Source organism: Rodentibacter sp. Ppn85, assembly GCF_001999335.1.
In the GTDB taxonomy this organism is placed as follows: Bacteria; Pseudomonadota; Gammaproteobacteria; order Enterobacterales; family Pasteurellaceae; genus Rodentibacter.
Window position 1 is genome coordinate 1 of sequence record NZ_MLHS01000057.1, and the last position, 40,871, is coordinate 40,871.

General features: G+C 40.1%; 45 protein-coding genes, 3 tRNA genes, 1 pseudogene and 1 riboswitch. Of the genes and pseudogenes, 32 read left to right on the forward strand and 17 right to left on the reverse strand.

From position 1 onward, the window contains the following. Positions 1–93: 93 nt before the first annotated feature. Entirely contained in the window at positions 94–981 is an 888-nt protein-coding gene (xerC, locus tag BKL51_RS09615; RefSeq protein WP_077466471.1) for a tyrosine recombinase XerC, read from the reverse strand. Next, positions 981–1,415: a GNAT family N-acetyltransferase gene (locus BKL51_RS09620; RefSeq protein WP_077466472.1), complete on the reverse strand. Its 435-nt coding sequence runs from the start codon at positions 1,413–1,415 to the stop codon at positions 981–983. The genes xerC and BKL51_RS09620 overlap by 1 nt, the downstream gene beginning before the upstream one ends. A gap of 172 nt (positions 1,416–1,587) precedes the next feature. Between BKL51_RS09620 and tpiA the strand changes: the two genes are divergently transcribed. After that, positions 1,588–2,355 carry a triose-phosphate isomerase gene (tpiA, locus tag BKL51_RS09625; RefSeq protein ID WP_077466473.1) on the forward strand — a complete coding sequence of 256 codons (768 nt, stop codon included), beginning with the start codon at positions 1,588–1,590 and terminating at the stop codon, positions 2,353–2,355. Between the two features lie 49 nt (positions 2,356–2,404). Here tpiA and BKL51_RS09630 read toward each other — a convergent pair whose 3' ends face one another. Beyond that, positions 2,405–3,163: a glycosyltransferase family 2 protein gene (locus BKL51_RS09630; RefSeq protein ID WP_077466474.1), complete on the reverse strand. Its 759-nt coding sequence runs from the start codon at positions 3,161–3,163 to the stop codon at positions 2,405–2,407. Positions 3,164–3,224: 61 nt separating this feature from the next. Here BKL51_RS09630 and waaA point away from each other — a divergent pair, with 61 nt between their 5' ends. From waaA to BKL51_RS09665, 7 genes are all read left to right on the forward strand, one after another. Beyond that, the gene (gene waaA, locus BKL51_RS09635) at positions 3,225–4,508 is read left to right on the forward strand and encodes a lipid IV(A) 3-deoxy-D-manno-octulosonic acid transferase (RefSeq protein ID WP_077466475.1); all 1,284 of its coding nucleotides are present in this window, start codon (positions 3,225–3,227) and stop codon (positions 4,506–4,508) included. After that, the gene (gene coaD / locus BKL51_RS09640) at positions 4,505–4,984 is read left to right on the forward strand and encodes a pantetheine-phosphate adenylyltransferase (protein ID WP_077466476.1); all 480 of its coding nucleotides are present in this window, start codon (positions 4,505–4,507) and stop codon (positions 4,982–4,984) included. The genes waaA and coaD overlap by 4 nt, the downstream gene beginning before the upstream one ends. After that, positions 4,972–5,184, forward strand: coding sequence for a YceK/YidQ family lipoprotein (locus BKL51_RS09645; protein WP_077466477.1), 213 nt, complete (start codon positions 4,972–4,974; stop codon positions 5,182–5,184). Before coaD ends, BKL51_RS09645 begins: the two co-directional genes overlap by 13 nt. Before the next feature lie 5 nt (positions 5,185–5,189). Further along, positions 5,190–7,202 carry a DNA helicase Rep gene (gene rep / locus BKL51_RS09650; protein WP_077466506.1) on the forward strand — a complete coding sequence of 671 codons (2,013 nt, stop codon included), beginning with the start codon at positions 5,190–5,192 and terminating at the stop codon, positions 7,200–7,202. 146 nt (positions 7,203–7,348) lie between these two features. Continuing rightward, positions 7,349–7,441: transfer RNA gene (locus BKL51_RS09655), tRNA-Ser, on the forward strand. A 20-nt stretch (positions 7,442–7,461) separates the two neighbouring features. After that, positions 7,462–7,538, forward strand: a tRNA-Arg gene (locus BKL51_RS09660). Positions 7,539–7,592: 54 nt separating this feature from the next. Next, positions 7,593–7,669: transfer RNA gene (locus BKL51_RS09665), tRNA-Arg, on the forward strand. Positions 7,670–7,718: 49 nt separating this feature from the next. Here the strand turns inward: BKL51_RS09665 and BKL51_RS09670 are convergent. Together BKL51_RS09670 and nadR are read right to left on the reverse strand one after the other, a co-directional pair. Continuing rightward, positions 7,719–8,402: a metallophosphoesterase gene (locus BKL51_RS09670; protein ID WP_077466478.1), complete on the reverse strand. Its 684-nt coding sequence runs from the start codon at positions 8,400–8,402 to the stop codon at positions 7,719–7,721. A 1-nt stretch (position 8,403) separates the two neighbouring features. Then, positions 8,404–9,622 (reverse strand): annotated as a pseudogene (gene nadR, locus BKL51_RS09675) (multifunctional transcriptional regulator/nicotinamide-nucleotide adenylyltransferase/ribosylnicotinamide kinase NadR). Next, positions 9,617–9,792: riboswitch (FMN riboswitch) on the forward strand. It overlaps the preceding pseudogene by 6 nt. Positions 9,793–9,880: 88 nt before the next feature. On the opposite strand from nadR, the gene ribB reads away from it, so the two are divergent. After that, positions 9,881–10,528: a 3,4-dihydroxy-2-butanone-4-phosphate synthase gene (gene ribB, locus BKL51_RS09680; RefSeq protein WP_077466480.1), complete on the forward strand. Its 648-nt coding sequence runs from the start codon at positions 9,881–9,883 to the stop codon at positions 10,526–10,528. A gap of 46 nt (positions 10,529–10,574) precedes the next feature. On the opposite strand, the gene BKL51_RS09685 is transcribed toward ribB, so the two are convergent. The 3 genes from BKL51_RS09685 to rbsK are packed head-to-tail and all read right to left on the reverse strand — an operon-like array spanning position 10,575 to position 13,823. After that, positions 10,575–11,591, reverse strand: coding sequence for an aldose 1-epimerase family protein (locus BKL51_RS09685; protein WP_077466481.1), 1,017 nt, complete (start codon positions 11,589–11,591; stop codon positions 10,575–10,577). A 10-nt stretch (positions 11,592–11,601) separates the two neighbouring features. After that, positions 11,602–12,891, reverse strand: a complete 1,290-nt coding sequence (gene fucP, locus BKL51_RS09690; RefSeq protein WP_077466482.1) for an L-fucose:H+ symporter permease — start codon at positions 12,889–12,891, stop codon at positions 11,602–11,604. Further along, entirely contained in the window at positions 12,888–13,823 is a 936-nt protein-coding gene (gene rbsK, locus BKL51_RS09695) for a ribokinase (RefSeq protein ID WP_077466483.1), read from the reverse strand. Before rbsK ends, fucP begins: the two co-directional genes overlap by 4 nt. A 156-nt stretch (positions 13,824–13,979) precedes the next feature. On the opposite strand from rbsK, the gene deoC reads away from it, so the two are divergent. Further along, positions 13,980–14,654 (forward strand): deoxyribose-phosphate aldolase, encoded by a 675-nt coding sequence (deoC, locus tag BKL51_RS09700; protein ID WP_077466484.1) that lies wholly within the window; start codon positions 13,980–13,982, stop codon positions 14,652–14,654. Between the two features lie 16 nt (positions 14,655–14,670). Beyond that, complete coding sequence (gene deoR, locus BKL51_RS09705) at positions 14,671–15,408, forward strand: DNA-binding transcriptional repressor DeoR (RefSeq protein WP_077466485.1); 738 nt, start codon at positions 14,671–14,673, stop codon at positions 15,406–15,408. A 224-nt stretch (positions 15,409–15,632) separates the two neighbouring features. Here the strand turns inward: deoR and BKL51_RS09710 are convergent, their stop codons facing one another. After that, the gene (locus BKL51_RS09710) at positions 15,633–16,541 is read right to left on the reverse strand and encodes an AraC family transcriptional regulator (RefSeq protein WP_077466486.1); all 909 of its coding nucleotides are present in this window, start codon (positions 16,539–16,541) and stop codon (positions 15,633–15,635) included. 107 nt (positions 16,542–16,648) lie between these two features. On the opposite strand from BKL51_RS09710, the gene BKL51_RS09715 reads away from it, so the two are divergent. Next, positions 16,649–17,770: a prolyl oligopeptidase family serine peptidase gene (locus BKL51_RS09715; protein ID WP_077466487.1), complete on the forward strand. Its 1,122-nt coding sequence runs from the start codon at positions 16,649–16,651 to the stop codon at positions 17,768–17,770. Next, positions 17,760–19,169 (forward strand): sugar porter family MFS transporter, encoded by a 1,410-nt coding sequence (locus BKL51_RS09720; RefSeq protein WP_233127119.1) that lies wholly within the window; start codon positions 17,760–17,762, stop codon positions 19,167–19,169. Before BKL51_RS09715 ends, BKL51_RS09720 begins: the two co-directional genes overlap by 11 nt. A 61-nt stretch (positions 19,170–19,230) precedes the next feature. Here the strand turns inward: BKL51_RS09720 and uhpC are convergent, their stop codons facing one another. From uhpC to xylF, 5 genes are all read right to left on the reverse strand, one after another. Next, positions 19,231–20,556, reverse strand: coding sequence for an MFS transporter family glucose-6-phosphate receptor UhpC (gene uhpC / locus BKL51_RS09725; protein ID WP_077466488.1), 1,326 nt, complete (start codon positions 20,554–20,556; stop codon positions 19,231–19,233). A gap of 140 nt (positions 20,557–20,696) precedes the next feature. Beyond that, complete coding sequence (locus BKL51_RS09730; RefSeq protein WP_077466489.1) at positions 20,697–21,860, reverse strand: XylR family transcriptional regulator; 1,164 nt, start codon at positions 21,858–21,860, stop codon at positions 20,697–20,699. Positions 21,861–21,933: 73 nt separating this feature from the next. After that, a complete protein-coding gene (locus BKL51_RS09735) occupies positions 21,934–23,061 on the reverse strand; it encodes a sugar ABC transporter permease (RefSeq protein WP_077466490.1) in 1,128 nt (375 codons plus the stop codon). Between the two features lie 3 nt (positions 23,062–23,064). Further along, entirely contained in the window at positions 23,065–24,576 is a 1,512-nt protein-coding gene (xylG, locus tag BKL51_RS09740) for a D-xylose ABC transporter ATP-binding protein (RefSeq protein ID WP_077466491.1), read from the reverse strand. A gap of 45 nt (positions 24,577–24,621) precedes the next feature. Next, positions 24,622–25,620: a D-xylose ABC transporter substrate-binding protein gene (gene xylF, locus BKL51_RS09745; RefSeq protein ID WP_077466492.1), complete on the reverse strand. Its 999-nt coding sequence runs from the start codon at positions 25,618–25,620 to the stop codon at positions 24,622–24,624. A 237-nt stretch (positions 25,621–25,857) separates the two neighbouring features. Between xylF and xylA the strand changes: the two genes are divergently transcribed. After that, entirely contained in the window at positions 25,858–27,177 is a 1,320-nt protein-coding gene (xylA, locus tag BKL51_RS09750) for a xylose isomerase (protein WP_077466493.1), read from the forward strand. A gap of 56 nt (positions 27,178–27,233) precedes the next feature. Then, positions 27,234–28,703, forward strand: a complete 1,470-nt coding sequence (gene xylB, locus BKL51_RS09755) for a xylulokinase (RefSeq protein WP_077466494.1) — start codon at positions 27,234–27,236, stop codon at positions 28,701–28,703. 27 nt (positions 28,704–28,730) lie between these two features. Here xylB and trmL read toward each other — a convergent pair whose 3' ends face one another. Together trmL and rsmD are read right to left on the reverse strand one after the other, a co-directional pair. Further along, positions 28,731–29,210 (reverse strand): tRNA (uridine(34)/cytosine(34)/5-carboxymethylaminomethyluridine(34)-2'-O)-methyltransferase TrmL, encoded by a 480-nt coding sequence (gene trmL / locus BKL51_RS09760; RefSeq protein ID WP_077466495.1) that lies wholly within the window; start codon positions 29,208–29,210, stop codon positions 28,731–28,733. A 7-nt stretch (positions 29,211–29,217) separates the two neighbouring features. Further along, the gene (rsmD, locus tag BKL51_RS09765; protein WP_077466496.1) at positions 29,218–29,799 is read right to left on the reverse strand and encodes a 16S rRNA (guanine(966)-N(2))-methyltransferase RsmD; all 582 of its coding nucleotides are present in this window, start codon (positions 29,797–29,799) and stop codon (positions 29,218–29,220) included. 97 nt (positions 29,800–29,896) lie between these two features. On the opposite strand from rsmD, the gene ftsY reads away from it, so the two are divergent. The 3 genes from ftsY to ftsX are packed head-to-tail and all read left to right on the forward strand — an operon-like array spanning position 29,897 to position 32,857. After that, positions 29,897–31,249 carry a signal recognition particle-docking protein FtsY gene (gene ftsY, locus BKL51_RS09770; RefSeq protein WP_077466497.1) on the forward strand — a complete coding sequence of 451 codons (1,353 nt, stop codon included), beginning with the start codon at positions 29,897–29,899 and terminating at the stop codon, positions 31,247–31,249. A gap of 9 nt (positions 31,250–31,258) precedes the next feature. After that, a complete protein-coding gene (gene ftsE, locus BKL51_RS09775) occupies positions 31,259–31,915 on the forward strand; it encodes a cell division ATP-binding protein FtsE (protein WP_077466498.1) in 657 nt (218 codons plus the stop codon). Between the two features lie 9 nt (positions 31,916–31,924). Beyond that, positions 31,925–32,857, forward strand: coding sequence for a permease-like cell division protein FtsX (gene ftsX, locus BKL51_RS09780; RefSeq protein WP_077466499.1), 933 nt, complete (start codon positions 31,925–31,927; stop codon positions 32,855–32,857). Between the two features lie 91 nt (positions 32,858–32,948). On the opposite strand, the gene BKL51_RS09785 is transcribed toward ftsX, so the two are convergent. Then, on the reverse strand, positions 32,949–34,214 hold the full coding sequence (locus BKL51_RS09785) for a hypothetical protein (RefSeq protein ID WP_077466500.1): 1,266 nt from the start codon (positions 34,212–34,214) through the stop codon (positions 32,949–32,951). Positions 34,215–34,782: 568 nt separating this feature from the next. On the opposite strand from BKL51_RS09785, the gene rpsJ reads away from it, so the two are divergent. The 14 genes from rpsJ to BKL51_RS09855 form a co-directional block, all read left to right on the forward strand. Then, positions 34,783–35,094 carry a 30S ribosomal protein S10 gene (gene rpsJ / locus BKL51_RS09790; protein ID WP_077466501.1) on the forward strand — a complete coding sequence of 104 codons (312 nt, stop codon included), beginning with the start codon at positions 34,783–34,785 and terminating at the stop codon, positions 35,092–35,094. A gap of 16 nt (positions 35,095–35,110) precedes the next feature. Continuing rightward, positions 35,111–35,737 (forward strand): 50S ribosomal protein L3, encoded by a 627-nt coding sequence (gene rplC / locus BKL51_RS09795; RefSeq protein ID WP_077466502.1) that lies wholly within the window; start codon positions 35,111–35,113, stop codon positions 35,735–35,737. Between the two features lie 15 nt (positions 35,738–35,752). Continuing rightward, positions 35,753–36,355: a 50S ribosomal protein L4 gene (gene rplD, locus BKL51_RS09800; protein WP_077466503.1), complete on the forward strand. Its 603-nt coding sequence runs from the start codon at positions 35,753–35,755 to the stop codon at positions 36,353–36,355. Next, on the forward strand, positions 36,352–36,651 hold the full coding sequence (gene rplW / locus BKL51_RS09805) for a 50S ribosomal protein L23 (protein ID WP_018356228.1): 300 nt from the start codon (positions 36,352–36,354) through the stop codon (positions 36,649–36,651). The genes rplD and rplW overlap by 4 nt, the downstream gene beginning before the upstream one ends. 17 nt (positions 36,652–36,668) lie before the next feature. Beyond that, positions 36,669–37,490 carry a 50S ribosomal protein L2 gene (rplB, locus tag BKL51_RS09810; RefSeq protein ID WP_077466504.1) on the forward strand — a complete coding sequence of 274 codons (822 nt, stop codon included), beginning with the start codon at positions 36,669–36,671 and terminating at the stop codon, positions 37,488–37,490. Positions 37,491–37,515: 25 nt separating this feature from the next. Next, positions 37,516–37,791: a 30S ribosomal protein S19 gene (gene rpsS / locus BKL51_RS09815; RefSeq protein ID WP_005539416.1), complete on the forward strand. Its 276-nt coding sequence runs from the start codon at positions 37,516–37,518 to the stop codon at positions 37,789–37,791. Between the two features lie 11 nt (positions 37,792–37,802). Next, positions 37,803–38,135, forward strand: coding sequence for a 50S ribosomal protein L22 (gene rplV / locus BKL51_RS09820; RefSeq protein WP_018356230.1), 333 nt, complete (start codon positions 37,803–37,805; stop codon positions 38,133–38,135). A 17-nt stretch (positions 38,136–38,152) separates the two neighbouring features. Further along, a complete protein-coding gene (rpsC, locus tag BKL51_RS09825; RefSeq protein ID WP_077436058.1) occupies positions 38,153–38,860 on the forward strand; it encodes a 30S ribosomal protein S3 in 708 nt (235 codons plus the stop codon). A gap of 13 nt (positions 38,861–38,873) precedes the next feature. Beyond that, a complete protein-coding gene (rplP, locus tag BKL51_RS09830; protein WP_018356232.1) occupies positions 38,874–39,284 on the forward strand; it encodes a 50S ribosomal protein L16 in 411 nt (136 codons plus the stop codon). Further along, positions 39,284–39,475 (forward strand): 50S ribosomal protein L29, encoded by a 192-nt coding sequence (rpmC, locus tag BKL51_RS09835; protein ID WP_018356233.1) that lies wholly within the window; start codon positions 39,284–39,286, stop codon positions 39,473–39,475. The genes rplP and rpmC overlap by 1 nt, the downstream gene beginning before the upstream one ends. Beyond that, positions 39,475–39,732 (forward strand): 30S ribosomal protein S17, encoded by a 258-nt coding sequence (rpsQ, locus tag BKL51_RS09840; RefSeq protein WP_005625886.1) that lies wholly within the window; start codon positions 39,475–39,477, stop codon positions 39,730–39,732. Before rpmC ends, rpsQ begins: the two co-directional genes overlap by 1 nt. A 351-nt stretch (positions 39,733–40,083) precedes the next feature. Further along, entirely contained in the window at positions 40,084–40,236 is a 153-nt protein-coding gene (locus BKL51_RS09845) for an ESPR domain-containing protein (RefSeq protein WP_077466505.1), read from the forward strand. Next, positions 40,229–40,714 carry a hypothetical protein gene (locus BKL51_RS09850; RefSeq protein WP_233127120.1) on the forward strand — a complete coding sequence of 162 codons (486 nt, stop codon included), beginning with the start codon at positions 40,229–40,231 and terminating at the stop codon, positions 40,712–40,714. Before BKL51_RS09845 ends, BKL51_RS09850 begins: the two co-directional genes overlap by 8 nt. A gap of 46 nt (positions 40,715–40,760) precedes the next feature. Next, on the forward strand, positions 40,761–40,871 hold a 111-nt coding region (locus tag BKL51_RS09855), incomplete at its 3' end, for a glycosyltransferase family 2 protein (RefSeq protein ID WP_233127121.1).

The following is a 40,871-nucleotide window of genomic DNA, read 5'->3' on the forward strand; positions in this document are numbered from 1 at the left end:
GAATCGAGAGGTTCAGGGGATTATCCTTTTGTAGCACTCAAAAGAAAGATATTAAATTTTCATTTTCATAATAACGTTAAAATTAACCGCACTTTACTTCTTACGTTTAGCACGAGGATGTGCTTGATCATAAACATCGGCAAGGTGTTTAAAATTAAGATGGGTGTAAATTTGAGTTGTTGCAAGGTTACTATGACCGAGCAACTCCTGTACTGCACGGAGATCGGAGCTGGCTTCCAACATATGGGTTGCAAAGGAATGGCGAAGTTTATGAGGGTTGAGATGGCTATTCAGCCCTTGACGAATCCCCCAAGTTTCCAAGCGTTTTTGAATAGAACGATGGGAAATACGGTTTCCTAACTGGCTTACAAATAGGGCCTCATCTTTGGGATTAAATAATAATCGTACTTTTAACCACTGCTGTAGAGCATGAGAGGCATAACGTCCAAAAGGCACAATACGTTCTTTGTTTCCTTTTCCCAAGACCCGTACTTCACGGGTGCGAGTATTAATGCTGTTTAAGTTTAGCCCTTGTAATTCCGATAAACGCAAGCCTGAACTATACATTAATTCCAAAATGGCACGATCACGAATATCAATGGGCTCTTTACTATCATTGGCAAGTAATTGTTGAACCTGATCGCCATCGATATTTTTGGGTAAATGTTTACTTTGTTTTGGCGCTGAAATTCCGATAGCAGGATTTACCTTTAATTTTCCCTGTTGAATTAAATAGTTAAAAAATTGGCGGATGGAGGATAAACGCAGAGCCAGACTTTTCTCTTTAAGTCCCGCTTTTTTGCTTTGTGCCAAGATAAAACGTACTACGCTTGGTGTAATTTGTTGCCAATCTCGGATACCTTGCTCTACAAGCAGTGTTAACACTGCCTCAAGCTGACGTTGATAATTGCTGAGAGTGTGAGGACTAACTTGGCGTTCAATACGCAAATAATCCCAGTAAGATTGCAGATCCGTAAACATTACAAAGTTAATTCAAACAGGCTTTTTTTCGGATTTAATTTAAAACCTTCTTGTTCCAATAATTCATGTTGTGCTTGTCCCAATTCAGCCACTAAACGATTCGATTGGGTATAAAGCACAAAATCTTTTGCTTTGGAAATCAGAGCGGCATAAATATCGGTTTGTTGAGGGCAATGAATAGCGTAAATATCGGTTAGCTGCCAGTAACGTTGTAATTGGAGTGATGACAAGCGTGGATAAAGTTGGATAAATCCTATGGCTTCATCTTGTGCATTGACAGCAATAAAAAAGAGGCTCTCATTAAAGCGGATGCGATTGGTTAAGAACGTTAAAGTGCGGTCGGGATTTTCCGTCATTCCATTAGCTAGACGATAATGTTCAAAAAGGGGCAAAAGCACCTCAATATTCCATTGTTCTGCTTTAAAGATCTTCATTTTAATAAAATCGGTTACTCTTTATTGATTCTATGTAGTAGATTGTAGCTTTTTCACGGTGAAGAATCACGCGCTCAGCAAAAAAATTTTCAAATTTATGATTTTGAACAAAGAATCAAAGCGAAAATTTGATATAGTAACCGCATTTATTTAATTAATATGGAGAAATAAAATGGCACGTCGTCCTTTAGTAATGGGTAACTGGAAGTTAAATGGTAGCAAAGCCTTTACCAAAGAATTAATCGAAAATTTAAAAGTAGAACTCGCTGATGTGAACGGTTGTGATATCGCAATCGCACCTCCGGTGATGTATTTAGCGGAAGCGGAAGCAGCTCTAACCGGCAGTAAAATTGCGCTTGGCGCACAAAATGTTGATGTGAATGTGCAAGGCGCATTTACCGGGGATATTTCAACGGCAATGTTAAAAGAGTTTGGTGCGAAATATATTATCATCGGCCATTCGGAGCGTCGCACTTATCACAAAGAAAGCGATGAATTTATCGCAAAAAAATTCGAAGCATTAAAAGCGGCGGGTTTAGTTCCGGTATTATGTATCGGTGAATCTGAGGCGGAAAATGAAGCGGGCAAAACCGAAGAAGTGTGCGCACGTCAAATTGATGCGGTTATTAATGCGTTAGGCGTGGAAGCGTTTAATGGTGCGGTGATTGCCTATGAGCCAATTTGGGCAATCGGTACCGGCAAGTCTGCAACTCCGGCACAGGCACAAGCTGTTCATGCCTTTATTCGTGGTCATATTGCTGCCAAATCTCAAGCGGTGGCAGATCAAGTGATCATTCAATACGGCGGTTCTGTAAATGATGCGAATGCAGCGGAATTATTTACTCAACCGGATATTGACGGTGCATTAGTGGGCGGCGCATCACTTAAAGCGCCTGCATTTGCAGTGATCGTGAAAGCGGCAGAGGCGGCAAAAAATTAGTTTTTTATCACTAGAAATGAAAAGTGCGGTTAATTTTAACCGCACTTTTTTAATGTTGTTCTCTTTCCCACAAATCGGCATATTTTACGAAGGTAGAATGTGCAGAAAGTGCCGCAAGTAAAAAACCTTGTTTTCCGTCTAAAAAACCCGCTTTTAAAATATACATTTTCACAAAACAACCGATCCCATGGCTTACCCCTTGCCAAAGCGTCGCTTTTTTGCCCCTTGCTTGGCGTTGATCCGCCCAAGCCTTGGCGTAACCGGCAGATTTTACTAAGTAATGATGAAGATTTTTATAAGTGAAATGCTCTAAATTGCCTGTTAATCGCTCAACACGGGTATTATTCGGATAGCAAACTTTCTCATGTACTAAGGAATCATTGTAGCCGGCATAATTAGTGCGATATAGACGAACGACATAATCCGGATACCAACCGGAATGGCGAATTTTACGCCCGAATACTTCACTTATGCGTGGGATTTCAAACACGGTGTTTTCCGGATTTTGTTGCACGGCATGTTGGATCGACTGGCGCAATTCCGAGGTTACACGTTCATCGGCATCCAACCAAAGTACATAGTCGGAAGTGACATACTGTTGTGCAATTTGGCGTTGTTTGCCGAAACCGGGCCAGTTTGTATTTTCATAGAATTTTGCCTCATAGTTTAGCGCAATTTCTTTTGTATTATCGGTACTACCTGAATCTAAAATGACGATTTCATCTACCCAATCCTTCACTGTGTCTAAGCATAATGCAAGATCCTGTGCCTCGTTTTTTACAATCATTGCAACGCTAATTGTTGGCATATTTTGATTCCTTTTTTGCTATACTACTGAAAATTTTTTCAAGTATAACCGAATTTAGTTTATGTGGCGTTTTTTTTACACCTGTCTAATGTATTTGATTCAGCCGTTAGTTCTGCTTTTTATGTGGGGGCGCGGCTTTAAAGCGCCGAATTATCGGAAAAGATGGGGAGAGCGTTACGGTTTTTACCGTCATTTTGTCGCACCGGCACCTCACGGCATTGTGATCCATGCAGCCTCCGTTGGGGAAGTGATTGCGGCAACACCTTTAGTGCATCGAATTCAACAGGATTACCCCGATTTATCGATTACCTTTACCACTGTCACTCCAACAGGCTCCGAACGGGTTAAAGCGGCTTTCGGTGAGAGCGTAACACATTGTTATTTACCCTATGATTTGCCTGACTCGATTAATCGTTTCGTTGATTTTATTCAACCAAAACTTTGTATTGTTATCGAAACCGAGCTGTGGCCGAATTTAATCCGACAACTATACTGCCGTGATATTCCCCTTATTGTGGCAAATGCCCGTTTATCTTCCCGTTCTGCGGGACGCTATGGCAAAGTGAGATCCTGTTTACAAAGTATGTGGTCTCAAATTAGTTTGATTGCTCCGCAAGATCAAATTAGTGGGAAGCGTTTTCTTGAATTGGGCTATCCTCAAGATAAACTTAAACTGACGGGCAATATTAAATATGATTTAACAGTTAACCAAGCGCTACTTGAACAAATTCAAATATTGCGTGATCAATGGGCAAAAAAACGTCAAATTTGGATAGCGGCGAGTACGCATGAGGGAGAAGAAGAGATTATTTTGCAGGCCCATCGCCAGCTGCTTGACAAATATCCTGATTTACTTTTATTGCTCGTGCCGCGCCATCCCGAGCGATTTAACTCGGTAGCCGCATTGATCCAAAAAGAAAAATTTCAATTTATTCGTCGTTCGTCCGGGGAATTGCCGAATGTAGGCACGCAGGTTATTTTAGGCGATACGATGGGAGAGATGATGTTGATGTATGGTGTTTCTGACATCGCTTTTGTGGGAGGCAGTCTTGTCAAACACGGAGGACATAATCCGCTTGAACCGCTGGCATTTAAAATTCCTGTGATTAGTGGAAAACACACTTTTAATTTTCCCGAAGTGTTTAGAACACTTGTTGAGATGCAAGGAGTATTAGAGGTTAATTCCACTGTTAAGGCATTAGAGCGGGCGGTGGAAGCATTGCTTAGCTCAACAGAAGCCCGTTTGCGTTTAGGTCATGCAGGTTATGAAGTATTAATGGAAAATCGAGGCGCATTATCACGTTTATTTGATTTATTAAAGCCTTATTTGGAGCGTAAAGTATGACAACGGTGATTTATCCCGGCACTTTTGACCCCATCACAAACGGGCATTTGGATATTATTGAGCGAAGTGCGGTCATTTTTCCCAAAGTTTTGGTGGCAGTGGCGAATAGCCCGAGTAAAAAGCCGTTATTTTCTTTGGATGAACGAGTGAAACTTGCTCGACAATCCGTTGCATATTTAGCGAACGTCGAAGTGTTTGGTTTTTCCGATTTGTTGGCGAATGTCATTAAAGCCCGTAATGTGACTGCGATTATCCGTGGTGTGCGAACGACAACGGATTTTGAATACGAACTCCAACTCGCCTCCCTTAATCGACTTCTCACAAACGGCGTCGAAAGCCTTTTCCTTCCGCCAACTGAAAAATGGGCGTTTGTCTCATCCACTATCGTGCGTGAAATTTATTTACATGGCGGCGATGTGGCAGAGCTCGTACCAACGGCAGTATTAAATGCCTTGCAAGCGCGATGCGAAAAATAGCCTTCGTTTTAACCGCACTTTTTTCCTTATCAGGCTGCGGGACTGTGGTGAAATTGGTTGATCCTTCGAAAGACTATACTGCCTATGCCGGTGTCGCCTATGATTTGGAAATGGCGCAAAAATGGGGCTTACCGATTTTGGATTTGCCTCTGTCTTTTTTACTCGATACTGTTTTACTGCCCTACGCATGGGCGCAATGACAATGATGAAACTTAATCCCCAACAACAACAGGCGGTGGAATATGTTACCGGTCCTTGCTTAGTGCTTGCCGGTGCAGGTTCCGGCAAAACCCGTGTCATTATTAATAAAATTGCCTACTTAATTGAAAAGTGCGGTTATTCGCCGAAACACATTGCGGCGGTAACCTTCACCAATAAAGCCGCCCGAGAAATGAAAGAGCGGGTGGCGCATTCCATTGGAAAAGAGCGAGCCAAAGGTTTGACGGTTTCTACCTTTCATACGCTCGGTTTTGATATTATCAAACGGGAATACAAGGCGTTAGGTTTCAAGGCTAATATGACGTTGTTTGATGAATATGATCAATTAGCCTTATTGAAAGAACTCACGGCGGATTTGTTGAAAGAAGATAAAGATCTGTTACGTGAATTAACTTCCGTTATTTCCAACTGGAAAAACGATTTAGTTTCACCTCGGCAAGCTTTTTCCTTAGCTCGAGATGCTAAATATCAAACTTTTGCCAAATGTTATGAACGTTATACCGAGCAAATTCGTGCCTACAATGCGTTGGATTTTGACGATTTGATCATGCTTCCTACTTTGTTATTCAAACGGAATGAAGAAGTGCGGTCAAAATGGCAGGTAAAAATTCGCTATTTGTTGGTGGATGAATATCAAGACACCAACACCAGCCAATATGAATTAATCAAATTGTTGGTGGGGAAGAATGCTTGTTTTACCGTAGTGGGGGATGACGACCAATCTATTTATTCATGGCGTGGCGCGAGACCGGAGAATATGGTGCGTCTGCGTGATGATTTTCCGCATTTACAAGTGATTAAATTGGAACAAAACTACCGTTCCACCCAACGTATTTTGCATTGCGCCAATATTTTGATTGATAACAATCAACACGTATTCGACAAAAAATTGTTCTCGAATATCGGTGAAGGTGAAAAATTACTGGTGATTGAAGCAAAAAATGAAGAACACGAGGCAGAGCGTATTGTCGCCGAATTGATTGCCCATCGTTTTAGTTACAAGACAAAATATAAGGATTACGCTATTTTGTATCGTGGCAATCAGCAATCCCGTTTATTGGAAAAAGTGCTGATGCAAAATCGCATTCCTTACAGAATTTCCGGGGGGACTTCTTTTTTCTCTCGAGCGGAAATTAAGGATATGATGGCGTATTTGCGTTTAGTGGTGAATCAAGACGACGATGCGGCGTTTTTACGTATCGTGAATACGCCAAAACGTGAAATCGGTACGGTAACTTTGCAAAAACTGGGTGAGCTTGCACAGGAAAAACATATTAGCTTGTTTGATGCGATTTTTGAGTTTGAGCTCGTTCAACGTGTGACGCCGAAAGCCTATGACGCACTACAAAAATTCGGGCGTTGGGTGGTGGAGTTAAACGACGAAGTGCAACGTTCGGAACCGGAAAGAGCAGTGCGTGCAATGCTGTCTGCTATTCATTATGAAGAATATTTGTATGAATATGCCGCAAGCCCAAAAGCCGCAGAAATGCAAAGTAAAAATGTTGCCACATTGTTTGATTGGGTGGCGGATATGCTGAAAGGCGATGAAACAAACGAACCGATGAACCTCAATCAAGTTGTCACCCGTTTAATTTTAAGAGATATGTTAGAGCGAAGCGAAGACGACGAAGATAGTGACCAAGTCCAGTTGATGACGTTACATGCCTCAAAAGGACTAGAATTTCCCTACGTGTACTTGATCGGCATGGAGGAAGGCATTTTGCCACATCAAACCAGTATTGATGAAGATAATGTAGAAGAAGAACGCCGTTTGGCTTATGTGGGGATCACAAGAGCACAGAAAGCATTGACCTTTTCCTTATGCCGTGAACGCCGTCAATACGGTGAGCTTATTCGTCCGGAACCGAGCCGATTCTTAGCGGAGTTACCTAACGATGACGTGCTTTGGGAACGGGATAAACCTAAGCTGACGGCGGAACAAAAACAACAGCAGACACAAAGTCAGTTGGATCGTTTACGTTCCATTTTGAACGGTTAAAAGTGCGGTCGAAAAAACAAAAGTTTTACTAAGCGCACTTTATTTACACAATCTGAAGATAAAATATTCAAACGCATTACCTTTTTCAAAAAAGGGTTTGACATATTTTCAAAAAAACGTATCATACCGCCCACAACACTGGTTGTGGTGAGATGGCCGAGAGGCTGAAGGCGCTCCCCTGCTAAGGGAGTATGGGGTCAAAAACTCCATCGAGGGTTCGAATCCCTCTCTCACCGCCATTTGTAGTTTTATTTATTCTGCACCCGTAGCTCAGCTGGATAGAGTACTCGGCTACGAACCGAGCGGTCAGAGGTTCGAATCCTCTCGGGTGCGCCATTTTAAAACGACTCTATCTTCTAAAACGGTCAAGAATAACTAAAACGTCACTACGCACCCGTAGCTCAGCTGGATAGAGTACTCGGCTACGAACCGAGCGGTCAAAGGTTCGAATCCTTTCGGGTGCGCCATTTCCTTTTTCTCTTACTTTAGCTATTACCAATAACAGTTGAAATTACACTAACGCCCTTCGCGATCATCGATATTCTTTAACAGATAATTTCCGCTTGAATCGGCAAGGCTACGGAATCCGACATTCGTAATTTTGTAAGAATATTGTATGTTATAAATAAAATTATCATGATGATGGCCATGAAAGATATGTTTCACGCCCATTTTTTCGGCAAGTGCGTTAATCACTTGAAAGCCCATCGGATGCGGTTTAGGCGCTTCATGGCAGATCAAAATATCGGCTTGCTTATTTTCCAAAGCCTCTATATCGGAAGGAAAAATAGAAGTGCGATGATGCAACGGCAAACCGCCACGCCAGATGTTTTCTTGTGAACTGTATTGGCAATAATGAATGGGATCAAAATACATCGGGCGATTCGGCGGCATCCAAATTTGACCTCGGAATACCCCGCCTAATCCGGCAATACGGACTTTTTGAACTTCCTCTACACGCTTGTGTAAATTGCGATTTTTCCATTCCGATCCCCAGATGGCGTCGAATGCTGCGACGGTTTTACTATCGTGGTTACCGTGAATAAACCAAATATCACAGTACCGTGCCAATTTTTCTAATTCGGTAGGCGAAGAAAGTTGCAAGTCGCCCAAAATAATCAGTGCAACGTTGTCGTTTTCTTGTACGAAAGGATAGAGATGTTCATAACTTCCGTGCGGATCGCCTGCAAATAGAATCATTTTATTTACTCTTTACCGTTCTTGGACCGTTTTGTAAATCGTCCAGTTCTTCTTCGTTTAATATTTTTTCAATCACCGATTTAACTTGATTGTAACGTTCTAAATAGCTTGGCGATTCAATTTCAATGTAGGGAACTTTGTATTTATCTAATAATTTTTTTAAAAGTTGTTGGAATTGTTGGCGATGTCTTTGAGAACCTAAACTACGTAAGCCGTCATCCACCCATTTGGTATTATTTTTTAGCAAAATCGTGACATCAAAAGGGTATTCTTTGATCATTGAATCGAGGAACGGATGTGCTTTACCTTCATATTGGATACAAAATGCTTGTGTAGTAATAAAATCCGTATCAATAAAGGCTATTTTATGTGCGTGGCGAACGGCATAATCAATATAGCGTTGGTGTCCCAATGCCATTTGAGGATAGTCTGAATATTGCATGGCTTGCTCATCGCCACCGAGCTTTTCAAACACAAATTCACGCCCGTATTCCCATGCGGATGTGGTATTAAATACCGCAGCAAGTTTATTTACTAATACACTTTTACCGCTGCTTTCACCACCTAAAATGGCGACGGTTTTGGCAAAAAACGGACGGACTTCTTTCGGAATAAATTTCCAATATTGAAAAGGTGTCGTCCGAATTTTAGTTGCCGACACATTAAAGAAGGTGCGATCCGGATCCACTAAAGAGACCTCTAAACCCAAATATTTTTCGTAAGGCATTTTATCTTGCGGTTCACTACTGAAAACCACGGAAGGGGAAAATTCTTTTTCTTTAAATAGGTTTCTTACTGCATCACTCCAAGCCTGCCAACCGTTGGGATAAGTCGGAATACCATCTTCAATTAAATGATGGATAAAAATTTGGTTTTTTTGATATTTGAAGATTTGCTGCATCCAACGTAAGCGATCTTGTACGGTTGGCATACGTTTCATTTTACTATCATAAAATAGCTTCAGATCACGTTCGGTATCGCTACACACAATCACGTGCAATTCATCGACTTTACTAAACGCCTCATAAATCATATTAATATGACCGGTATGAACAGGATAAAACTTCCCAAAAATGACACCGACTTTTTTCTCTTGGGTTGCTGGCATGGTTTACTTTCTCATCATATAAGGATTAAGTAGGCGTATTGTAGGTTAAATGAAAATATTTTTCACGTTCTGATTTTGCACCCGCCGATTTTACGCTATACTTAGCGCGCATTCTCAGGGCAGGGTGAAATTCCCTACCGGCGGTAAAGCCCGCGAGCACTTAAAAAGTGCGGTCAATTTTTAGTGAGAATTTTTCTTCGACGACATTGAACGCTTTTTAAGGTTAGCAGATTTGGTGTAATTCCAAAGCCGACAGTAAAGTCTGGATGAAAGAGAATAAAGCGGATTGGGTTGCCAAGCCGTTCTTTTTATTTGCATTTCTCAGCCCTGATTCTGGTTAATTTTAATCTAAGAAATAAAGGAAATTACGATGAATCAGTCCATTTTATTCCCATTCGGTACAACCGCCGAAGAACGTGTACTCAACGCCGTCCAAGCATTTAAAAATGGAAACGGCGTATTAGTGTTAGATGATGAAAATCGCGAAAATGAAGGGGATTTAATCTTTCCGGCAGAAACTATCACTACCGGGCAAATGGCAAAATTAATCCGTTACGGCAGCGGTATCGTGTGTTTATGCTTGACGGAAGAACGTTGCCGACAACTTGATTTACCTCCAATGGTGGAAAATAATAATAGTGTGAACAAAACCGCTTTTACCGTGACCATTGAGGCCGCAAAAGGCGTATCCACAGGGGTATCCGCCGCTGACCGCGTTACGACTATCCAAGCGGCTATTGCGGATAACGCGGTGCCGACCGATTTACATCGCCCCGGTCATATTTTCCCGCTTCGCGCGGTAAACGGCGGCGTACTCGCCCGACGCGGCCATACGGAAGCCTCGGTGGATTTAGCTCGTCTTGCAGGGTTTAAGCCGGCAGGTGTGATTTGCGAAATTACCAATGATGACGGCACTATGGCGCGCGCACCGGAAGTTATTGAATTTGCACAAAAATTTGGTTACGTCGTATTGACGATAGAGGATTTGGTCGAATATCGTTCGGCGCATAATGTGTAATATAAGAAAAGTGCGGTTATTTTGACCGCACTTTTAGCCGTAGAAATTATGATTCAACGCCGGTAATCACTTTAAAGGTTCTAACCTCTTTCGGTTTCATCATGATTAAACTGCCCGTATTTTTCGCGGCAAGATAGCCTTCTGGTCGGCAAGTGGCAGGAAGCACGAAAGCACCGACTTGTTGGTCGTCATTGTATAAAATCCAGCGTATTGCATAATTAAAATCTTTTGATGAGAATTTTGTTAGATAAGTATGACCATTTGGTGAAGCCATTCTATATTCCAAATTTTCCTGATATTGCTGTAAATTATCCATAAAGAACACAATTTCAGGATTATACATTTGATCATTAGCCAATGAATTTAATCTATATTTTCCCAGTTTGATTTGCTCATTAAAAGCGAGCCATTCAGGAGTAGGTTTAACATGTGCCGGAATCGTTTCGCGTAAACGAATTGCTTCCGTCGGAATATTTTGAGTAAAACTTGCCCCGTGTTCATAGCAGTAGTTCATATGACACATATATTGTAATGGCATTTCTACATTGGCTAAATTGGTCACTTTCATTTGAATTTCAAATAATGAGCTTTGGGCATTCAAGGTTAATTTCGGTTCGGCAAGATAATGATCTCCAAATCCTTTGACATATTCAACCGATCCCCCTACCGCTAATGAGTTTTCACTTACGATTAACCAAGCTTTATCGATTAAAGCGCAAGGCATTTCGCCATGTAACGGATGAGCGTCTTGAGGACTTGGGCAGCCGTTACGGATTAATCCCGAATGGAACGCAAAGCAACCGTAGGTATCAATAATCGTTGTTCCCCATTTAGGTTCGTTAAACATATTTTTCATTTTTAGATTTTTACCGCAGAATTCGGCATCCCAAATAATTTGTCCGTAAAATGGCAGTATGGTGACAAAGCCTTTGCTGTTTTCTAATCGGATTGCTTCAATACCCGACGGGTACTTAAACGTTATTGCTTTGAACTCCGGATTTTCAAATAGAATATGTTCTTTTTCAGTGAATAATGCTTTTGTTAAATAAATGTAGCTTTTCATTTTTAGTTCCTTATTTATGTGCTTTGTATTTATCAAAGAAGTAATATCCAACATAGGCAAAGCAAAATAGCGGCACGATAAATGCAGTTTGTAATGAACCAATCGTATCTGATACATAGCCGTGAATTGCCGGTACAACGGCTGCACCGATAATTGACATCACTACAACCGCCCCTGCGACTTCGCGATGTTCTTGTTCAACGGTATCCAATACTGATGCATAGATTGTTGCCCAACAAGGTCCAAATAAAACACTGGCAAAAATGGCGGCATAAACAGCGGAAAAATCATGGACAAAGGCAGTATAAGCGAGAGTAAATACACCTAATATAGAGTAAACAAATAATACGAGATCAGATTTAAATTTTGTCATTAAGAAGTTCGCGACAAATTTCCCGACAAAGAAACCGATAAAGCTATACACCATAAAATTAGAGGCGTCGCGTTCATTCATTTCACTTAAATTTAATGCTAAACGGATAGTAAACGACCACACGGCAACCTGCATACCTACGTATAAGAATTGGGCCGCAATCCCTTTTTTGAATGCACTGTTTTTAGCAAGATATTTCAGCGTATCAATAAAATGCACATTGTTATGTTCGGCCGAATCGCTAACAGATTTACATTTTGGAAATGGGGTAATTAAGAACAAAATCGTGACGGCAATTAATACAAAGATAAGGTATTTATACGGTTGCAATGTATGTTCTAAGGTCGCTAATTTAAATGCGTGTAATTGATCCGGAGTCATTGTTGCAATCTGTTCATGTAAGCTGGCACCTTCTTGGAAAATTAAATATTTACCAAGTAAAATACCGGCAATCGCACCTACCGGATAGAATGTTTGGCTGATATTTAAACGTAATGTCGCATAATCTTTATGACCAATCATTGAACTGTAGGTATTCGCAGAGGTTTCAAGAAAACTTAGCCCGATTGCAATAGAGAAAATGGCAGCGAGAAACATGGTATAAGTTGCCATATGCGAAGCGGGATAAAACATTGAACAACCGACAATATATAAAGTTAAACCAATCAAAATTGCAATTTTATAACTGGTTTTTTTAATGACCAATGAGGCCGGAATGGCAATAAGGAAATACCCGCCGTAGAATGCGCTTTGCACTAATGCACTGGCAAAGTCGCTAAGTGTAAATACACTTTTGAATTGTGTAATCAAAATATCGTTTAAGCTTGCCGCCGCGCCCCATAAAGGGAATAGACAAGATAATAGAATAAATTGAAATAGCGGCGTTCTGTTTAAGTAGCCGTCCGGCATTTGTTGAATATTTTTCATACTATCTCTCCTTTAAATATCGTATTTTTGAAAGTGTCAAACTGTGCTTTGGTCGGGTAGGAAGATTGCGTGCCTTGACCTGTCACGCTATAAGCGGAAAACAGTGATGCCATTTTCAGGGATTCAACAATATCTTGCGACTTAACATAGTAATAAGCGAAACAACCAATAAAGGCATCGCCGGCTCCGCTGGTATCAACCGCATTGACTTTATAAGGCTCAATATAGGTTAGTTCCGAACCCTGTAGCCAAACAGAGCCTTTTTCACCTAAAGTGATAATAAGATTTTTTAGTCCTTTGGAAAGTAAAGAATTTGCGGCTGTGCGGATTTGCTCCATATTTTCAACTGGTAAACCGGTTAAAATTTCTAATTCGGTTTCGTTCGGCATAAAGAAATCGCATTTACATGCATAATTAATGTCTAGTTCTTTACTGGCGGGAGCCGGATTGAGAATGATAGGAATATTATTCTCATTGGCAAAATCAATTGCGTAATAGACGGTTTCTAACGGTATTTCTAATTGCAGAATAAATAACTTACAATTTTTTAACCGCTCTTTTGCTTTATCAATATCGCTTGGTTTCAGGTGGGCGTTTGCTCCCTTAATAATTAAGATGCGATTTTGCGATGATTTATCTACAAAAATGGGTGCGACACCGCTCGATACGCCCGGGACTTTTTCCACATAATCCGTATTAACACCATATTGTTGAAAATTACGGATGGTATTATCTGCAAAGGCATCATCGCCTACTTTGCTCATCATCATGACGTTAGCGCCTAATTTTGCCGCGGCAATGGCTTGATTCGCACCTTTACCGCCACATCCCATTTGGAAGTTCGGCGCTTCAAGCGTTTCTCCTACTTTAGGCATATCATCAATATAAGTGATTAAATCCACCATATTTGAGCCAATAACTGCAATTTCCATAATATCTCCTTAGTATGTGATGTTAATAAAGTAACAAATTTGACTTTTTTCATAATAATATAAATAAAATGTGAAAAAAGTGACTTGAATCACAAATTCCGATTTTTCTTTGTGTATAATACAAAAAGATAAAAAACCAAATAGGAGAAAATTTAAATGAAACCAAATGAAATCGCTCAATATATCGATCATACTGTGTTAACAGCGGAAAAAACTGAAAAGGATATTTTGATTCTATGTAATGAAGCCATAGAAAATCATTTTTGTTCAGTATGTATAAACCCATGTCATATACCCTTTGCTAAAACAGTATTACAAAACTCAAATGTTAATATTTGCACAGTGATAGGTTTCCCGCTGGGGGCTAATACTACGGCGGTTAAAGTGTTTGAAACGGAAGATGCCATTGCTAACGGTGCGACAGAAGTGGACATGGTGATTAATGTCGGGTGGATTAAGTCGGGAAAATGGCAAGCAGTACAGGATGAAATCAAACAAGTTCTTAATGCTTGTAACGGTACGGTATTGAAAGTGATTTTAGAGAATTGTCTTTTAACCAAAGAAGAAATAGTCAAAGCTTGTGAAATTTGCCGAGATTTAAATGTGGCATTTGTGAAAACCTCTACCGGCTTTAGTAAAGGTGGAGCAACGGTAGAAGACGTGAGATTGATGCGTCAAACATTGGGAGATAAGATCGGTGTTAAAGCTTCGGGTGGCGTACGAGATACACAAACCGCCGTTGCGATGATTGAAGCCGGTGCAACACGTATCGGTGCCAGTGCGGGAATTGCAATTATTAAAGGACTAACGGATAGTAATAGCCAATATTGAGTTTGGAGATAGTGTTGTGGATAGTAAAATTAATACTCGAATTCAAAAGTTAGAATTTTTACTGAAACAAATGGATAAGTTGCATCTGCGGGATGCTGCGGAAATTTTGAATGTTTCCGAAATGACGATTAGGAGAGATTTAAACGCCACGGCGTCTTCCATCGTTTTACTCGGGGGATACATTGTGCGGGATCCCCAGTTACAATCATCAAATCAATATTTGATTACAGAACACCAAAATAAGAATATTGCAGAAAAAATGCAGGTGGGAAAAATCGCTTCTGCACTGGTAGAAGATAATGATGTAATTTTCTTTGATTGTGGCTCAACTATTCCTTTTGTTGCTTCACAAATTCCAAATTCTATAAATTTCACCGCACTTTGTTGTTCGATTAACACTTTTATGGTTTTACAAGATAAACCGAATTGTCGCTTAATCTTGTGCGGCGGGGATTATTCAAGAGAAAATTCCTTTCTCACCCCCGTTCAAAATAACACTGAAATTGATAGAATTTGTACCACAAAAGCATTTATTTCTGCCGCCGGCGTTGATGTTAAGCAAGGTGTAACTTGTTTCAGATTAAATGAAACTCAAATCAAATTAAAAGCAATGGCGAAAACACAACGTAGCATTTTAGTTTTTGACGATAGCAAAATTGGAAAAGTACAACAGTCGTATGTCGCTGAGTTGAATCAGTTTGATCAAGTTATTTGTAATTTGCCTTTACCGGCGGAGTTTACTACGACAAGTTAGCGCTGTCCGAAATAGTCGTGACTAAAAAGAGCGGTTAAAATTCATAGAGATTTTTTGCATGATGTAGTTGTTGTACAAACTTAATTTTTGTTTATCCGGTAGGGGGATATTCGCTTCACTATAAGAACCAATGCGTTCGGGACGTTATAACATGGATGCTAATGTGATGTTCCGAATAACCGCCTTTGTGTATTTGCTGCGTAACATTGGAATCCGACAAGATTTTAACCGCACTTTTCTTGGCATTGTTGTTGATATTTTTTAGGCGTTGTTCCTACTATTTTTTCAAATTGTTTAGCAAAATAGCTGAGATTATTGAAACCGCACTGATAAGCGACGTTGGTAACATTTTTTGAAGTTGAACGTAATAATATTTTGGCTCTTTCAATTCGGTAGGCATTTAGGAATTGATTTGGTGTTTGGCGTACGTATTTTTTAAATAGGCGGCAGCATGAACTTCGACAAATATTGGCTGATTGTGCAATTTCATCAAGGGTAATAAACTGTGTGTAATGGTCATAAATAAAATTGACCATTTTCTTTTGTAGCGTAATTTCTTTTGATTCGGTTTGGGGGATAAGTGCGAGCTGTGTTTTGATTAATTCAAACCATTTATTCCATAGCGAGCAAACGGTTGATAAACAGGCCAAATCGATTTGTTTGTTTTCATTGGTCGATTGAATATAAAGTTTCCCTAATATATCAATATCATTGAGGATGGCTTGATGTTCATTATGATTTGCTAAAAGCGGATAGACATCCAAACAAACATTTTTTAATACTGGAGCGATAAATTTCCGATAGATTGGTGTCGTTGTACCAAAAATAGAAGGGTTAATCAGTACACAGATAAAATCACAGTCTTGACTATTTTTTGAATAGCCGTAGTGCATTGCTCGGCTATTGATGATAATGCCGTCACCTTCATTCAAGTGAATGATTTTTCCATTGACATAGTAATTCATTTTTCCACTGATGATTTTGACCAATTCAATGTCTTCATGCCAATGGCAAAGGGCTTTCATTTCATCAAAATAAGAAAGTTTGTTGCATTGAATACCAATTTTAATATCCGGTAGATAGGATTGTACAATTTCTGAATTATCGGATAGAAGTTTTAGTGTAATTTTCATTCCATTCCTTAAATACACGATAGTGTTAAAAAATATCCTATATTCTGTTAGAAATCGGTATTTATCGTTGATATTCTCATCATAAACTTTTTAAAAGAGAAAATGCAATGATTTCATCTCCTCGGTTCTTATGTCGATGTCAGCCGATTGCACGGGTCGAGATGCTGGGCGCGCAGATTATTCGGTTTGATTTCTCATTTGAGCAAAAAATTCCGGCGTTTGTTTTGTCAGATATTCAGATTTGGTTAAAAAGTAAAAATACGCAAGATAAATGGATTAAACTTGAACTTACGGAATATCAATATCTTGATTCGAGTCGTATTTCAGTGTGGATCAAGCCTGATATTCATTCTATAACAACCAAACTGTTATCTTTCGACCCCATAAGATTTACTCAAGAGCGGTTAAATTTAGAGATAAAAATCCAATTTTCCCAACAAATAAACCCTCGTACTTTACCCTGTCGAATCCTACCTGTTTATTGTTTGGGGGTGGAGGAATTCCGGCAGCATTCATTTTGTGATTTTTCTTATAGTGTTTATTTCCCTCATCAATCAAATAACAAACATCCTTTAATCGTTTGTTTACACGGTGCGGGAGAAGGAGGAAAGAATCAAAGCAATCTTTTGGCCGATAAAATGGCGATTACATTTTGGAATGAATCGACTCAAGAGTTATTTGATTATCCTTATATTCTTGCACCGCAATGCCCGAGTTTTTGGTTAAAAAACTTTGTATTAAATGACCGCACTTATTACGGAGAACGTGATTATACGGATGATTTATTAAAATTAGTCATTCAATTTATTGCACGACATCCTAACATTGATCGCCAACGGATTTATATCGTAGGCGGTTCAATGGGGGGATATCAGGGGTTACGGCTATTTTCGGCAAAACCTGATTTATTTGCGGCGGCATTAATTGCTTGTCCCGCACAAGTTCCCACTAAGATGCAATTGAACGCATTAATAAATAAGCCGATTTGGTTTTTACACTGTAATAGCGATCAAGTTGTACCCGTTGAAAATACACAAAAAATCATACGGTACTTAATTTCTCAAGGTGATTCACCTGTTCAGGTAACGTATTTTGATGAAATAGTGGTAGAGAATCGGTTTGTTAATCCGCATTGTGTTTTTCTCTATCTTTATGAAAATCAGGTAAAAATAGGCAAAACGTCTATTTTTGAATGGCTTACACAACAAAGGAGATGGGATGATGAATAAAAATGCAGTAATTTATATTTCGATGATTGCGGCATTGGGGGGATTCTTATTCGGTTTTGATACTGCGGTGATCAGCGGCACGGTTGAGTCTATCCGCAGTTTGGAATTCGGATTTGGGTTGACTTCCGGCGAGCTGGGGTTTGCTGTTGCATCGGTATTAATCGGTTCGGCAATCGGTGCTTGGTATGCCGGCGTTGCGGCGATGAAATTTGGTCGTGTAAAAGTCATGTTGATTGCATCAACGCTATTTTCTATTTCAGCAGTCGGATCCGCTCTTGCGGTAAACTTATGGGATTTTTCCTTTTGGCGATGGGTTGGAGGCTTAGGTGTCGGTATTGCTGCGGTCATTGCACCGGCATATATCGCCGAAGTTTCACCTGCTCATTTACGCGGACGTTTAGGGAGCTTACAGCAACTGGCCATTGCAATAGGTTTATTGGTTTCGTTTATTTCTAACTATTTCTTTGCCAATATTGAAAATTCGCCTAATGCCGATTTATGGGGCGGTTTATTGGCTTGGCGTTGGATGCTTTTAGTCGAAGTTTTTCCTGCCGTGCTTTATGGCGTAATGGCATTAAAATTACCGGAATCGCCACGCTATTTAGTGAGTAAAAATAAATTAGAGGAAGCCAAGAAAATATTAATTAAGTATGCAAATGAACCAGAGCCGGAACTTAAGATTAAGCAAATTCAAAACAGCCTTGGCAATTTAGAGGAGATCGTTTCGATAAAAAATGTGTTGGCGAAAAAAACACTGTTCGCACCGGTGGTATGGATGGGGATTAGTCTTGCTTTCGTTGCACAATTTACTGGCATTAATATCATTCTTTACTATGCCTCATCACTTTGGAGCGCAGTCGGATTTTCACAAGGTTTATCTTTTGCCGTACCGATTGGAACGACGACTATCGGCGTGTTAATGACGGTTGTCGGGATGCTTTATATCGATAAGATCGGCAGACGAAAACTTCTATTAATCGGTTCTATCGGTATGGGTATTTCTCTTTGGATTACCGGTTTTATCTTTATGAAGGCAAACCAAGTAGAGGGGAATCTTGTTTTATCTCCGGAACTTTCTTGGAGTGCATTGATTAGCGCTCATATTTTTTATATTTTCTTCTGTTGCACCTGGGGACCTGCGGTGTGGGTGGTGCTTGGTGAAATATTTCCAAATAAGATTCGTACAACCGGATTAGGGATCGCAACTTGCGCTAACTGGATTGGTAATGTTATTGTCACTTGGACGTTTCCGCCGATGCTCCAATTTTTAGGGCTTGCGCCTACCTATTTATTCTATGGCGTTTGCTGTATCGGTTCTTATTTTATGGTGAAACATTTTATTCCTGAAACGGGTAACAAAGCATTAGAAGAGATGTCATATTCTTTTGAAAAGCCTTAAGTAAGAAAAAGAGCGGTTAAAATTCATAGAGATTTTTAACCGCTCTTTATTTTTTGTCGCTTTATGCCGAAGCCTTATTTTTCTCGCGTTGTAAGAAATACACAAGCACGAGCAATAAGGCACAGCCTAGCGATACGATAAATAGGCTGCCAAAGAAGCCGTTCCAGTGTAAGGATTGGATAATCCATGCGAGTGGCGCTCCGGCAAGTGCGGCACCAATATAGGCGAACAGGCTGACAAAGCCGGTAGAGGAACCCGAAGCATATTTATGGGAGTTTTCGGCGGCTGCCATGGCGATTAAGAATTGCGGCCCGAAAATAAAGAATCCCATTAAGAAGAATAATCCGCTCATAACAATATAGTTATTACTCGGAATGAACCAAAGTGCCAGAGAGACAGAAATAATACCAAGCACATAAATAATGTTCATTTGAGTACGATTACCATTGAAGAATTTATCGGAGCCCCATCCTGCAAACAATGCGCCTAAAAAACCGCCAACTTCAAAGAATGAAACGGCAGCATTGGCTTTTAATAAGTCATAGCCGTGAGTTTCTGTTAAATAGAGATTTCCCCAGTCATTAATACCGGTACGGATGATATAGATAAAACACCAAGAAAATGCCAATGCCCAAATAATACTATTTTTGAACACGTAGGTTTTGAGAATTTCCCAGTTAGACAAACCTAATCCTTCATTTTCATGCTCTTTTTCGGCTATATCATTGCGCCATTCGCCGACAGTCGGTAAGCCCATTGAAGAAGGGCGATCACGCAATAAGAAACACAAAGCAAATCCGACAACACAAGCAATAATTCCGGGGACGATCATACCGTAACGCCATCCCCAATAAAGGGTGACGGCACCGGCCAAAAGAGGAATTAGCGCTCCGCCAAGGTTATGTGAAGTATTCCAAATCGCCCACCATAAACCGCGTTCGTTACGTGAGTACCAGGTGTTTAAAATTTTAGAACAAGGCGGCCACCCCCAGCCTTGAAAGAATGCATTGATCATCCAAAGTGTGATGAACATAAAGACGGATGAACTCATACCAAACAGGATATTTACTACCCCGGTCATCATCAATCCAATCCCCATAAAGTAGCGGGGATTGGAACGGTCGCTAAGTACACCGGATAAGAATTTGGATATTCCGTAGGTGAGATAAAACGCCGTTCCCATAATGCCGATATCCGCTTTTTGTAAACCTAAATCTGTCAGCATCGCCGGCATAACAAAGTTAAAACTTTTTCGTGTGAAATAGAATACGGCATAGCCTATATAGCTTGTGATCATCAAATGCAGTCGCCAATAACGGTAGGTTTTATCTATTTCCTCTTTAGATTTTGTGATTGGTAAATCCGGTGGGACACTAAAAATGCTCATAATGAACTCCTTTCATATTGTTTTTACTACTAAAGTGTTAGTGTAGTGCAAACAGGGAATAAAAAATAGAGATAGATCAAGTTTTAAAGATTTAAAAAAGAGCGGTTAAAATTCAGCGTGTTTTTTAACCGCACTTTTATTTAACTATTCTTTCTAAATTCTTTTGGAGTCATGCCAAATTCTTTCTTAAACACGGAGTAAAAGTATTGAATTGAAGGATAACCGCAAATCTCGGAGATTTCTTGAATGGAAATATCCGTTTGTTGTAATAAATTTTTTGCCCGCGAGATTTTTTCTTCGTGAATAACCTGATGAATGGTTTTATTCATCTCATTTTTGAAACGTTGTTCGAGATTTGAGCGTGAGATCGCAAGATGATCCAATACTTGTTCTACTTTAATGCCTTGGCATGCCCTGTGACGGATATAATGCATGGCTTGCATCACGAGCGGATCGCTTAACGAGCGGTAATCCGTTGAATTACGGGCGTGTACTGTGATGGGAGGGATTAAAATCGGATTATGAGATACGCTTTGACCGTTCAGCAATCGATGTAATAATTTTGCCGCTTGATAGCCTATTTCCCTGGTACCTTGTTCCACCGAAGAGAGCGATACTCGAGACAAATATTGGATCAATTCTTCATTATCAATGCCTACGATACAAAGTTCTTCCGGTACCGCTATTTTGCTATATTCGCAGGCTTGTAATAAATGTCGCGCCCGCGCATCGGTGACGGCAATGATGCCTGTATGAAGCGGTAAAGTTTTTAACCAACCGGTGAGTTTTGCTTGTTCGGTCAGCCAATTTTGTGCATTAATTTTTCCGCATTCATAGAGGTAGAGCGGATAGTGATTTTTTTCCATTAATGCTACAAATGAATTTTTTCGCTCTTTTGACCAATGTTTTTCACTGTCTATTTGTAATCCGTAAAACGCAAAGTGAGACAGCCCTTTTTGCTGAAGATGGAAAAGAGCAAGCTCGACAAGTGCCTCGTTATTTGTGGCAACGTAAGGAAAGTGCGGGTAAAAATCAGGGTGTTTATAAGATCCTCCGACTGCAATCGTGGGAATTTGGGTATGCTTGAGCAGTTTTGCGGTTTGAGGATCATCAAAATCAGCAATAATACCGTCGATAGACAAATGATTTATGCTATCGGCATGGTAAATAAATTCATCTTCTACAAAAATATCCCATAGACACTGTGAAGCTTGAACATATTGTCCGATACCTTCTACTACTTGCCGATCATACACTTTATTGGCATTAAATAAGAGTGCGATTTTGTAGTATTGTTCCGCCATTACCCCATCCTTATAATTTTATTATGAGAAATATAGCGAAAAATGAATTTTTATAAAAGTGCGGATAGAAAAATCACATTTTTTTCTTACTACTGGTATCAATCCATACGGCAAGTAATAAAATTGCGCCTTTAACGATATATTGCCAGAATGTCGGCACATCAAGCATACTCATACCGTTATCCAAAGAAGCGATAATTAACGCACCGATGACAACGCCAAATACGCTACCGATACCTCCTGCCAAACTGGCGCCGCCAATGACACAAGCTGCAATGGCATCAAGCTCGGCATTTTGTCCGGCGGAAGGTGAACCCGCCCCTAAACGCGCACTTAAAATTAACCCTGCAATAGCAACCAATACTCCGTTCATCGCAAAGATGATCAGTTTGGTTTTTTCTACGTTAATGCCGGATAATTTTGCCGCCTCAATATTGCCTCCAATGGCATAAACATGGCGACCGAAAGCGGTTTTACGCGAAAGGAACAATCCGAATATGACAAGAATTGAAAGGACTAATACGGGAAACGGAATACCGCGATAATCATTTAACAGATAAATAGCCCCTAATAGGATAACGGCAAATAAGGCGTATTTGGAAAAATCTTTTGATAATGGCGGAACGTTAAGTTGAAGTTGTTGGCGACTTTTGCGTTGGTAATGCCCCCAAAGAACAAAACCGATAACAACTATTCCGCCAAGGATAAATCCGCTAATGTCGGAAAGGTATCCTTGTCCGATGATCGTCATAGAACCGCTAATCGGTGATACGGTTGTGCCATTGGTTAGTCCGATTAAAATGCCTCGGAAAGCAAGATAACCTGCGAGGGTAACAATAAATGAGGGAACTTTACGATAGGCAACCCACCAGCCGTTCCAAACACCGAACACTAAACCTAAAGCGAGCGTTGCGATGATTGTGAGAGGTAACGGCAATCCCCACCATACATCCGCAATGGCCGCAAATCCGCCTAATAATCCCATTAAAGAACCGACGGATAAATCGATTTCGGCAGAAATAATGACAAATACCATTCCAATGGCAAGAATACCCGTTATGGAGGTTTGACGTAACAGGTTAGAAATGTTGCGTGCGCTTAAATAAGCGCCGTCCGTCGCAAAGGTGAAAAATACCATAATGACTGCAATGGCAACGAGCATAATATAAACCTGTAAATTTGCGGGTTTTAACTTAAACATAAATTACTCCTTAAGTGCGGTTTCCATGACTTGTTCTTGGGTGAGCCCGTTATTAATCAGGCTGGCTTTGAGTTTACCTTGGTGCATGACAAGGATTCGATCACTAATACCCAGTACTTCCGGTAATTCTGAGGAAATCACGATAATTGCCATCCCTTCTTTTGCTAATTGGTTGATTAATCTGTAGATTTCGTATTTTGCGCCAACATCAATACCCCTCGTCGGTTCGTCTAAAATAAGGATTTTGGGGTTTAACAATAAGCATTTTGCCAGAATGGCTTTTTGTTGGTTTCCGCCACTTAACCGCCCAATAGGAAGTTCCGGAGAAGATGTTTTTACTTTTAATTGTTTAATCGCAGAATTGATAACTTGTTCTTCTTTTGCCTCATTGATCAATGTTTTTCCAAAACAATATTCTTTTAATGAAGAAAGCGTAATGTTTTTACCTACGCCCATAATGGAGACAATACCGTGTTTTTTACGATCCTCCGGTACCATCATAATTTTATGTTCGATAGCCTGTGTGCAATTTTTGATATGTACTTGTTTTTGGTTGATAAAGATATTTCCTTCATATTTACCTTGATAAGAACCAAACAGGCATTGCACCGTTTCCGTTCGACCGGAACCTACAAGTCCGGCAATACCAAGAATTTCGCCGGCGTGAAGGTTAAAGCTTACATCGTCCACGCGTTTGATATGTGTATTGATAGGATGCCAAGCGGAAAGGTTTTCAACACGTAAAATTTCAGCTTTAATTTCGTGAGGTTCATGAGGGTAAAGGGAGGTAATTTCTCTTCCGACCATCATGGTGATAATGTCATCTTCACTCATTGTGTCGGCATTTTTTGTTCCAATGTGTTCACCGTCCCGAATGACACAAATTTTATCGGAAATCTCTTTCACTTCATTTAATTTATGGGAAATATAGATGCAGGCAATGTTATGCGCTTTTAAATCTTTAACGAGCGTTAATAGAATAGCGGTTTCTTTTTCGGTTAATGAAGCGGTAGGCTCATCAAGGATCAATAATCTTACTTGCTTATTTAATGCCTTTGCAATTTCAACTAATTGTTGCTGACCAAGCCCTAATTCCCCCACACGGGTATTCGGATCAATATCTAATTGGACTTGTTGCAGTAATGTTTTACAACGTAGATACATTTCATTATCGGCAGCGGTACATCTACGAGTGATTTCGTTACCCAAAAAAATATTTTCCAACACTGACATATTTTTGACGAGCGTAAGCTCCTGATGAATAATCGAAATACCTTTTTCTTCCGTGTCTTTGATATTTTTTGCTTTCAGTTCACTTTCTGAAAAATAGATCTTGCCACTGTAATCCCCATAGGGATAAATGCCACAAAGCACTTTCATAAGTGTTGATTTTCCCGAGCCGTTTTCACCGCACAAGGATAAGATCTCGCCGGCCTCGAGCTCAATGGAAATATCGCAAAGTGCGGTCACATCACCGAATGTTTTTGTGATATTCCTCATTTCTAACAATGCCATAGCTATACTCCCTAAAATAGAGGGGAAGAGACTTCCCCTTTAAGCTTATTGATAAACGCTCTCTTTTGTATGGAAACCGTCTTTAATGATGGTTTCATCAATATTGGTTTTATCAACGGCAACCGGATCAAGTAAATAGGCGGGGACATTTTTAAGTCCGTTATTCAGCTCTGCGTTGGATTCTACTTTTTCGTTTTTGCCCAGTTGCACTGCGATTTGAGCGGCTTTATCAGCAAGTTTCGTAATAGGTTTATAAACGGTCATGGTTTGTGAACCGCTTACAATGCGTTTAATCGCGGCTAAATCCGCATCTTGACCTGAAATAGCCACTTTACCCGATAATCCTTGTGCGCTTAATGCTTGAATCGCTCCACCGGCAGTCGCATCATTTGAAGCGACCACGGCATCAATATTATTTTTATTGGCAGTGAGTGCGTTTTCCATAATTTGTAATGCTTTTTCTGCGAGCCACGAATCTACCCATTGATCGCCAACCACTTTAATTTTCCCCGTTTTAATTAAAGGATCTAAGACTTTCATTTGTCCTTTTCTAAACAATTTTGCGTTGTTATCAACCGGTGAACCGCCCATTAAGAAATAATTACCTTCCGGTTTTACCGCAACAACGCTTTTTGCCTGTAATTCCCCGACTTTTTCATTATCAAAAGAAACATAGAAATCTAATTCGGCATTGTTAATTAAGCGATCATAAGCCAATACTTTAATTCCCTCTTTTTTCGCTTCAGAAATGACGTTGCTCAATACTTCACCGTTGTGCGGAATAATCACTAAAACATCAATATCTTTATTGATCATATTTTCAATTTGAGAGATTTGTGCCGAATCGTCACCGTTTGCGGATTGCACGAAAACTTTTGCCCCCATGGATTCTGCTTTTTTAACAAAAATGTCGCGATCTTTTTGCCATCTCTCCAAGCGAAGATCATCAATAGATAAGCCGATTTTAAGATCTTTAGAATAGGCGGAACTACTTAATACCGTTAAAACGGTTACAAGAGTGAGTAAAGCAGATTTAATTTTCATACTGATACCTCATAGTTAATTGAACGGAAGGTTGAATTATTGCTCCGATTGATAGTTTTCCCACTTTAACCGAGTCTTTCAATTATAAAATCTTTCACTATCATTACGTTTTTTCACAATTGTGATCTACGCCACAATTGTAAATTCTCGCCACAGGAAAACAAAATAACGTAATTGATGAGTAAGGTGTTTTTCATAAAAATACAAGCAACTTCATTACTCAAAGAGGGAAATCTTATGGCAAGTTATTTCAATAAAATTGAAAAAATCACCTTTGAAGGGGCAGATTCAACCAATCCTTTTGCTTTTAAACATTATGATGCGAATCAGATCATTTTAGGCAAAACTATGGCGGAACATTTACGCTTAGCCGTGTGTTATTGGCATACTTTTTGTTGGAATGGGAATGATATGTTCGGACAAGGCTCGTTTGACCGTAACTGGCAAAAGCATACCAATGCCCTTGCCGGGGCGGAACAAAAAGCAGATATTGCCTTTGAGTTTTTAAGTAAATTAGGTGTGCCTTATTATTGCTTTCACGATGTGGATGTTGCGCCGGAAGGCAATTCATCACAGGAATACTTACAAAATTTTCACCATATGACGGATATTTTAGAACGCAAACAAGCGGAAAGCGGTATAAAATTGTTATGGGGAACGGCAAATTGTTTTACCAATCCGCGTTATATGTCTGGTGCATCGACAAATCCGAATCCGGAAGTATTTGCATGGGCGGCGATGCAGGTATTCAATGCGATGAATGCCACAAAACGCTTAGGAGGGGAAAACTATGTATTGTGGGGCGGGCGTGAAGGCTATGAAACCTTGCTTAACACGGATCTTAAACGTGAGCGTGAACAACTTGGGCGTTTTATGCAAATGGTGGTGGAACATAAGTATAAAATCGGTTTCAACGGCACGTTGTTAATTGAGCCGAAACCGCAGGAACCGACAAAACATCAATATGATTATGATGTGGCAACCGTTTATGGTTTTCTAAAACAATTCGGATTGGAAAAAGAAATTAAGGTAAACATTGAAGCGAATCATGCGACCCTTGCAGGACACACTTTCCAACATGAAGTGGCAACTGCCTGCGCATTAGATATTTTCGGTTCCATTGATGCCAACCGTGGTGATCCGCAGCTCGGTTGGGATACCGATCAATTTCCGAATAGCGTAGAGGAAAATACTTTAGTGATGTATGAAATTTTGAAATATGGCGGATTTACCACGGGCGGTTTTAATTTTGATGCGAAAGTTCGTCGCCAAAGTACCGATCCTGACGATTTATTTTATGCTCATATCGGAGCGATTGATGTGTTGGCACTGTCTTTAAAACGTGCGGCAAAAATGCTCCAAGAAGAAACTTTACAAAAAATAGTCGAGGCGCGCTATGCCGGTTGGAGCGGTGAACTCGGTCAACGGATTTTGCAAGGTCAGCTCTCTTTGGAACAACTTGCCCGACTTGTGCAAGAAAAAGGCTGGGATCCAAAACCGGTATCCGGTCAGCAAGAGTATTTAGAAAATATCGTAAATCAAGTCATTTATCGTTAAACGTTAGTTCAAAAGTGCGGTCATTTTTCACCGCACTTTTTAGTTGTGGAGGCAGTATGTATATCGGCATTGATTGTGGTACGCAGGGCACGAAAGCGATAGTTGTAGATTCTGTGCGGAACAAAGTTATCGGGGTCGGCTATGCCGTACATGATTTGATTGAACAATCAAACGGACGGCGTGAACAGCATCCGAGTTGGTGGATTGAGGCATTCAAACAGGCATTAAATAATGCGTTAAAACAAGCGCAAATATTACCGCACTTGATTAAAGGTATCGGCATTTCCGGTCAGCAACACGGCTTAGTTTTGTTGGATGAGAACGATCAACCTTTATACAATGCAAAGCTTTGGTGTGATACGGAAACGGCAAGTGAAAATGTGGCACTGATTGAACATCTTGGTGGGGAAGAGGCTGTGTTTCATCAACTCGGTATTCTCTGTCAAACGGGTTATACTGCCTCTAAATTGTGTTGGTTTCGCAAGCACTATCCGGCACTTTTTGGGCAAATCCGAAAAATTATGTTACCGCACGATTACCTTAATTACTGGCTTACCGGCAATTTTTGTACGGAGTTTGGCGATGCCTCCGGTACCGGCTATTTTGATGTGGTGAAACGGCAATGGAATCCGACGGTATTTGCCCGAATTGCGCCGGAATTGGAGATGAATGAAGTATTACCACAGGTACTTTGCGCACAAGAAAAGATCGGTGTGATAAAAGCGGAGATTGCGGCTCAATTCGGCTTGAATAAAAATGTGATTGTCGCCACCGGCGGCGGTGACAATATGATGGGGGCGATTGGTACGGGCAATATTCGTGAAGGAATCGTAACAATGAGCCTTGGCACATCCGGTACATTATATGCTTACACGAAACAACCCCTGCTTAATCTCCCTCCGATGATTGCTAATTTTTGTTCAAGCAATAACGGTTGGTTGCCGCTTATTTGTGTGATGAATATGACTTCATCAAATAAACAGCTGATGAATTTGCTCAACATTAATGTAGAGGAATTTAATCATCTCGCCCAACAAGCGCCAATCGGTGCGGAGGGAATCAGCATTTTACCGTTTTTTAACGGTGAGCGAGTTCCGCCGTTACCAAATGAAAAAGCCCGTATTTTAGGTTTGGATTCAAGTAATTTCACTCAGGCAAATCTTTGCCGCGCCATGATGGAAGGGGCGACTTTTACCTTGCGTTACGGTTTGGATCTTTTCCGACAGGCAGGCTTGGCTACTTCACAAATTCGTTTGATTGGCGGTGGCGCGAAAAGCCTGCTTTGGCGGCAAATGATAGCGGATGTGATGAATACGGAAGTGGTGTGTCTGTTGGAGGATGAAGCGGCGGCACTTGGCGGGGCGATTCAAGCGATGTGGGCAAATGGTGAGGGAGAGTTGGATACATTGTGTGAAGAATTTGTACATTTAGACCGGAATTCAATATGCTCCCCTCACCAAAAAAATGTTGAATCCTACGAAATAGTTTATCAACGTTATCTTGCTTATCTTCATTCTCTCCATTAAAAAAGGTGGGTTACCCCACCTTTCGTTTTATTTATTGGAAAAATTGACCGCACTTTCATAGCCTAACTGTCGCCAAGCTTCATACACGGCAACCGCTACGGAATTGGATAAATTCATACTGCGGCTGTTGGCTGTCATCGGAATTCGGATTTTCTGTTCCGGCGGAAGACTGTCTAAAATCGACATCGGGATACCGCGGGTTTCGGGGCCGAACATTAAATAATCGCCCAACTTGAATTTCACTTGGCTATGAGCCGGCGAACCTTTGGTCGTAAGGGCAAATAAGCGTTTCGGTTTTTCGTTTTCTAAAAAAGCTTCAAAGGTTTTGTGGCGTTTGATCTCGGCGAATTCGTGATAATCCAAGCCCGAACGGCGTAATCGTTTATCATCCCAAGTGAAACCGAGGGGCTCGATTAAGTGCAAACGAAAACCGGTATTGGCACAAAGGCGAATAATATTGCCGGTGTTTTGTGGAATTTCCGGCTCGTATAAAACAATGTCTAACATAATTTTCTCAGTTTTGATATAAACGATAACTCACCATTCCGGCGGTTTTCTCTTTTAACAACGTCCAGTTTTCTGGTGTGTTGAGTTGACGCTGTTTTTCCGTTTCCACATAAATAAGGGCATTAGGGGACAGCCAGTTATTTTCAGCAAGCAGACGGATCGCCTGTTCTGCCAAGCCAAAATGGAAAGGCGGATCAAGGAAAACCACATCAAAGTGTGGTTGATTTTGCGGTTGTTTTAAAAAATCCAAGCAACTTTGATTGAACACTTGGGCTTGTTCCGTCGTGCATTTTAGCGTCTGTAGATTTTTTTTTAGTTGATCGGCAACGGTTTTGTCTTTTTCCAAAAAAGTGACTTTTTCGGCTTGGCGGGAAAGGGCTTCCATCCCTAATGAACCGCTGCCGGCAAAACCGTCTAAACATTTCGCTTGGTGAATATAAGGCATAAGCCAATTGAACAGGGTTTCTTTTACCCGGTCGCCGGTGGGGCGTAATCCCTCCGCATTTAACACAGGCAATTTCCGCCCACGCCATAAACCGGCAATGATGCGCACTTCGCCTTTTGGGGACGGTACTTGCGATTTTTTCATAAGGCATCGGATTTTTAGTGAAAATTGTGCTTAGTTTAGACGATTTTTTGTTAGAATAAACCACATTTTTATCGGACGGCAGTTAAGAGAACAATTTATGGCAGAAGAAAAGAAAAAAGGCGGATTTTGGGCATCCTTATTCGGGCGTAATAAGAAACAAGAAGAACCCCAAATTGAGCCTACTATTGAAGAAGAAAAAATCGAGGAAACGGCTGTTGAAAGCGAAATTATCGAATCGCCTGTTGAAAAGGTGAAAGAACCGTCAGGTGAAGCAGAAAGTGCGGTAAATTTTGACCCTGTTTTAACTGAAGAGGCTCAAAAAGATGAGGTGGAACAAGCTGAAATAGAAGAAAAAAATGCGGAAATTTCGACCGCACTTGAACCATCCGATCCAATTATTGTGCCTGAAAATGCGGAAAAAAATCTTCCTGTTGAAGAAATCGAAATAACCTCTGAAATTATTGAAGATATCAAAGAAGAACTTCAACCGACGGTGGAAACCGAAACCCGTGAAAAACCAAGCGAAGGCGGTTTTTTCAGTCGTTTAGTGAAAGGCTTACTCAAAACCAAGCAAAATATCGGTGCCGGTTTTCGCAGTTTTTTCTTAGGCAAAAAAATTGATGATGAATTATTTGAGGAATTGGAAGAGCAGTTGCTAATTGCGGATATTGGTGTGCCGACAACCTCTAAAATCATTAAAAACCTCACTGAACACGCAAGTCGCAAACAATTACAAGATGCGGAGTTGCTCTATCAACAGCTCAAAGTCGAAATGGCGGATATTCTTGAGCCGGTCGCACAACCATTGAAAATCGATACTTCGAAAAAACCTTATGTGATTTTAATGGTAGGAGTGAATGGAGTGGGGAAAACCACTACGATTGGCAAACTTGCGCGGAAATTCCAAGCGGAAGGTAAATCCGTGATGTTAGCTGCCGGCGATACTTTCCGTGCGGCAGCGGTAGAGCAATTGCAAGTGTGGGGCGAGCGAAATAATATTCCGGTTGTCGCACAGAGTACGGGATCGGATTCCGCCTCGGTTATTTTTGATGCGATGCAATCTGCTGCAGCACGCCACATTGATATCTTAATTGCTGATACGGCAGGGCGTTTGCAAAATAAAAATAATTTGATGGACGAGCTGAAAAAAATCGTTAGGGTGATGAAAAAATATGATGAAACCGCACCCCATGAAATTATGCTCACGCTTGATGCGGGGACAGGGCAAAATGCCATCAGCCAAGCAAAATTATTTAATGAAGCTGTCGGTTTAACCGGTATTTCTCTCACAAAACTGGACGGTACGGCAAAAGGCGGGGTGATTTTCGCCATTGCCGATCAGTTCCGGTTACCGATTCGTTATATCGGTATGGGTGAAAAAATTGAAGATTTACGCGAATTTAATGCCAAAGAATTTATTGACGCATTATTTATCCACGAAGAAGAATAGGGACGGATCGTGATTAAATTTTCTAATGTATCCAAAGCCTATCATGGTGCGACCCAACCGGCGTTACAAGGGCTAAATTTTCATTTGCCTATAGGTAGCATGACCTATCTGGTGGGGCATTCCGGCGCAGGGAAAAGTACCTTGCTTAAGTTGATTATGGGGATGGAAAAAGCCAATGCGGGACAAATTTGGTTTAATGGCCACAATATTACCCGTCTGTCAAAATATGAAATTCCTTTTTTGCGTCGTCAAATCGGCATGGTTCACCAAGATTATCGTTTATTGACGGACCGCAGTGTTGTAGAAAATGTGGCGCTCCCGCTTATTATTGCCAGAATGCACCCGAAAGACGCCCATTCTCGTGCTATGGCATCCCTTGATCGCGTAGGGCTTCGTAATAAGGCTCACTATTTGCCCCCGCAAATTTCCGGTGGAGAACAACAACGGGTTGATATTGCCCGTGCTATTGTGCATAAACCGCAACTTTTATTGGCGGATGAACCGACGGGAAATCTTGATGATGGGTTGTCGTTAGGCATTTTTAATCTTTTTGAAGAATTTAATCGTTTAGGAATGACCGTATTAATCGCTACCCATAATATTAATTTAATCCAACAAAAACCAAAACCTTGCTTAGTGCTTGAACAAGGCTATTTACGTTATTAAGGAAAAACCATGAGCCGATCAACTGATGCTTCTTTTTTTGTGCAAACGGCTTACACCTTACGTGCTGTGTCGGCTGATTTGTGGCAACGCAAATTCGGTACGTTGCTCACTATTTTGGTTATTGCCGTTTCGCTCACCATTCCTACTGTCAGCTATTTAATGTGGAAAAATTTACATTTAGTCACTACGCAATTTTATCCGGAAAGCGAACTTACCATTTATTTGCACAAAAATTTAAGTGAAGAAGATGCCAATCTGGTGGTGGAAAAAATTCGCCAACAAGAAGGTGTTGATTCCATGAATTATGTTTCTCGTCAAGAGAGTCTGAAAGAATTTAAAAGTTGGTCGGGCTTTGGCGAAGAGTTGGAAATTCTTGATGATAATCCGCTACCGGCGGTGGTGATGGTAAAACCGTCAAAAGCTTTTGAAACTTCGGAAAAACGCGAAACATTACGTGCGAATCTTGATAAAATCAAAGGAGTACAAGAAGTCCGTTTAGATAATGATTGGATGGAAAAATTAACCGCACTTTCGTGGTTAGTTGCACATGTGGCGATTTTCTGTACCGTATTGATGACTATTGCGGTATTTTTAGTAATTGGCAACAGTATTCGGTCTGACGTATATAGTAGCCGAGCCAGCATTGACGTAATGAAATTGCTGGGGGCTACGGATAATTTTATCCTTCGTCCTTACCTCTACACCGGAATGATTTATGCTGTGCTCGGCGGTTTTGTTGCCGCTATTTTTAGTAGTTTTATCATCGGTTATTTCACCTCGGCGGTGAAGTATGTTACGGATATTTTCGCCGTGCAGTTTGCCCTAAACGGTTTAGCTGTCGGAGAATTGATTTTTCTCTTAGCGAGTTGTTTAATCATGGGTTATGTCGGTGCTTGGAGTGCGGCGAAACGGCATATTGCATTGATTGATAATCGCATTTAAGAGGTGAATTTTGAAAAGTGCGGTTATTTTTGAGGGAAGATACGATTTAATTCGCTCTTCTATAGTAAAGGTATAAAATAACCTTTACATACTACAAAAGGCCTCTCAGTCTTAGGGTCTGAAGAAGAGAGGCAATGCTTGCTAGAATAGCAAGAATAATAATTTTTCTGATGAGTACTTTATCCACTTTCTTTTCAATTTGATAATATATCGCTCTTGCTTTAGCGAGATTTTGTGATTCTTCATTATTACTTGGTCTACTAAGCCATTTTTCAATACGTTCTAGGGTCCTATCTTCGTTATATCTTATTGGAAATAGAGTAAAACTTAGCATATTGTGGAAACAATTTTTACGATTATCATTAGAATACATAGAGTAAAAATCATCATTATCACTCAGTAAAAATTCTTCAATAAAATCCATTAGTTCTCCTTTTCCTATTCCAAAATCTCCGATTTGCCTAACTATAATGGATTCTTTCTTTTCGGCAGGAAGACCTAATAGAATTACTCTAGGCTTTTCATTATATATCATTGGTAATAGATAATTCCCAAAATCAGAAATATCTTCTTTAGAGGTGGTTATTGTTGAGAAAAATAGAGCATTGTTAAAAGAATACATCTGATTAACAGTGTTGGCACTATAACCATATTTTTTGCGTTGAAAAATAATTTTTGGAATTTTATAAATATAAAATCTTCCCCAAGATTGTAAGTAAGCGATTTTTTTATGTTTGTCAATTCTAACTGGGCGTTGATTAGGAATTAAACTAAAAAATAAGTGAAGAAAAAACGGAGTTAAAAATAATGTGTATCCCCATTGACGTAAATTTATAATAATATTAGCATGCTCTTTTTCAAACTCTTCAAATGTTGGTGTTTTTATTTCTGCTAATTGATTATAGAGTCGAAAATAAGTAAATTCAGCACATATATATTCTTGAAAATTATTACATTCTTTTTTTAGGTATTCTTTTAATTTAGTGCTTGTATAATAAGCTTTCTCGATTTCTTCAGACGTAAGTGGGGCTGAGACGTTATGGTGATAATCTGGCTGAAATAACTTTATTTCATTTTCTTTTCTTGTTTTTCCTTTTATATCTTCGGTAACATAGATAACATATTCTTGATATTTTCTTTCTGTTAATTCTTTAGGGTGAAAGAAAGAGTCCCAGACGTCTTGATTAGAAATGTTATCCCTACTTTGATACTCAACAAAAGCTATTATCATAAATACAACATAAAGCATAAATATGAAAAAACGGATCATGGGTGAAATAGGGCGTTTTACTTCAATCACATCTGGGGATATAAATTTAACGTGTTTAGCAATATATTTTTTTGAGTAGTCTGCCATAATTTTTTATTGATTATTTTTAAGGAGAGAACTTATTTTATAAGATTTTCCATCAAATAACTAGAACTGGAAAATGGAATGATATGAATTTAGCTAGGTTGATTTATATGGACGGCTGTTATATAGCTACCATCTACTATAAAGAAAATATGCGTTGTAGAAGATAGATACTGTTAGAAACTTTGATTGATGAAAAACGTATAACGTATTTAGTATCTTGGATGAAAAATAGAAAAGAATATTTGGAGTGTTTCAGTGTGATAGGGATAACTTCATTATGGAAAGCCCCAGGATTATAAACTATGTGAAAAATAACCGCACTTTCGTATATTTTTTAATAAATACCTTGCAATCCGTTTTGGTTTTATGTACCATTTATAGGTTCTCAATGTGAGAGCCGTTTAATGTAATCATTTATTAAACGTGCGCAACGATATGTTGTGTCAAACAATGTTTCCGATTTGGAGACTATATAACAGGTAACTTGCACCTCCTTTTCTATTTTGAAGTTAGAATTGTGATTGGTGTTAGTTTTTTATTAGCTAAATTTTATTGGAGCTCTGGTCTAATGCAGAACCAAAGAATCCGTATCCGCTTAAAAGCATTCGATCATCGTTTGATCGATCAATCTACTGCGGAGATCGTAGAAACAGCTAAACGTACCGGTGCACAAGTTCGTGGTCCGATTCCTTTACCAACCCGTAAAGAGCGTTTCACCGTGTTGATTTCTCCACACGTAAGTAAAGATGCGCGTGACCAATATGAAATTCGTACTCACAAACGTTTAGTAGATATCGTAGAGCCAACAGAAAAAACTGTTGATGCATTAATGCGTTTAGATTTGGCTGCCGGCGTTGACGTGCAGATCAGCCTAGGTTAATTAAGAGGTTATTACAATGATTGGTTTAGTCGGTCGTAAAGTTGGTATGACCCGTATCTTCAATGAAGACGGTGTGTCAGTACCGGTTACCGTTATCGAAATCGAAGCCAACCGCGTAACTCAAGTTAAAACTCTTGAAAACGATGGCTATACTGCAATTCAAGTTACCACAGGTTCTAAAAAAGCGAATCGTGTAACTAAGCCGGAAGCAGGTCATTTCGTGAAAGCAGGTGTTGAAGCTGGTCGCGGTTTATGGGAATTTCGTACTGAAGGTGAAGAATTCACTTTAGGTCAAGAAATCAATGTTGACATCTTTGCTGATGTTAAAAAAGTTGATGTTACCGGTACTTCTAAAGGTAAAGGTTTCCAAGGTGGTGTTAAACGTTGGAATTTCCGTACTCAAGATGCTACCCACGGTAACTCTTTATCACATCGTGTACTTGGTTCTATTGGTCAAAACCAAACTCCGGGTCGAGTGTTTAAAGGTAAAAAAATGGCAGGACATTTAGGTGCTGAGCGCGTAACCGTTCAATCACTTGAAGTTGTTCGTGTAGATGCTGAGCGTAAATTACTATTAGTAAAAGGTTCTGTACCTGGTGCAATCAATAGTAATGTTATCGTTAAGCCGGCAGTTAAAGCATAAGTCTAGGAGATAGAGATGGAATTACAAGTTGTAGGTGCAAATGCACTCACTGTTTCTGAAACTACCTTCGGACGTGAGTTTAACGAAGCATTGATCCACCAAGTTGTTGTTGCTTACGCAGCAGGTGCGCGTCAAGGTACTCGTGCACAAAAAACTCGTGCTGAAGTGTCTGGTTCAGGTAAAAAACCTTGGCGTCAAAAAGGTACCGGTCGCGCTCGCTCCGGTGATATTAAGTCACCAATTTGGCGTTCCGGTGGTACAACCTTTGCGGCAAAACCACAAGATCACAGCCAAAAAGTGAACAAAAAAATGTACCGAGGTGCAATTAAAAGCATTCTCTCCGAATTAGTTCGTCAAGACCGTTTAATGGTTGTTGAGAAATTTGAGATTGAAGCACCGAAAACTAAAGTTTTAGTACAAAAATTAAAAGATTTAGCAGTTGAAGATGCGTTAATTATCACAGCAAGTTTAGATGAAAATCTGTTCTTAGCCGCCCGTAACTTATATAAAGTTGACGTACGTGATGTGCAAGGTATCGATCCGGTAAGCTTAATCGCTTTTGATAAAGTGATTGTTACTGTTGATGCTGTGAAACAAATTGAGGAGATCTTAGCATGAGTCAAGAACGTTTGCTGAGTGTGCTTCGTGCACCGCACATCTCTGAAAAAGCAACTAACAATGCTGAAAAATCTAACACTGTTGTACTTAAAGTTGCTTTAGATGCGAACAAAGCTGAAATTGCTGCAGCTGTTGCTCAATTATTTGAAGTAAAAGTAGATTCAGTTCGTACTGTGGTTGTTAAAGGTAAAACCAAACGCCGTGGTACCAAAATGGGTCGTCGCAGCGACTGGAAAAAAGCTTATGTAACTTTAGCCGAAGGCCAAAATTTGGACTTCGTAGACAGTGCAGAGTAATCGGAGGAGAATAAAGAATGGCTATCGTTAAATGTAAGCCGACCTCCGCTGGTCGTCGTCACGTTGTAAAAATCGTGAACCCTGAATTACACAAGGGTAAACCTTACGCACCACTACTAGATGCTAAATCTAAAACCGGTGGTCGTAACAACTATGGTCGTATTACAACTCGTCACATTGGTGGCGGTCATAAACAACACTACCGTTTAATCGATTTCAAACGTAACAAGTTAGATATCCCAGCGGTTGTTGAGCGTTTAGAATATGATCCGAACCGCTCTGCTAACATCGCTTTAGTGCTTTATAAAGACGGTGAACGTCGTTATATCTTAGCACCTAAAGGATTGTCAGTAGGCGATCAAATTCAAGCTGGTATTAACTCACCAATTAAAGTGGGTAATGCATTACCAATGCGTAATATTCCGGTCGGTTCAACAGTGCATAACGTTGAATTAAAACCGGGTAAAGGCGGTCAAATTGCCCGTTCCGCAGGTGCGTATGTACAGATCATTGCACGTGAAGGAAACTATGTGACTTTACGTTTACGTTCAGGTGAAATGCGTAAAGTATTAGCTGAGTGTATGGCAACTATCGGTGAAGTCGGTAACTCAGAGCATATGCTTCGCGTATTGGGTAAAGCCGGTGCTAGCCGCTGGAGAGGTATTCGTCCTACAGTTCGTGGTACTGCAATGAACCCAGTTGACCACCCGCACGGTGGTGGTGAAGGCCGTAACTTTGGTAAACACCCTGTTACTCCATGGGGCGTTCAAACCAAAGGTAAGAAAACTCGTCACAACAAACGTACCGATAAATATATCGTACGTCGTCGTGGCAAATAATAGATTAAATTAAAGAGGATTAGCCATGCCACGTTCTCTCAAGAAAGGTCCTTTCCTTGACCTACACTTGTTGAAGAAGGTAGAGAAGGCGGTGGAAAGCGGGGATAAAAAACCAATCAAAACTTGGTCCCGTCGTTCAATGATCATTCCATCAATGATTGGATTGACCATCGCAGTCCATAATGGTCGTCAGCACGTTCCGGTTTATGTTTCCGATGAAATGATCGGCCATAAATTAGGTGAATTTGCACCGACTCGTACATACCGCGGTCACGCGGCAGATAAGAAAGCTAAGAAATAAGAGGTAAAGAGATGGAAACTATTGCAAAACATCGTTACGCTCGCACTTCTGCCCAAAAAGCTCGCTTAGTTGCCGATTTAATTCGTGGTAAAAAAGTTGCGCAAGCATTAGAAATTTTAACTTTCACCAACAAAAAAGCAGCGTCTTTAGTGAAGAAAGTTTTAGAATCAGCTATTGCAAACGCAGAGCACAATGACGGTGCAGATATTGATGATCTTAAAGTTGCTAAAATCTTCGTAGATGAAGGTCCTAGCATGAAACGTGTTATGCCACGTGCTAAAGGTCGTGCAGATCGTATTTTAAAACGTACTAGCCACATCACTGTGGTTGTGTCGGATCGTTAATCAGTAGGAGAATAGCAATGGGTCAAAAAGTACATCCACATGGTATTCGCCTAGGTATTGTTAAACCTTGGAGTTCTACTTGGTTCGCGAATACACAAGACTTCGCTGACAATCTTGAAGGCGATTTCAAAGTACGCAAATTCTTAAATAAAGAATTGGCAAATGCTTCGGTTTCACGTATTACAATTGAGCGTCCGGCTAAAAGTATTCGTGTAACTATTCACACAGCTCGTCCTGGTATCGTAATCGGTAAAAAAGGCGAAGATGTTGAAAAATTACGTAACGCAGTATCTAAAATTGCTGGCGTTCCGGCTCAAATTAACATCGCTGAAGTGAAAAAACCTGAATTAGATGCGAAATTAGTTGCAGAAAGCATCGCTTCTCAATTAGAACGTCGTGTTATGTTCCGTCGTGCAATGAAACGTGCGGTACAAAGCGCAATGCGTTTGGGTGCGAAAGGTATCAAAGTTGAGGTTAGCGGTCGTTTAGGTGGTGCAGAAATTGCACGTTCAGAATGGTATCGTGAAGGTCGCGTACCTCTCCATACTCTTCGTGCAGACATCGATTATAACACTGCAGAAGCGCACACAACTTACGGCGTAATCGGCGTAAAAGTGTGGATCTTCAAAGGTGAGATTCTTGGTGGAATGGCTGCCGTTGCGCAATCAGAACAACAACCTGCCGACAAGCCTAAAAGAGCGCCGCGCGGTAAAGGTCGTAAGTAAGGAGAAACGCTAAATGTTGCAACCAAAACGTACAAAATTCCGTAAAGTTCACAAAGGCCGCAACCGTGGTATCGCAAATGGTACTGAAGTGAGCTTCGGTACTTACGGTTTAAAAGCTGTTGGTCGTTGTCGTTTAACCGCTCGTCAAATTGAAGCGGCACGTCGTGCGATGTCGCGTGCGGTAAAACGTCAAGGTAAAATCTGGATTCGCGTATTCCCGGATAAACCAATTACTGAAAAACCATTAGAAGTCCGTATGGGTAAAGGTAAAGGTAACGTTGAATACTGGGTAGCCTTAATCCAACCGGGTAAAGTGCTTTATGAAATGGATGGTGTGTCTGAAGAAGTGGCAAGAAATGCGTTTGCATTAGCAGCAGCAAAATTGCCGGTTAAGACTACCTTCGTAACTAAGACGGTGATGTAATGAAAGCTCAAGATTTACGTACAAAAAGTGTTGAAGAGCTGAATGCTGAATTGTTAAATCTTCTAGGTGAACAATTCAAATTGCGTATGCAAACAGCCACCGGTCAGCTTCAACAAACCCATCAGGCTAAACAAGTGCGTCGTGATATTGCACGTGTAAAAACTGTATTAACCGAAAAGGCGGGTGAGTAATGACTGATAAAATTCGTAGCGTACAAGGTAAAGTTGTTAGCGACAAAATGGAAAAATCTTTCGTTGTTGCAATTGAACGTAAGGTAAAACACCCGTTATACGGTAAGTTTATCCGTCGTACAACAAAATTACACGTACACGATGAAAACAATGAAGCCAAAGTTGGTGATACCGTAGAGATTCGCGAGTGCCGCCCTCTATCAAAAACCAAGTCTTGGACATTAGTTCGTGTTGTTGAAAAAGCGGTTATCGCTTAATTCACAATCATAGAGAATAAAAGCCAGTGGTATAATACCATTGGCTTTTTTAATTATTACACCCCATCCCTTTATTTCATTTGTTTCCCTTCCATTTTTATTTTTCTTTTTAAAAAGTGCGGTCATTCTTTTGTTTGTTTTTGTAATTTGCCTGAATTTTATCAATGCTAATGTTGAGCTCTAGTATTTTGTAAGGTTATGTAAAGATAGGCAAAGATAAGCAAAGTTGCTTGTTATGAATTCCTGTTCTACTTAAAGTCGGCAAAATTCCCATCCTATTGTTTAGGATGGGAAGACTTTCTATTTGTTTAGACTACTTAAAATGAATAATAAACAACAAGGACAACTTAAATGAATAAGATATTTAGAGTAATTTGGAATCATGCTACCCAATCTTGGGTGGCCGTGTCCGAATTAACTAAAGCAAAAGGCAAAACTAAGTCGAAAACAGAAAAGAAAATTTCAGTTTTTGCCGTCTCGCTTATCACTGCGGTAGATGATTAATGCCGATATGCCGGAAAAAGCGATTGAATGGTATTCCATTCGGGCTAATTTGGGCGGATGGTCTGAAGAAGTCTATTATTCCCTCTTACAAATAGGGTTGATAAAAATAGAACTAAATGCTCCGCTAGATGAAATTCAGCAACTTTTATTGGCGGCTTATGAATACCGTCCTCAACGAGCAGAAAGTCTTTATTTCCTTGCTCGTCATTTACGCCTTAATGATAAGATTAAATTAGCTTATATCTATGCCGGTGCGGCGGTTAATATTCTATTAAGCAAAGATATTTTATTTGTCGATTATTCGGTTTACTCTTGGAAAGCAAAAGATGAATTAGCTGTTGCCGCCTATTGGGTAGAAAATTATCAGCTTTGTTATGATTTATGCCTAGAATTACTTGACAACCCTTCTATTCCCGAAATAGATAAGCAACGTTTTAGAGAAAACCTTAAGTTTGCAGAAAATAAATTAAAGGATTAAGTATTGATGGGAAATAAATATGAATAAAAAATTGGTTGGTTTAAGTATGATCCGTAATGAAAGCGATATTATTGAGGCTTTTATTAGGCATAATCTCACTTTATTAGATGAACTTCATATTATTGATCATGGTAGTACGGATAATACTAGAGAAATT

Excerpts from the sequence above, each read along its gene's own strand:
- rpmC (WP_018356233.1), top strand. The coding sequence starts at position 39,284 with ATGAAAGCTCAAGATTTACGTACAAAAAGTGTTGAAGAGCTGAATGCT.
- rplV (WP_018356230.1), top strand. The coding sequence starts at position 37,803 with ATGGAAACTATTGCAAAACATCGTTACGCTCGCACTTCTGCCCAAAAA.
- rsmD (WP_077466496.1), bottom strand. The coding sequence starts at position 29,799 with ATGAAAAAATCGCAAGTACCGTCCCCAAAAGGCGAAGTGCGCATCATT.
- xerC (WP_077466471.1), bottom strand. The coding sequence starts at position 981 with ATGTTTACGGATCTGCAATCTTACTGGGATTATTTGCGTATTGAACGC.
- trmL (WP_077466495.1), bottom strand. The coding sequence starts at position 29,210 with ATGTTAGACATTGTTTTATACGAGCCGGAAATTCCACAAAACACCGGC.
- ftsX (WP_077466499.1), top strand. The coding sequence starts at position 31,925 with ATGAGCCGATCAACTGATGCTTCTTTTTTTGTGCAAACGGCTTACACC.
- rplC (WP_077466502.1), top strand. The coding sequence starts at position 35,111 with ATGATTGGTTTAGTCGGTCGTAAAGTTGGTATGACCCGTATCTTCAAT.
- BKL51_RS09850 (WP_233127120.1), top strand. The coding sequence starts at position 40,229 with ATGATTAATGCCGATATGCCGGAAAAAGCGATTGAATGGTATTCCATT.
- BKL51_RS09715 (WP_077466487.1), top strand. The coding sequence starts at position 16,649 with ATGATTTCATCTCCTCGGTTCTTATGTCGATGTCAGCCGATTGCACGG.
- rplD (WP_077466503.1), top strand. The coding sequence starts at position 35,753 with ATGGAATTACAAGTTGTAGGTGCAAATGCACTCACTGTTTCTGAAACT.
- coaD (WP_077466476.1), top strand. The coding sequence starts at position 4,505 with ATGACAACGGTGATTTATCCCGGCACTTTTGACCCCATCACAAACGGG.
- tpiA (WP_077466473.1), top strand. The coding sequence starts at position 1,588 with ATGGCACGTCGTCCTTTAGTAATGGGTAACTGGAAGTTAAATGGTAGC.
- BKL51_RS09785 (WP_077466500.1), bottom strand. The coding sequence starts at position 34,214 with ATGGCAGACTACTCAAAAAAATATATTGCTAAACACGTTAAATTTATA.
- xylG (WP_077466491.1), bottom strand. The coding sequence starts at position 24,576 with ATGGCATTGTTAGAAATGAGGAATATCACAAAAACATTCGGTGATGTG.
- BKL51_RS09670 (WP_077466478.1), bottom strand. The coding sequence starts at position 8,402 with ATGATTCTATTTGCAGGCGATCCGCACGGAAGTTATGAACATCTCTAT.
- rplW (WP_018356228.1), top strand. The coding sequence starts at position 36,352 with ATGAGTCAAGAACGTTTGCTGAGTGTGCTTCGTGCACCGCACATCTCT.
- rplB (WP_077466504.1), top strand. The coding sequence starts at position 36,669 with ATGGCTATCGTTAAATGTAAGCCGACCTCCGCTGGTCGTCGTCACGTT.
- rpsC (WP_077436058.1), top strand. The coding sequence starts at position 38,153 with ATGGGTCAAAAAGTACATCCACATGGTATTCGCCTAGGTATTGTTAAA.
- waaA (WP_077466475.1), top strand. The coding sequence starts at position 3,225 with ATGTGGCGTTTTTTTTACACCTGTCTAATGTATTTGATTCAGCCGTTA.
- BKL51_RS09645 (WP_077466477.1), top strand. The coding sequence starts at position 4,972 with ATGCGAAAAATAGCCTTCGTTTTAACCGCACTTTTTTCCTTATCAGGC.
- rpsQ (WP_005625886.1), top strand. The coding sequence starts at position 39,475 with ATGACTGATAAAATTCGTAGCGTACAAGGTAAAGTTGTTAGCGACAAA.
- BKL51_RS09620 (WP_077466472.1), bottom strand. The coding sequence starts at position 1,415 with ATGAAGATCTTTAAAGCAGAACAATGGAATATTGAGGTGCTTTTGCCC.
- xylF (WP_077466492.1), bottom strand. The coding sequence starts at position 25,620 with ATGAAAATTAAATCTGCTTTACTCACTCTTGTAACCGTTTTAACGGTA.
- ribB (WP_077466480.1), top strand. The coding sequence starts at position 9,881 with ATGAATCAGTCCATTTTATTCCCATTCGGTACAACCGCCGAAGAACGT.
- BKL51_RS09720 (WP_233127119.1), top strand. The coding sequence starts at position 17,760 with ATGATGAATAAAAATGCAGTAATTTATATTTCGATGATTGCGGCATTG.
- xylB (WP_077466494.1), top strand. The coding sequence starts at position 27,234 with ATGTATATCGGCATTGATTGTGGTACGCAGGGCACGAAAGCGATAGTT.
- BKL51_RS09630 (WP_077466474.1), bottom strand. The coding sequence starts at position 3,163 with ATGCCAACAATTAGCGTTGCAATGATTGTAAAAAACGAGGCACAGGAT.
- rep (WP_077466506.1), top strand. The coding sequence starts at position 5,190 with ATGAAACTTAATCCCCAACAACAACAGGCGGTGGAATATGTTACCGGT.
- fucP (WP_077466482.1), bottom strand. The coding sequence starts at position 12,891 with ATGAAAAATATTCAACAAATGCCGGACGGCTACTTAAACAGAACGCCG.
- BKL51_RS09730 (WP_077466489.1), bottom strand. The coding sequence starts at position 21,860 with ATGGCGGAACAATACTACAAAATCGCACTCTTATTTAATGCCAATAAA.
- BKL51_RS09710 (WP_077466486.1), bottom strand. The coding sequence starts at position 16,541 with ATGAAAATTACACTAAAACTTCTATCCGATAATTCAGAAATTGTACAA.
- xylA (WP_077466493.1), top strand. The coding sequence starts at position 25,858 with ATGGCAAGTTATTTCAATAAAATTGAAAAAATCACCTTTGAAGGGGCA.
- BKL51_RS09845 (WP_077466505.1), top strand. The coding sequence starts at position 40,084 with ATGAATAAGATATTTAGAGTAATTTGGAATCATGCTACCCAATCTTGG.
- rbsK (WP_077466483.1), bottom strand. The coding sequence starts at position 13,823 with ATGGAAATTGCAGTTATTGGCTCAAATATGGTGGATTTAATCACTTAT.
- BKL51_RS09685 (WP_077466481.1), bottom strand. The coding sequence starts at position 11,591 with ATGAAAAGCTACATTTATTTAACAAAAGCATTATTCACTGAAAAAGAA.
- rpsJ (WP_077466501.1), top strand. The coding sequence starts at position 34,783 with ATGCAGAACCAAAGAATCCGTATCCGCTTAAAAGCATTCGATCATCGT.
- deoC (WP_077466484.1), top strand. The coding sequence starts at position 13,980 with ATGAAACCAAATGAAATCGCTCAATATATCGATCATACTGTGTTAACA.
- rpsS (WP_005539416.1), top strand. The coding sequence starts at position 37,516 with ATGCCACGTTCTCTCAAGAAAGGTCCTTTCCTTGACCTACACTTGTTG.
- BKL51_RS09735 (WP_077466490.1), bottom strand. The coding sequence starts at position 23,061 with ATGTTTAAGTTAAAACCCGCAAATTTACAGGTTTATATTATGCTCGTT.
- uhpC (WP_077466488.1), bottom strand. The coding sequence starts at position 20,556 with ATGAGCATTTTTAGTGTCCCACCGGATTTACCAATCACAAAATCTAAA.
- rplP (WP_018356232.1), top strand. The coding sequence starts at position 38,874 with ATGTTGCAACCAAAACGTACAAAATTCCGTAAAGTTCACAAAGGCCGC.
- ftsY (WP_077466497.1), top strand. The coding sequence starts at position 29,897 with ATGGCAGAAGAAAAGAAAAAAGGCGGATTTTGGGCATCCTTATTCGGG.